This window comes from Yersinia sp. 2545 StPb PI, from assembly GCF_052217125.1.
GTDB classification, from domain to species: Bacteria; Pseudomonadota; Gammaproteobacteria; order Enterobacterales; family Enterobacteriaceae; genus Yersinia; species Yersinia enterocolitica_E.
In genome coordinates this window covers 1,614,805-1,672,475 of the sequence record NZ_JAZGPY010000001.1, presented here as the reverse complement: position 1 = coordinate 1,672,475, position 57,671 = coordinate 1,614,805, and the positions used below count along the sequence as shown (strand labels likewise).

The window sequence follows — 57,671 nt, the reverse complement described above, 5'->3', positions numbered from 1 at the left end:
TTCAACCAGTGCTTTATCCAGTTCTTGTACGGTTTTCTTCAGCGCCAAACCTGTCGTGGTACGGTACATCGGTTTGCCAGCAAACTTATCCAAATCCACTTCAATATCCGCAGCAACAATCACCAGATCAGCCGCAGCCACTTCTTCTGGTGTAATTGCATTACCGGCACCAACGGAGCCTCGGGTTTCTACCTTCACCCACCAGCCACGTTTTTTCGCTTCACTTTCAATGGCTTCAGCAGCCATAAAGGTGTGTGCTACGCCTGTCGGGCAGGCGGTAATAGCCACAATACGTTTCGGGCCAACCACCGTGGTGGTCGCGGGTGCGACAGCAACCGCAGCCTGGTAAGGTTTAGCCTGCGCAATGGCTTGCGCCAGGAAACCATCAGGATCGCGCACCGCTTTTTCCACATCACCGATATAGAGTTTTTTACCGTTCAGCGCACTGTCAGCCGGGGCTGATTGCCCGGCGACAATCACCAGCTCTGCATCAGTGGCATTCTCAACCCAGCTCAGTCCTGCTTTTGCCGCCGCAGCACCCAACATCAGTGTCGCAAGGTGGCCTCTGGCCTGCCCGAGCGAACTGTCTATTATTAGTAGCGTTTTCATTTCGCCTCCAGGGATTAATTAAAGGGTTTCAGGTCGACTCTTGCCATCATGGCTGCCAACTGCGGGCGATCCGTAATACCAACATTGCTCTGACTCACCGCCAAAGCTGCAACTGCTGTTGCCAGACGCAGCGTGTGCTCGCTGGACTCGCGCATTAACAAACCATAAATCAGGCCACCGACCATGGAGTCACCAGCACCGACGGTACTGACCACTTCACAGGCGGGTGGTTTTGCCAACCAGGCACCCGACGCATTGACCCACAATGCCCCTTCAGCCCCGAGAGAAATCACCACATGAGCAATCCCTTGATCACGCAGAGCGTGTGCGGCTTCTACCACATCACCCAATTCAGGTAATGGACGACCCGCCCAGATCTCCAGTTCACGACGATTGGGTTTCACCAACCAAGGTGAGGCTTTCAGGCCTGCGACCAATGCTTCACGACTGCTGTCGAAAATAATGCACGGGCATTGGCTACGCAGGCGTTTCATCCAATCGGTAAAGTCATCAGGGTTTACGCCCTCGGGCAAGCTACCACTGACCGCGACCATATCGAATTGCCCCAACCAGCTCAGCGAGTCAGTGACAAAACGATCCCAATCCGGTTTATTGACTTCAAAACCGGAGAAGTTGAAATCGGTCACTTCGCCATCTTTTTCTGTCAGCTTGACGTTAATGCGAGTACGGCCCGGTACCACCTGAAAGCGGTTAGCAATACCCAGCTCGCTGAATAACAGTTGAAAACCGTCTTGGTTATCTTTACCCAGGAAGCCACCGACCGTGACATCAATCCCTAGGTCTTTCAGCACCTTGGCAACATTAATCCCTTTACCAGCGGCATGCAGGCCGGCAGTTTTCACCAAATTAACTTCACCGCGTTCAATTTCAGGGCAAAAACCCACCAGATCATAAGCTGGGTTCAGCGTGATGGTTGCAACTCTTCTGCTCATGCTGCCCCCTCGCCCAAACCGGCGGCGATAGCTTCACCAATAGCATCCAATGCTGCTTGTGCATCTTCACCACTGGCGGTAAAGCGCAGGCGATTGCCTTTTTTAACCCCTAAAGCCACAACTTTCATCAGACTACGTCCATTAGCGGGTTTACCGGTGCCGTCCAGATTGGTCACGGTGATTTCACTGGTAAACTGTTTGATTGTATTGACTAAAATCGTCCCTGGGCGCGCATGTAACCCGTGTTCATTACGGATAGCAAACTCAGCGCTTAATACTTCATTCTGCTCGACATACTCACTGGTGAGCAACGCTAGCAAGGCGGCAGCATCAGCGTTCAGCAAAGCGTCAGCTTTTTTCGCCAACAGTAAATCACTTAAATAGTTCAATACCGACAGCGGTTGGTCATCGGCCACGGAGAGCGTCAGCAACAGCGCCACTTTTTCGCCATGGTGCTCAAATGCAGCTACCGGGCGGCTTACTGTGGCAGCACTGACCAAATTACCTTCAGTACTGTCGCTCAGCCAGATACCCTGTCCCAAATTGAGTGGCTCACGGGTAATGACATCGCTGACAAAATGAGCATCTACTGCGCCAATTTGTTGCAAGCGACCGGCATTCAGTGCTTGCAGCGTGATCAGATTGTCAGCCGCCACATCGATTGCGATCAGTGACGTGTCAAAATGGAATTCAGCGGTTTTTTGCTCACCCATCAGCAAACTGCGTAACTCTTCAGCCGAGGTAGTTTTCGCCAGACGTGCAGCAACGGCATCATCACTTAATACATGGGTCAGTTGGCGTAACAATGCCAGATGTTCATCTGAACGCGCGGCGATACCGATTACAATATAGGCGGTTTGATCTTCGCCCCATGCAATACCCTGCGGGAATTGGAAAACTTGCACACCGGTGTTTAGCACCAGGTCGCGAGTATCAGTGGTACCATGTGGAATGGCAATGCCATTACCCAGGTAAGTAGAGGTTTGCTGCTCGCGGGCCAGCATGCCATCGACATAAGCGGCGGCAACACAGCCAGCCTGAGTAAGTGCTGCAGCAACCTGAGTAATAGCATCGTTTTTGCTGTCTGCCTGTGCAGCCAGATGGATATCTTGCGTAGATAACTGGAACATAAATCTCCTCTCTTGCTGAAATTGAATCGTTTCAGCTTTAATGAGAAAAAGGAGCGTTACCCTTTATCATTTGGTGACGAGATAACGCTGAAACGTTTCAAGTAGTGTGTTTCCGACTGAGAATATATGCAAGTTTTCTGCTTCTATTCTTGATGGATTTTTGACAGCCCGCACATTTTCGTGGTGAATATAACTCCGTCAGCAGTAAAAAAACCATAATAGCTGATGGTTGCTGACCTTCATTTAACAGGAGTCCGTACAATGTCCGTTGCAGTCGGTGTGGGTGTCATTATCGTTAATCAACAAGGTGAGGTGTTACTGGGTAAACGTTGCGGTCAGCACGCCCCTTATTGGTCGATTCCCGGTGGTCACATGGAGGCTGGAGAGTCTTTTGAACAAGCCGCAAAACGTGAAATAGCCGAAGAAACAGGCTTAAATATCAAAGATATAAGTGTTATCGCGTTATGCAATAACATCGCCACCTGGCGCGCAGAAGGTAAACATACCGTTTCCGTTTGCTTGTTGGCGCAACACGCCGGTGGGCAGCCAGAGCTGAAAGAACCAGACAAGTGTCAGCAATGGCTATGGTGCAATCCGCGGGAATTACCCGAACCTCATTTTGAAGCCAGTCGTCATGCCATCGATTTATGGTTAAATAAGCAGTTCTATTATCCCTTCGACTAAAAAATAGCGCTATACCCGTCATACTTCAAGCTGCATGTGCGTTGGCTGCCATCACTCACCCGAGTCATTGAGTTATCTCAACTCCTTGGGTTCATTTCGTTGCCGCCTTCCTGTAACTTGAATTATTTAGGTTATATAACAAGGTATATAACCCTTTAATTCAGAGAGTTATTTGTGGTATAGCGCTAAAACTGACTGATACCTCGCATTTATATTCAGCAAATCTGAACTAATATTGCTAAATACCCCTAACGAGTTAGTCATCAGCACCAAATCCCCCTACAATAGACCTACTTATTTTATGGGGAATACTTATCGCTAGTGGATAAGGGTCTGTTGGCAGATTATCTGGCCTTTTGAGTATCGAGGCATTAGATAACTTCGTTTTACCAATAACTATTAGATATATTAAGTGGGGCAATTTATGAGCAAGAAACAAACTGGCTTCGTGAAGCGACGCCGGTGGGGATGGTTATGGCTCCTGCTGATCGGCATCATTATTGGTGCTGCACTATTAGCAGGTACCGCCACCGTCTTTCATAAAACCAGTGATACCGCGTTCTGCGTGTCCTGTCACACCATGCAACAGCCATTGGCTGAATATCAAGGCAGTGTCCACTTCCAAAACACCAAAGGCATCCGTGCTGAATGTGCTGACTGCCATGTGCCACACGAACCGCTTGATTATCTGTGGACCAAAATCCGCGCGGTCAAAGATATCTACGGTGAAATGGTTGGCACTATTAATACACCTGAGAAATATGAAGCCCATAAACTCGCCATGGCGCAGTCGGTATGGAAAACGCTAAAAGAGAATGACTCGGCCACTTGCCGCTCATGTCACAGCTTTGATGCGATGGATATCACCGGACAAAGTGCTGAAGCGCGGATTCAGCATCCGGTGGCAATTAAGCAAGGTGAAACCTGTATCGATTGCCATAAAGGTGTGGCCCATATCCTGCCGGATATGAGTGAGGTGACCCAGGCTGGCGCGGCAGAGTTGGCAACTGCGGCGGCACAAACACCCGCAACGGCGACCACTTTATATACCATCGCCACCGAGCCTTTCTTTATGAATGCTGGTGACAGCCATAACGCCGGTAACCTGATGCCCTCAACACAAGTTGAAGTGGTAAAACAGCAAGGTGATCAGGTGTTGGTTGATGTTAAAGGCTGGCAGCAAGATGGGGTGGCCGAAGTGTTCTATGCCGCACAAGGGAAACGTATTCTGAGTGTATTACTGGGCGAGGACGCACAAAAAGCGCTGAAAACATTGAATACGCAGACCGATGCAGAAACCAATCTGGTTTGGCATCAAGTTGCACTACAGGTGTGGTTACCTAAGAAACAACTCGTTGATGATCAACAGAAAATTTGGCGCTATGCCGCAGATATGATGTCGGCCAACTGTACCGGCTGCCACGGTTTAACCGCACTGGATCGCTTCAACGCTAACCAATGGATTGGGGTAATCAAAGGCATGGCACCACGCACCTCCCTGACTCAGGAACAGTTGCGTGTGATGACACAGTATGTACAAAAACATGCCAGTGATATGCCGGCCAAGCTGTAAATAAGAGGCGAAAATGACTAAATACGAACAACAACCGTTAGAAATGAGCCGCCGTCGCTTCTTACTCGGAACCAGCGCACTGGCTGTATTGCCTATCGTTGGTGGCCTGTGGCCCAAATCTGCATTAGCCCAAGCCATCAGTCAGGCATTACCACAGTTTCTGGCACTGCGTCAGGCGCAAAAAGGTATTCTGACCGGCGCTCATTGGGGCGCATTTGAAGCTATCGTTGAGAACGGCCGGATGATCGGTGTGCAACCTGTCAAAGATGATCCATGGCCGAATGACCTGATCACTATGGCACCCTATCAGGTGCATGCCGATAACCGCATCAAATACCCGATGGTGCGTAAAAGTTGGTTGGAAGGCGGCCCCGGCAGCCATACCGAACTGCGTGGCCGGGATGAGTGGGTACGCGTCAGTTGGGATAAAGCCACTGAACTGGTATGCGGCGAAATTGTGCGGGTGCAGAAAGACCACGGTCCGCAAGCGCTGTACGCCGGATCTTATGGCTGGAAAAGTGTGGGGATGCTACATAACAGCCGCACGCTACTACAACGCTTAATGAACCTGAGTGGGGGTTTTTTGGGCTATGCCGGTGACTATTCAACCGGTGCGGCACAGGTGATTATGACCCACGTCATGGGGTCAATGGAGGTCTACGAACAGCAGACGGCCTGGCCAAACGTGGTAGATAACAGTGAACTGGTGATCCTCTGGGGCTGTAACCCGATGATCACCTTGAAAAACAGTTGGAATATCCCCGATCATGTGGGTCAAACTGGTTTTGAAGCGCTGAAGAAGAAAGGTACCAAAGTTATCAGTATTGATCCGGTGCATAACGACAGTGCCAAATTCACCAATGCACAATGGATTGCGCCACGGCCATATACCGACAGCGCCATGTTGATCGGTATCGCCCATACGCTATTGACAGAAAAACTGCATAATCCTGACTTTATAAAAACCTACACCATTGGTTTTGATAAATTCCAGGCCTATCTGCTCGGTGAAACTGACGGTCAGCCGAAAAACGCAGAATGGGCGGCGGATATCAGTGGTGTGGATGCCGATGTGTTGCGCCAACTGGCGCGAGATATGGCTAAACAGCGCACCATGATTATGGGGGGTTGGGGGATTCAACGTCAGCATCACGGTGAGCAGCAACACTGGTTACTGGTCACGGTCGCGGCAATGCTGGGCCAAATTGGCCTGCCGGGTGGCGGCTTTGGCTTCAGCTATCACTACTCCTCTGGCGGTAGCCCAACGGCCAAGGGCGGCATTTTACCGGGGATTTCTGCCGGGAGTGCACCGAAGAACTCACCATCGCCGATTCCAGTGGCGCGGATTGCCGAATGTTTGGCCAATCCAGGGAAAGTCATTGATTTCAATGGCACCAAAGTCACCTATCCAGATGTCAAAATGGTCTATGTGGCCGGTGGCAATACTTTCCATCAGCATCAGGATACCAACAATCTGGTGAAAGCCTGGCAGCACCCTGAAACCATTGTGGTTAACGAACCCTATTGGACCGCCACCGCCAAGCACGCCGATATTGTATTACCGGCGACCACCAGCTATGAGCGTAATGATCTGGAAATGGGCGGCGACTACTCACAACTTTATGTCTTCCCGATGCACCAGTGCGTACCGCCACAGCATGAAGCGCGTAATGATTTTGATATCTTCGCGGCGATGGCCACCAAGCTGGGGGTGATTGATGCCTTTACCGAGGGCAAAGATGAGACTCAGTGGCTGAAAGCGATGTACGACGATATGAAGTCACAGGCCCGTACCGCACGGGTCGCCCTGCCGCCATTCGATATGTTCTGGCAATCGAACAACTACATTCGCTTCCCTATCCCCGAAGCGAACCAGCAGTGGGTGCGCTTTGCTGATTATCGTGACAATCCATTGCTCAACCCGCTGGGTACCCCGTCTGGCAAGATTGAGATCTACTCCGATACTATCGCTAAAATGGAATACGCCGATTGTCAGGGGATCCCGACCTGGATGCCACCTCATGAATGGTATCGCGGGGTGGAAGCGAAGAAATATCCACTGTCGCTAAACACCGCACACCCAATCAACCGGCTGCATTCACAGTTAGATAACACACCACTACGTGAAAAATACGCCGTGGCCGATCGGGAAGCGATACTGATAAGCCCACAGGATGCCAAGGGGCGTAACATTGTTAATGGCGATTTAGTCCGTGCGTTCAATGACCGTGGGCAGATATTGGTAGGTGCTGTGGTATCTGAAGATGTACGTCCAGGGGTGGTGCGCATCAGCGAAGGGGCATGGTTTGACCCGGCGGATCCAGCGGTACCGGGTTCCCTTTGTAAGAACGGCAATATCAACTGCCTGACTTTCGATATTGGTTCTTCCAGTCTGGCGCAGGGTAACTGTGGGCAAATGGCGCAGCTTGAGATTGAGAAGTATACCGGACCGGTGCTGAAAAACACCGCGCATGCGGTTCCTGCTGGGGCTTAGCCACCAGAAGAACCAAGGGTTAAGCGTACCAACGGGCACTCCGGCGTTTCGCGTCGTTTACGGCCCGAACAGCACGCTTCCCCTTAGATTACTGACAAAGTCCCGGCCTATTGGCGGGGACTTTACTTTAATAGGGGTAGGCTAACAGGTGGTCAAGAGACGGTTTTTATTCCCCAACAAGGAGCACTTCAATCCCACCTTTTCGTAATCCATTCAAACTTTCCTCTGGAATACCTTTATCGGTGATAACCATATGTATGCGCTGGGTATCAATTATTTTATGCAGGCTGGAGCGGTTAAATTTACTGGAATCAGTGACCACAATGATGCGTTCCACGACTTCACACATTCGGCGATTTAGGCGAGCTTCGTCTTCATTATGCGTGCTCACACCGCGCTCAAGACTGATGGCGTCTACCCCCAGAAAAAGTATATCGAAATGATAATTTTGCAAGGACTGGTCAGCCTGATCCCCATAGAAGGAAAGGGACTGGCGGCGTAAGTGCCCTCCTGTCATCAGCAATTCCACGCCCTCAGCCTCAAGCAGCGCGTTCGCCACATTCATACCGTTTGTCATAGCAATGACCTCCTTATGATTACGCATATGACGCGCTATTTCATTAGTGGTCGTGCCCGAGTCTAGAATCACGCGGTGCCCAGGTTTAATCAGATTTGCAGCAACGCGAGCAATATCGCGTTTTAAAGAAATATTAAGGGAGCTTTTATCTTCTACCGTGGGTTCAACGCCAGGTGTGCCAGCATCACACACCAGCGCACCGCCGTATGCACGTACAGCAATCCCCTGCTTTTCCAGAAAGGCCAAATCGTTGCGGATAGTCACCGTAGAAACACCAAAGAATGACGATAAATCATTAACCTGAACACTTCCTTGCTGACGAAGCCGCTGAATGATCTGCTCACGCCTTTCACTGGTACCCGTTATACGCTTGTCCATTACTGAATCGGTATTGCTCATATCAGATCCTTCCCAAAAGCCTTTCGTTTCATTTCACTTTATCTATTAACACCTTTCTTTTGCCGGAAAGCAAGTCTTTACATCAGGCCAAACCGTGCTACCACCCGATAAAAAAGCCTTTCATTATGTTTCTTTTGCGAAACAGATCCCATTTCCATTATCTTTCGTTTTGTTTTTATCAACCCATAAAGCAGTATCAATGAAACAAACCGAAAGACTAAAGTAATCAAAACCCCATACGGAGAGGAAAGTGAAACATTTAACCGAGTTTGTGGCCGACCATAAGCACGATAAGCGATGTGGCATTTTTGCCGTCTGTTCTGCTCACCCATTGGTTCTGGAAGCAGCAATGCGCCACGCCCGGGACGCGCAATCCATCTTATTAATAGAAGCCACCTCCAATCAGGTGGATCAGTATGGCGGCTATACCGGTATGACCCCAGATGACTTCCGTGGTTTTGTTGAGCAAATGGCGGATAAACACCACTTCCCTCGCAATCAGTTGGTGTTAGGGGGCGATCATCTGGGGCCAAATCGCTGGCAAAACGCCCCAGCCGCAGAAGCGATGTTTCATGCAGAAGAACTTATTCGCCATTATGTCGCGGCTGGCTTTAAGAAAATTCACCTTGATTGCAGTATGTCTTGTGCGGATGACCCAGTGCCATTAACAGATGAAATCGTCGCCGGGAGAGCAGCAAGGCTTGCCTTAATTGCAGAACAGACCCGCAAGGAAAAACAAGGTTCGTCTGATCTGGTTTATGTTATTGGAACGGAAGTCCCTGTTCCAGGAGGAGCACATGAAACGCTGTCAACGCTGATGGTTACCTCTCCCCAAGCGGCAAAAGCAACGCTTGAAGCTCATCGTCATGCTTTTGAACAACAAGGTCTGCACGACCTGTGGCCACGCATTATCGGGCTAGTCGTCCAACCCGGTGTAGAATTCGATCATACTCATGTTATTGATTATCAACCTGAGAAATCTCTTGCTCTGAGCCAGACTATCGAAGAGTTTGACACGATGGTCTTTGAAGCTCACTCCACCGATTACCAAACTCCGCTCGCCCTACAACAGCTAGTTCAGCACCACTTTGCCATTTTGAAAGTGGGTCCGGCACTCACTTTCGCGTTACGTGAAGCGCTATTTTCACTGGCCGCTATCGAGCAGGAACTCCGCCCCGCATACCAATGTTCGGGGCTACGAGATGTGCTGGAAAGCGTCATGCAGGAACACCCGGAGCACTGGAAACAGCATTATCACGGTAATAACGATGAACGTCGTCTGGCGCGCGGCTACAGCTATTCTGATCGCGTTCGTTACTACTGGCCCGATCACCACATTGACGAGGCTTATGCTCGGTTAGTAAATAATTTAACGGACAAACCGCTGCCCTTGCCGTTGATCAGCCAGTATCTGCCACTTCAATACGTTAAGGTCCGTGAAGGCCGGCTCGCGGCAACACCGCACGAACTGATTATTGACCATATTCAGGATGTATTGCGCCAGTACCATGCAGCCTGCATGGGAACATCGTCATCCCATTAACACAATGATAATAAGGAATAAAACATGCCAAACATTGTATTAAGTCGTATTGATGAGCGCCTGATTCACGGCCAGGTTGGTGTTCAATGGGTTGGTTTTGCCGGAGCAAATCTGGTGTTGGTTGCCAATGATGAAGTTGCCGAAGATCAGGTTCAACAAAACCTGATGGAAATGGTTCTGGCAGAAGGGATTGCCGTGCGCTTCTGGCCACTGCAAAAAGTGATCGACAATATTCATCGTGCAACCGATCGGCAGAAAATTTTACTGGTCTGCAAAAGTCCCGAAGACTTTCTAACGCTGGTCAACGGTGACGTACCCGTGGCCCGAATCAATGTCGGCAACATGCATTATGCCGAAGGTAAACAACAAATAGCGAAAACCGTCTCTGTCGATGATCAGGATATTGCCGCTTTCTATGGCCTGAGAAAAGCAGGGGTGGAATGTTTTATTCAGGGCGTGCCGACCGAGCCCGCTCAGGATCTCTACAAACTCCTCTGAGGTATTTTCTATGGAAATTAGCTTATTACAGGCATCCGCGTTGGGGATTCTGGCCTTTATTGCTGGCTTGGATATGTTCAACGGCCTGACACATATGCACCGCCCGGTGGTCCTTGGGCCGTTGGTTGGCCTGATCCTTGGCGACCTTCATATGGGGATACTCACTGGTGGTACTCTGGAACTGGTCTGGATGGGGCTTGCTCCACTGGCCGGTGCCCAGCCGCCGAATGTGATTATCGGTACTATTGTCGGCACGGCTTTTGCTATTACTGCCGGTGTAAAACCGGAGGTCGCGGTTGGGGTTGCCGTGCCGTTCGCCGTGGCGGTGCAAATGGGCATCACCTTCTTATTCTCTATCATGTCTGGTGTGATGGCGCGCTGCGACCGGATGGCGGCAAATGCGGATACCGACGGCATTGAACGCGTTAATTATCTGGCCCTGCTGGCTCTGGGGACGTTCTATTTTCTGTGTGCATTCTTGCCCATCTATTTTGGTGCTGAGCATGCGAAGACGGTCATTGATGTCTTGCCAGCCCGCCTGATAGATGGCCTTGGTGTCGCCGGTGGCATCATGCCTGCAATCGGCTTTGCCGTATTGCTGAAAATAATGATGAAAAACGTTTATATCCCCTACTTCATTCTTGGCTTTGTTGCTGCGGCCTGGCTGAAACTGCCGGTACTGGCGATTGCCGCCGCAGCCTTGGCAATGGCGTTAATCGATTTCATGCGTAAAGACTCAACTCCGCAGCAGACTTCCAGCACTCAGAAAGAGGAATTCGAAGATGGCATCTAATACTCAGGTTCTGCCAAGCGCTAACGTCACTGAAAAGCCGGTCATTGATAGCAACGACAATATCTATGAAGACCAAAGTATCGGTGCGGAGCTGACAAAGAAAGATATCAACCGCGTGGCATGGCGTTCCATGCTGCTGCAAGCCTCATTTAACTATGAGCGTATGCAGGCTTCCGGCTGGCTGTATGGCATATTGCCCGCGCTGAAAAAGATCCACACCAATAAAAATGATCTGGCGCGGGCGATGAAAGGCCATATGGGGTTCTTCAACACCCATCCTTTCTTGGTGACGTTTGTCATCGGCATCATACTGGCGATGGAACGTTCAAAACAGGATGTGAACAGTATTCAAAGTACGAAAATCGCCGTTGGTGCGCCACTGGGAGGGATTGGTGATGCGATGTTTTGGCTGACCTTGCTCCCCATCTGTGGCGGTATTGGAGCCAGTTTGGCTCTGCAAGGTTCGATCCTCGGCGCCATCGTATTTCTCGTGATGTTTAATGTCGTCCATCTTGGGCTTCGTTTCGGGCTTGCTCACTATGCCTATCGCATGGGTGTCGCGGCTATCCCGCTAATCAAAGCCAATACACTTAAAGTGGGGCGAGCGGCGTCTATCGTTGGGATGACGGTGATCGGTGCACTTGTCGCCACCTACGTTCGCTTGTCCACCACGCTTGAAATCACCGCAGGCGATGCTGTGGTTAAGCTGCAAACCGATGTTATCGACAAACTGATGCCAGCCTTCCTTCCACTGGTATACACCCTCACGATGTACTGGTTAGTGCGCCGTGGCTGGAGCCCTCTGCGACTCATCGGGCTGACCGTGGTATTAGGCGTTGTTGGAAAATTTGGCCACTTTTTGTAAGCAAGAGGAAACTCCATGTTAAGCATTATTCTTAGCGGTCACGGTGGGTTTGCCACCGGACTGGAAAAAGCGATGAAACAAATACTTGGCGAACAACAGCAAGTGATAGCCATCGATTTTCCTGAAAGCTCCTCCACCGCGCTGCTTACCGCTCAGTTTGAAGAGGCGTTAGCTAATCTGGATGAAAAAGAAGGGCTAATTTTTTTGACGGATTTGCTCGGAGGTACCCCCTTCCGCGTGGCCTCGACGCTGGCAATGCAGAAAGCAGAACGTGAAGTGATCACCGGAGTAAATCTACAGCTTTTGCTGGAGATGGTGCTGGAGCGCGATGGCCTCAGTAGTAAAGAGTTCCGCCTTCAAGCGCTAGAGTGTGGTCACCGAGGGTTGACCAGTCTGGTGGACGAAATGGGCCGTTATCGCGAAGCCACCCCTGTCGAGGAAGGAATATGACAGCACTGTTGCGGGCCAGACGGGTGCTAACCGAGCATGGCTGGCTCGACGATCATCAGTTACACATAGATGGCAACACCATCGTGGCCATCGAGCCAATCCCCGCAGGGGTTACGCTGCGCGACGTTGAACTACTGTGCCCAGCCTATATCGATATTCATGTCCACGGCGGTGATGGTGTCGATGTCATGGATGACTCGCCAGAGATACTGGATCAGTTGGCATTGTATAAAGCACGCGAAGGGGTGGGTGGCTGGTTGCCGACCACCGTCACCGCTCCCCTTGGGGAAATAGAGTGTGCACTGCGGCGTATTGCGCTGCGCTACCATCAAGGTGGACAAGGTGCGACGGTGTTGGGTAGCTATCTTGAAGGCCCTTACTTCACCCCGCAGAACAAAGGGGCACATCCACCGGAGCTGTTCCGTGAGCTGGACATTACCGAGCTAAATAGGTTGATTGACGTGTCACAAAACACATTACGTGTTGTGGCATTGGCACCTGAGAAATCGGGTGCGCTGGCGGCAATTAAGCATCTAAAAAGCCAGGGGATAAAGGTCATGCTCGGCCACAGCGCGGCGAACTATGAAGAAACTATTCGTGCGTTTGATGTGGGAGCCGATGGACTGGTGCATTGCTTTAACGGTATGACAGGTCTTCATCACCGTAATCCCGGCATGGTTGGCGCAGGGCTCACCGATAAGCGAGCATGGCTTGAGTTGATAGCAGATGGTCACCATGTTCACCCCGCAGTAATGAGCCTTTGCTGTAGCTGCGCCAAGCCTCGAATATTGCTGATAACCGATGCGATGAGCGCGGCTGGCATGCCTGATGGTGACTATGCGATTTGCGGTCATCCAGTAACAATGCAACAGGGTATTGTCCGTACTGCCTCTGGCGGGCTGGCCGGAAGTACACTTTCGTTGGATGCAGCGGTGCGAAATCTGGTCAATAACGTGGGTGTACCTGCTGCGGATGCAATTCATATGGCCTCGCTGCACCCTGCCAAAATGCTGGGGCTTGACCACACATACGGCTCTCTATTGGCAGGCAAACGAGCCAACATTATCGCGCTTGATTCGCGGCTCATGCTACAAACCATTTGGATTGATGGACAACGAATCGCCCTGTAGACCTTTCATTATACATCACTTTGGTTTGTGGCCAATTCCGCCACAAACCTTTCCTTTCCTTTCTTTATGCTCTAGCTCACTTATTAAATAAATATAATATATCCATATAAATCAATAAAATAAAACCAAAAAGTCCACTTTCAGATCACGTTTTTCGTTTTATTACTTTTCTTATATTGACCTTTCGTTTTCTTTTCTATAGATTTTCACTTAGACATAAAATTGATGAAATGAAATGAAACGAAAGATTGTCATGTTCTACTTTGTACTGACCCATTGAATATGTACTACTAAGGACTGAGTTATGAGCGAAACCCAATCTGCCGGTACTTGCGGCACATCAACCTGGACTGAAAAAGAGATCCGCCAGCAACCAGCAAGCTGGATCCGATCGTTAAAAAACATTGAACGTCAACGTAACGATATCGACACTTTCCTTGCGCCGCTCCTGCAAACATCTGACCTACAGATTGTCCTGACAGGTGCCGGTACCTCAGCATTTATCGGCGATATTATTGCGCCGTGGCTGTCGCGCCATAGCGAGAGAAATTTTGTCGCAGTGCCCACAACAGACCTCGTTACTAACCCTGCTGACTATTTATCTCCCCAGCGCCCGACACTGCTCATCTCCTTTGCACGCTCTGGTAACAGCCCTGAAAGCGTCGCCGCAGTGGACTTAGCCAACCAACTCGTCAGCCAGTGCCACCATCTGGTCATCACCTGCAATGAAGCCGGCAGCTTGTATCACAATGCGTTGAAAAGTGATAACGCACTGGCGCTGTTAATGCCAACCGAAACCCATGACCGTGGTTTCGCCATGACCAGTAGCATCAGCACCATGATGGCCAGTTGTTTGGCTGTCTTCGCCCCCGAGGTCATCAACAGCACCAGTTTTCAGGATGTAGCAACGCGCTGTAAGCAGATAGTTGCTTCGCAGGGCGACTTTAGCACTGCCGTATTTGGTGACCTTCCCTTTAAACGGATTGTTTACCTCGGCAGTGGCGGATTACAAGGCGTGGCGCGCGAATCAGCACTGAAAGTGCTGGAGCTAACGGCTGGTAAATTAGCGGCGTTTTATGAGTCCCCCACCGGCTTTCGCCACGGACCAAAATCACTGGTTAACGCTGAAACGCTGGTTGTGGTGTTTGTTTCAAGCCACCCTTATACCCGTCAATACGACCTCGATTTGCTGGCTGAGTTGCGCCGCGACCAACAAGCGATGCGCGTCGTAGCGATTTGTGCCGAATCCAGCCCAGAAATCGACGCAGGCCCGCATATTTTGTTACCCGCAGCCCGAGAATTTATTGATGTCGAACAGGCGTTCTGCTTCCTGATGTACACACAGATTTTCGCTCTCAGCGAATCTATCAAAGCAGGTATCACCCCCGACACGCCTTCCGCCAGCGGCACGGTAAACCGTGTAGTGAAAGGCGTCGTTATTCATCCCTGGAAAGGCTGAGAGGATCACTACATGAGCATTATTTCTACCAAATATCTTTTGCAGGATGCGCAGGCTCGGCGCTACGCCGTACCTGCTTTTAATATCCATAACGCGGAAACCATTCAGGCCATTCTAGAAGTTTGCAAAGAGATGCAATCACCGGTGATCCTTGCAGGTACGCCCGGCACCTTTAAGCACATCGCTTTTGAAGAAATCTACGCACTGTGCGAAGCCTACTCTGAAAGTTATGGCATGCCGCTCGCGCTGCATCTCGACCATCACGAGTCACTGGACGATATCAGCCGCAAGGTCAACGCCGGTGTACGCAGTGCGATGATTGACGGTAGCCACTTCCCATTTGCTGAGAATGTGTCTCTGGTGAAGAGTGTTGTCGATTTTTGTCATCGCCACGATTGTAGCGTTGAAGCTGAGTTAGGGCGTCTGGGGGGGGTGGAAGACGATATGGATGTCGATGAGGAGAGTGCTTTTCTCACTGACCCACAAGAAGCGCGTCGCTTTGTGGAACTTACCGGTGTCGATAGCCTCGCGGTTGCGATCGGAACAGCCCACGGCCTGTACGCCAAACGGCCCAAAATTGATTTCCAGCGCCTGGCAGAAATCCATGAAACCGTCGATATTCCATTGGTTCTACATGGTGCAAGCGATGTCCCTGATGACTATGTCAGACGAGCCATTGAACTGGGTGTTTGCAAAGTAAACGTAGCAACTGAGTTGAAAATCGCCTTCGCAGCGGCGGTGAAAAAATGGTTTGGCGATAACCCGGAAGGTAACGACCCGCGCTATTACATGCGCGTCGGTATGGATGCCATGAAAGACGTCGTGCGCAGTAAAATCATCGTCTGTGGATCAGCTAATAAGTTAATCCCCGAAACTGAAACCTCGCTATAAATCTTGTGTCATCAAAATGTTGCCCGGCTACCGTCGGGTAACATCATGAATTCTAATCATTATCAGACTCAAAGCACCGACTCAAAATGCAAATAACCTTTCTGGACCTCAAATAACAAGGATATCGTATGAGAACAATCATAAAGAGCTCGTTATTATTATTGCTGATGAGCAATGGCGCCTTTGCCTCCGAATACTTGCTGAATAACAATAAAATCTCCCTCTCTTTTGACGATACAAACTCAGCGGTGGTGATGAAAGATAAGCTTTCAGGCCACAAGCTTGCGCCGGTGGAGTTGTTCTTTCTAACACTGCCCAACGAAGAGGTTATTCACGCAGCCGATTTTAAAATTAAAAATGTCAGCCAAAAAGATGATGCAATTCATATCGACTATGAACATAAAGATTTTGATGTCACCGTGGTGCTCAACGTACTAAAAGGTCAATACGCCAGTATTGACTACCGTATTCAGGCCAAAGGTCAGGCACGGGATGTTGCGAAAATCACCTTCTTCCCAACCAAAGGGCAATCCCAGGCACCTTATGTGGACGGCGCAATTAATAGCTCCCCCATTATCGCTGACAGCTTCTTTATTCTGCCGGAAAAACCGATCGTCAATACCTATGCATATGAAACAACAACTAATCTGAATGTCGCGTTAAAAACACCGATTAAAATGGAGACGCCCGTCAGCTTCACCCTGTATTTCGGCACGTTTGAAGAAAACAACCAGTTGCGTCGCAGCTTTAACCAATTTATCAACAGCATGCGCGCGCGCCCATATCAACCCTACCTTCACTACAATAGCTGGATGGATATTGGTTTCTTCACCACCTACACCGAGCAAGAAGTACTCAACCGGATGGATACCTACGCCGACGAACTGATTAAAAAACGCGGGGTAAAACTTGATGGTTTTCTACTGGATGACGGCTGGGATGACCGCACCGGTAAATGGCTGTTCGGCCCAGCATTCAGTAAGGGATTCGGCGGAGTGAAACAGAAAGCTGACAGCTTACATACTTCGGTAGGTTTATGGCTGTCACCTTGGGGAGGCTATAACAAACCGCGCGATATTCGCGTCTCACATGCCAAAGAAAACGGCTTCGAAACCGTTGATGGGAAATTCGCACTCTCCGGCCCCAATTACTTCCGTAATTTTAATGAGCAAATCATTAAGCTTATCAAAAACGAACATATCACCTCCTTCAAGCTAGACGGTATGGGCAACGCCAATTCGTATATCCCAGGCAGCCAGTTCGCCTCTGACTTTGACGCCTCCATCGAGCTGATTAAAAACATGCGCGAGGCCAATAAAGATCTGTTTATCAACCTGACCACCGGCACCGATGCCAGCCCCTCATGGCTGTTCTACGCGGACGCTATCTGGCGTCAGGGCGATAATATCAACCTGTTTGGCAAAGGTTCCCCCGCTCAGCAATGGATGACCTACCGCGATGCTGAAACCTACCGTTCCATCGTGCGCAAAGGCCCGCTATTCCCGATAAACTCGCTGATGTACCACGGCATTGTTAGCGCGGAAAATGCCTATTTTGGGTTGGAAAAAGTGCAGACCGACCATGACTTTGCTGATCAGGTCTGGAGCTACTTTGCAACGGGAACCCAACTACAAGAGCTTTACATCACGCCGTCCATGTTAAATAACAACAAATGGGATACGCTGGCGACCGCCGCTAAATGGTCACGGAAAAATAGCGATGTGCTGGTTGATACCCATTGGATTGGCGGTGACCCTACGGCACTGGACGTTTATGGCTGGGCCTCGTGGAATAAAGATAAAGCGGTATTTGGATTGCGTAATCCATCCGACAAAGAACAAAGTTACTATTTAGATCTCACTAAAAACTTCGAAATTCCGAGCGGCGAAGCAACGAGCTTCACACTTAAGACGGTATATGGCACCAATGCAACTCTGCCACTCGATTACAGTAAGCCGGCGATTGTTACGCTAAAACCACTGGAAACACTCGTCATCGAAGCAACACAGATGACTAATATGAAGTAACGCGCCTATCAGACCTGTCGTAATAATGCCGCCCGTTCTATCACGAAGGGGCGGTATCCGCTTCCAGCTTAATCAAATAGACCAACGCTTGTTCTCGGGTATCAGCGCACATCTCCCGCAATGCTTGTAAGCTGGCACATACTGCCGGGCGAGAAGGGGAATGAAAAATGGCGCAACGCATAGTCTCATCCAAATGCAGACAACGGGTATTGGCAGGCTTACCGAATGGCATACCGGGGATCGGGCTGGAAATAGAAGGAGCAATACAGCAGGCACCGCAATCTGAGCGACAGTCCATCAGCAGGCTCCTGTAGGCTGGTGGAATAACAGCAGACAATAGCAATCACCCCCATTAACTACCAGCACTATCCTTGCTCGGCGGTTTAATAACCGATCCATGCCATAGGCGGTGCTTTTCACCTCCGCACCATCAGTTCACTTTTTAACCGTTACAATCCCAGTTTGTACGATATTCAATCACAAGTTAATACCATTACCAGACTAATCACTGATCATATGATCGGCATGAGTATATTCGTCTGTTTACAGAATCCTCGCCAACATGTACCATTAAGCTAGTACAAAAGAACCACTAACCTATCATTTATAGCCCGCGTCATTAACGTTACAGCAAGGCAACAAATTCTGCTGTAGCGGCAAAGATGAAGGATATTTGGAGTTACCGATGTCGATGGATGTATCCCAACCGTTATCACGCCCTTCCGTTCTTGGCGGAGCGATGATAGTCGCCGGAACCGCTGTAGGTGCGGGAATGTTCTCAATCCCAATCGTCACAGCCGGGGTATGGTTCAGCGGCTCAGTAATACTGCTGATTTATACCTGGGCTTGTATGCTGATTTCTGGCTTGATGATTTTGGAAGCTAACCTGAACTACCCCACCGGGGCCAGCTTTCACACCATGGTACAAGACCTGCTGGGTAAGATCTGGAGTTCCATCAATGGATTGTCGATAACCTTTGTGCTCTACATCCTGACCTACGCCTATATCTCCGCCGGTGGCTCAATCATTTCTCACACCCTGCAAAATGTCGTGGGGATTGGTCAGACCGGTGCTGGCTTTATCTTTGTGTTATTGGTCGCATTTATCGTTTGGTTATCGACCCGCGCAGTGGATCGCTTAAGTACGATATTAATCGGCGGAATGGTAATTACATTTGTCATGTCGGTTGGTGACATGTTTAGCCATGTACAAAGTGCCATTCTATTCAATCAAACTGATAGCAGCGCCCACTATTTACCTTATGCACTGGCCGCACTGCCCTACTTACTGACCTCATTTGGTTATCACGGTAATGTACCGGGGCTGGTGAAGTACTACCACAAAGACAGCAAAGCAGTGGTGCGCAGCCTGCTGTACGGCACCCTGATCGCGTTAATCATTTATGTCCTATGGCAGTATGCTATTCAAGGTAATATCGCCCGTGACGCCTTCAAACAGGTGATTGCTGACGGTGGCAACATCGGTAGCCTGCTAAAACAGATGGACACCATTTCGACCAGTCAGGCCACCAGCCAGTTACTCAATGCCTTCTCTTATATGGCGCTGGCTAGCTCATTCCTTGGGGTATCTCTGGGGTTGTTTGATTATATCGCCGACTTCTTTAAATTTAGTGATACCCGTAACCGGCGGACTAAATCAGCACTGATCACTTTTGTGCCACCGACCCTCGGTGCGCTGCTGTTCCCAAATGGCTTCTTATATGCCATTGGATTTGCCGGTTTAGCGGCTACCATTTGGGCGGTAATTGTGCCAGCGCTGATGGCGCGGGCCAGCCGTAAACGCTTCCCACTGGCTGTTTATCGTGCTCCCGGCGGGCGTTTGATGATTGGTTTTATCATCCTGTTTGGTTTGATCAATGCCATTACCCATATTGCCGCACTATTGGGCTGGTTACCGGTCTATCAATAGGGTCATTTTTACACCGGAATAACACTCTTTTTAGCGCTATCTCCAAAGCGTTTACTGTTGCCGCCAGGCCGCAAGCGAATACCCCCAGCGACTTCAAATATGGCGGCGATATTTGCTTGCCTGAAACTGGCGGCGCGAGTAACTTGTCGCAACTTATCTTCAATCCTGATTGGCGGTTAATAAATGGCTAGAGCTAACGAAATAAAACGTGGTATGGCGGTCAACCTCAACGGCAAGTTACTGCTGGTGAAAGATATTGATGTGCAAAGCCCAAGCGCCCGTGGCGCAAGTACCCTGTATAAAATGCGGTTTTCTGATGTGCGGACCGGTTTAAAAGTTGAAGAGCGTTTTAAAGGCGATGAGATCCTCGATACCATCACCCTGACCCGCCGATCAGTGAATTTCTCTTACATCGATGGCGACGAATACATCTTTATGGATGATGAAGATTTCACCCCTTATAACTTCAAAAAAGAACAGATCGAAGAAGAGCTGTTATTTATTCCTGAAGGGGGCATGCCAGGCATGCAGGTTCTGACGATGGATGGTCAATTATTGGCGCTGGAATTGCCGCAGACCGTTGATATGGAAATTGCTGATACCGCCCCAAGCATTAAAGGCGCATCGGCCAGTGCTCGCAACAAACCTGCTGTGATGAGCACCGGCTTATCTATTCAGGTGCCGGAATATATCAGCCCGGGTGAGAAAATCCGTATTCATATTGCAGAACGCCGTTATATGGGCCGCGCTGAATAATACCCAATATTCTTAATTTTTCAATATGTTAAGAGCCGGAAAACCGGCCCTTAACTGTTTTATACCCTATAGATTTCAAGATGCAGGAAGGCGGCAAGCAAGATAACCCCGATGAGCTTACATAAGTAAGTGATTCGGGTTATTGAGTGCAGCCAACACACCTGCAGTTTGAAAGATGGCGGGTTATTTTAGCTCAGGGAAGAACGCCCGCTTCAGCGCCAACTCCACACCACGCACCTCAGCTAACCCTTTCAAACGGCCAATCGCCGAATAGCCCGGATTGGTTTTCTTATGCAAATCATCCAGCATCTGATGACCGTGGTCTGGGCGCATCGGGATCGGACGCATATCACCGGCAGTCTGGCGGCGTTGCTCTTCGGTCAAGATGGCTTTGACGACGGAATACATGTCCACATCGCCTTGCAGATGGCCGCCTTCATGGAAGGTCTTTGGGTTCCCTTCGCGGCAGGTCGAGCGTAAATGCGTAAAATGAATACGATCACCAAAGGTTTCGATCATCTTCACCAGATCGTTGTCAGCCCGCACCCCATAAGAGCCGGTGCACATAGTAAAACCGTTATGAATACTATCAACTGTCTCTTTCAGCCACTGCATATCTTCAATGGTGGAAACAATCCGCGGTAGGCCAAGGATTGGGCGCGGTGGATCATCGGGATGTACCGCCATACGCAGACCAACCTGTTCGGCAACCGGTATAATGGCTTGCAGGAAGTGAGCCATATTTTCACGCAGTTGCGCTTTATCGATGCCGTCATACTCCGCCAAACGTGCACGGAATTGATCCAGTGTATAACCTTCTTCAGCCCCCGGCAGACCAGCAATAATATTGCCCGTCAGCTTGGCAATATCCGCTTCAGTCATCGCATCGAAGTAATCTGCTGCCTGCGCCTGTTCTTCCGCAGTGTAATCATTCACCGCACCAGGGCGTTTAAGGATATGCAGTTCGAAGGTAGCAAATGCTATCTGATCGAAACGTAATGCTTTGGAACCATCTGGCAGTTGATATTCCAGATCTGTGCGTGTCCAGTCGAGCACTGGCATAAAGTTATAGCACACGGTATCAATACCGCAGGCAGCCAGATTACGCAGCGTTTGCTGATAATTTTCAATATGTTGCTGATAGTTGCCACTGTGCGTTTTGATCTCTTCATGAATCGGGACACTTTCAACTACCGACCACACCAAACCTTTTGCGGCAAGCTCTGCCTGACGTTGCTTGATCTCACTCACCGGCCATACTTCACCATTCGGGATGTGATGTAATGCTGTCACTACTCCAGTTGCACCCGCCTGACGGATATCATCCAGCGACACCGGATCATGCGGGCCATACCAACGCCATGTTTGTTCCATTTATTTTTACCTTCTCTGCGTAAACTGTTCAGGTGCTAAAAATGTTGTTATACCGATTTCCAAGAGGTATCACTCAGCTTTATCCTTACTTTTTAACCGCCGGGTGTCAAAAAGCAAAACCTCATTGGTTGATCCACCTCACGAATATAACCAATATTGGACTTACCAATTTTATTTTCTGTCATATGGCTTTACACTGCAAGCCGATATTCATGGCAACGAGCAAAAGAAAATGGTCAGTATGGTGTGGCTTCTTTCCTACAAACAGCCGACTAAACTGGTCTAACAACTTTTTATTTGCCACCTTTTATGTCAGCCCCTTTGTAATAATCGTGGGGTGAATGATTTTGGAGCCACGTATGAACACCATTGCCAACAGCCCCCTTCCCTCAACCGTACAGCAGCCTACTTATGATAGAACAGCACTGAAAAGCCGCATTGTTCACATTGGCTTTGGTGCATTTCATCGCGCCCATCAGGCACTGCTCACTGACCGGGTGTTAAATAAACAAGGGGGCGACTGGGGCATTTGCGAAGTCAGCTTGTTTGGTGGCGACGTTTTGATTCAAAATTTACGCCAACAGAATCATCTCTTCTCAGTGCTGGAAAAAGGGGCGCAAGGTAATCAGGCCATTATTGTCGGTTCGGTATGCGAGTCAGTCCATGCCCGATTAGATGGCATCATCCAAGTATTGGAAAAATTGGCCGAACCACAAGTGGCGATTGTCTCACTGACGATTACTGAGAAAGGTTACTGCATCGAACCGGGTAGCGGCCAATTGGATCTGCAAAATGAGTTTATCCGCGCAGATCTGGCGATACCCGATGCGCCAACCTCCGCTCCCGGTATTCTGGTAGAAGCCCTGCGCTTACGTCGCTCACGCGGCCTGCCACCTTTTACTGTGCTTTCTTGCGATAATATTCCAGAAAATGGCCATGTCGTGAAAAATGCCGTCCTCGGCCTGGCTATGGCCCGAGACCCAGAACTGGCTAGTTGGATCAGTCAACATGTCACCTTCCCTAATACTATGGTCGACCGTATTGTTCCAGCCGCCACCGCTGAAACCTTGCAACAAATTGCCGATACCCTGAGCGTAGCAGACCCTTGTGGTATTGCCTGTGAGCCGTTCATTCAATGGGTAGTTGAAGACAAATTTGTCGCGGGCCGCCCGGACTGGGAAGTGGCTGGAGTACAATTGGTCGATGATGTCTTGCCATTCGAAGAAATGAAGCTGCGCATGTTAAACGGTAGCCACTCATACCTCTCCTATCTGGGTTATCTCGCCGGTTATCAACATATTAATGATTGTATGGCCGACAGTAACTATCGCCTCACCGCCCGTCGCCTGATGATGGATGAACAGGCCCCAACCTTGCGCGTTACCGGGGTGGATCTTAATGCCTATGCTGATCAATTGATTGAGCGCTACAGCAACCCGGCGTTAAAGCATCGCACCTGGCAAATTGCCATGGACGGTAGCCAAAAATTACCACAACGGATGCTCGATTCCGTGCGTTGGCATTTACAACATGGCGGCGCTTATCGCTGTCTGGCATTAGGTATCGCCGGTTGGATGCGCTATGTAGGAGGGATCGACGATAACGGCCAGGCCATAGATATCCGTGATCCGATGGCTGACAGCTTTAAAAAATGTGTCGCCAGCAGTGAAGATGGCGTGGCCCGGGTACAGAGTTTGCTCTCACTGAAGTCGCTGTTTGGTGAGTCCTTACCACAGCAGCCGGTATTTGTTGATGCAGTCACCGAGGCTTACCTCAGCTTGCAACAATTTGGCGCGAAAGAGAGTGTAAAACGTTTGGCACAGCAGGATTAATTTAGCGCGCTCACAGGGTGAGCCTCAAGAGTGAGGCTCATTAATTCCAATCGGGTAAGTGAGTGCAGCCAACACCGCTGCAACTTCAAGGCCGAAGGGTAAATTATTCTTCAAGCTGGTACGGCGCAGACTCAAACAAATAACCATCAAAATCAGGATGGTTGGCATCTGAAAGCTCGAGCAGTTTTAGTTTTACATTTTCCAAGTGCTGCCACATGGCTTGCTTAGCCGCTTTGCTGTCACGGCGTAACACCGCTTGCAAGATTTTCTGATGGTCTTCCAACCACTGCCAACGGTAGCTGAAATCCAGGGTGTGACGGTGAGCAACCTGCCACATGGCGCTGGTTTTGCGCGCTTGCCAGGCCTCTGTAACCATATTGGCTAGCACGCTATTTTGCGTCGATTGTGCCAGTAGGCAATGAAACAACTCATCAGCGCTTTCATCCACTGCCCCCGCAGCCAGTGCAGTCTTTTCCTGCTCGATGGCGTGACGCATTTTGATGATATCGGTTTTGGTCGCCTGCATGGCAGCAAAAGCGGCAACTTCGCTTTCCAGTAATTGGCGGGCTTGCAGTAATTCAAATGGGCCGTAACCACTATCAGAGGCCACTGCGGATTCACCGTTTGCTGGCATATCGGGCACGTTAACCACATAGACGCCTGAACCTTTGCGTACCTCCACCAATTTTTCCAGCTCCAGCATAATCAGTGCTTCACGAACCACACTGCGACTGACACTGAAATTTTCGGCGATGTCACGCTCAGGCGGTAAACGATCGCCTAAGTTGTATTGCCCGCTGACAATCGCCTCACGCAATTGACTGCCCACTTCCTGATATAACCGCATAACCTTATTTCCTGCATCAGGTATTGGCGTGACTAATACCAAATTGGCCTGACCAAAGGGTGTCTGAATGAGGGTTAGTATATCATGTGGTCGAACAATATCATTGTAGCGAAACAAGATGATTTTATTTGAATCGCATCATCCATCTAACACGGCTTATCACTGTGATAAGCCGTGCTTGTAGGAATGCGTCATATTGTTTGAATATATTAGAGATAAGTGACGGTGAAAATTCCCAGACTACGCTGCGGGTTCAACCATTCCAGATGGGAAGAAGCTAAATTACCAGGTAAACGGGCAGTGAGAGGCATATTAGCAGAAACAACTTGCCGTTGAGTCAATGTCTCACCATTACGATAACAGCGTGTGGTAATGATACTCTCGATGAAAGCGGTATCACATGGACTATCTACAATAGCACCAAAAAATGTAATTGTTCCTGTAGCAGACCGGGTAGATTGCGCACTACTTGCAGCAAAGGAGACTATCCATGAAAACATTATTGCTACGATAATTAGCACTCGAAAATTCATCATAACCACCTCGACTCTCATATCTGTCATTTTAAATGATAGAGGATTCCAGCCAGAGCGATGGGAATGAGCGAGCATTTTTTATTGCCCGACTCCGTTTATAACTCACTAAGATTCCTCGTAGAAGTGAATTATATTGCTTAGTCTTGCAACGCTATTAGGCGAGGTTCCTAACATACCTAGGAAATTGTCTGCCTTTTAGCCTTTTTCGTTTAATAATAAGCTTGGCTGGTGTTATATCCTCTTCTGATAACATCGACACCCATGAGCCTTTTCTTGAGAGGTTATTGAAAATAAATTTACGGTAGGAGGCCTCTGATGACAAAAACGAACTTGATTACTGGCTTTTTGGGGTGCGGTAAGACCACCACCATTCGCCATTTATTGTCACAAAAACCGCAAAATGAAAAATGGGCGGTACTGGTTAATGAATTTGGTGAGATTGGTATTGATGGTGCGCTATTAGCAGACAGCGGTGCGGTATTAAAAGAAATACCGGGCGGGTGCATGTGTTGTGTTAATGGGTTACCGATGCAAGTGGGTTTGAATATGCTGCTACAGCAGGCAAAACCGGATCGGTTATTAATCGAACCGACTGGATTGGGCCATCCAAAACAGATCTTGTCTTTATTAACCTCCGATATTTACCAACCCTGGATTGACCTGCGTGCCACCCTCTGTCTGGTCGATGCCCGCCAGTTAAGTGAACCGCGTTATACCGAAAATGAGAACTTCCGCGACCAACTGGCGGCCGCAGATATCATCGTGGCAAATAAGCAGGATACCTACACCTCACAGGACTACAGTGCATTGCAGCAATGGCATGACCGCCAATCCATGCCACGTCCACTTTATTATGCAGAACAAGGAAAGGTAGATGCGGCCCTGCTTGATATCCCACACAGTAATAATAATGAATTGCCTGACGGTACCCATCACCACGGTTCAGGGCGACAAAAAGGCTTGGCGGCACTCCGTTTAAAAGGGATCGAGCCTTGGCGGCGAGCGCTGAATCAGGGGCAAGGTTATCAGAGCTGTGGTTGGGTATTTAATGCTGAGACAGTGTTTGATACGGTTCCATTGTTGGAATGGATACGGTTAAATCCAGTGGAGCGGGTCAAAGGTGTTATGCGTATTGCCGAAGGCACTTTGGTGGTTAACCGGCAAGGTGCTGACTTGCAAATAGAAACACGTCAAATAGCACCACTGGACAGCCGAATTGAGCTGATTAGTGCCTCTGAAGCGGATTGGAACATGCTACAGCATCAATTACTGACTATCAGACTACATAAAGGGGTATGATATACCTCGATTTTTATTTGTTACACAATTCATACATTGATAATTTATAGGCCCCGCATGACTCGGCGTAATTTACCGACAATACTACTGCTCAATTTTCTTGGGATTGCTTTGTTCTTATCTTGGTATATCCCGGCGCACCATGGAATTTGGTTTAAAATAGACTCGGCAATATTCTTCTATTTTAACCAACACCTGCTGTCCAGCACGTCATTTCTGCATTGGGTGGCTATCACCAACAACCGGATTTTTGATGTTATTTCCCTAATATCTATGGGGCTGCTTTATTTGTACTTCTATATGAAGGAAACACCCGCGGGTCGCCGCCGCCTGATAGTCACCGGGTTTGTTATGCTATTAACTGCGGTGGTCCTCAATCAACTAGGTCATCTGCTGCCTGTTTCGCATCCCAGCCCGACACTGACGTTTGAAAATATAAATCGCGTCACCGGTATTCCAACCAAAGATGCCTCCAGTGATAGTTTCCCTGGCGACCATGGCATGATGCTGATGATCTTTGCCTGCTTTATGCTGCGCTATTTTTCCCGCGGTGCTTTTGCCATCGCCCTACTGATCGTCGTTATTTTTTCAATGCCACGGGTGATGATTGGCGCGCATTGGTTTACTGACATTGCGGTCGGCTCACTGTCGATAGTGCTGGTTGGGACAAGCTGGGTATTGCTGACGCCATTAAGTGACAAGATAATTGATGTGATTAACCGGAATCTACCAGGGGCAAAAAGCCAATAGCGTTATTGGCTTTATATTAAGGCAAAAAAGTTCATTTTTTGCCTTTCTCTCACCTTAACCTTTTCCTTCATTTATTGTTACCAAACGGCTACAAATCCAGCTATCCACTTTTAATCTGAAATTTTACATTATGTTACATAACCTTTAGCTATAATAATGGATGTAAAAGGTCTCGCCTTTTATTAATCATTACGGTAATCTCGAAAACGTTTGTGTTCGGATTTGGGTCATTCGCCTCTTGCATGATTAATATTGTGCGTTCTAGCACAGTTATTCAGTTAAGTGATTGTCTAATCGGATCTCAATCAATAATCTCGATTCGTTTGGTTTTTTTGGTAGCGACATCCGTCGTAAGGACAGCAAGGGAAAACAACAACAATGGTCAAGTCTCAACCTATTATGAGATATATTCTGCGGGTAATTCCTGCGGTTGCAGCAGCGGTAATGTTATCCGCGTGTAGTTCATCACAGACTTCGAACTTACATAATGCGCAAACTGAGATGCGTGCAGTTAATGACAAAGATGGGCTTTTACTGCAAGCCTCTCAGGATGAATTCGAAGCGATGGTACGCAACGTTGACGTCAAGTCGAAGATTTTAGAACAGTATGCAGGGTGGAAAGGGGTTCGTTATCGTTTAGGCGGTAGCAGCAAACGCGGTATTGATTGCTCCGCATTTGTACAAACCACTTTCCGTGAACAATTTGGTATGGATTTGCCACGCTCAACCTCTGAGCAGCAGGATCTTGGCAAAACAATCCAACGAACTAAATTGCGCCCCGGTGATTTGGTGCTGTTCCGTGCAGGTTCGACTGGCCGCCATGTAGGTATCTACTTAGGTAACGATAAATTTGTGCATGCATCGACCAGTGTCGGTGTGACGATATCGAGCCTAAATGAAGATTATTGGAATAAGCGTTATCGCGATGGCCGTCGTGTCCTAAGTAGCGGTTCGCGCAGTTAGCTGATTTTTATTCCTGTTGTCCGAGATACCAAACGAAACTGTAAAACGCTGCCATTGGCAGCGTTTTTTATTGTCTGAACATACCTCCTTATCCTTCCGCTACCAGCCCAATTTCCGGTCAATTTGTAGGAAACCTCCTTTTTTGGCTGGAGGGCGCGAAATCCAAGAATTTTCTGTGTAAGATAATTCCCGCTTAGCTGAGACTTTTCTGGCGATCAGAGATCTCTACCAACGATTTATCCTTATAAAATTATATAGGTCGTGTTAATAAGCTGGGGATTTGTTTTATCGAAGCATATTGCCAAAAATATATCGGTATAAATGAACGCTGCTTGTTTCAGTTATTTGATGCATTTAAACCGCATCTTTTATTTATATTGAATAGAGATTCAATTGGATAGGCTAATTACTGTTAACCCTGCGCATTGGCAAACTGGTAGCGTTGCGTTGCTAACTTAACTTATACTCATAACACTTTATCGATCATGCTGAGGAGCGGCGTAACATGGGTTCAAACAGTGCGTTCTCCCGCAATATTTTATCCAGACGCCATCTTGTAAAAAAAAGTGTCATCCTCGCACTCTGTTTTTTTATTTGCTTTGTCATTATTACTTTGTCATTACTTTATCGCAGTAGTGAACGTAAATTAACAACACAAAGTGATCATATTATCTCCTACGCCTCCCAGTTTCTAAATGAACTGACTACCACTATGTCTCAACTTATCCCGCTAAGTGACAAAAGTTGTGAGCAAGCCAGCCCGGCACTCCACTATCGGGCTGCATTTACTAATGGTGTCAGAGCATTTTTATTGGTTAGAGACAGTATCGCTTATTGCTCTTCAGCAACAGGTGATATGCAAGTCGCTGTCAGTGCGCTATATCCTAAAATAAACTTACATCAGCCGTTGGACTTTAAAATTCAGCAAGGCACCCCCATGATGCCCAGTAAACCTGCGGTCGGGGTGTGGTTGCGTGAAGCTGGGCGCGGCAATACCGGTGTATTGGCGACATTAGAATTAACCTTACACCCTTATTTATTGCTGAATTATTCAGATAATCAAGTCAACGGCTTAGCCATTATTATTGATGAATTAGCGGTAACGACTTTTGACTCTAAAGTCTTACCTATCAGCCAGCTACCGGCACGCGCCTCGCGTGAGATCCAGCTACCGGGCTACCCGATTAAAATATTGATTTATCATACTAGCCTGACAGCTGATGACATTCGCATGACCCTATTAGGAGGGCTATTACTTGCCGGTCTGGTTGGAATCCTTGCTTATTATATTTTAATTGCCAGCCAGAGTGCTGAAGCTGAAATTTTGCGCGGTATTCGACGCGGCGAATTCTTCGTTGAATATCAACCAGTATTTCGTTCACATGATCGTTCATTATCTGGCCTTGAAGCGCTTATTCGTTGGGAACATCCTATTGAAGGGCGCATATCCCCGGATCTTTTTATTCCGTATGCGGAAGCTCAACATCTGATTCAGCCATTAACCCAGCATCTATTTGAGTTAATCATCAAAGACAGTGAATTAATAGCAGACCACCTTCCGGCTGGGACTAAACTGGCCTTTAATATTTCCCCTGTCCATCTTGCTGATGATAACTTCCGCAAAGATGTTTCTCAGATGTTAAAGCAATTAAATACGGATATCTTGGCACCAGTATTCGAGATTACCGAGCGTGGTATGGTTGAAGAAGAGCTCGCTATTAAACAATTTGCCTGGCTGCGTTCTCAGGGGATACAAATTGCTGTCGATGATTTTGGTACCGGTCATAGCGCCCTGATCTATTTAGAACGTTTTACTTTAGATTATATTAAAATTGATCGTGGTTTTGTCAGCACCATCGGCATTAATACCGTAGCAGCACCGGTATTAGACGCAGTACTGATGCTGGCAAATAAACTCAATATTGAAACCGTCGCTGAAGGTGTTGAAACAGAGCAACAGCTCCAGTATTTGGCACATCATGGCGTAAACTACTTACAAGGTTACTTACTCAGCAAACCATTATCTGTTAAAGATCTCGTCATATTTTATAATAAAAAATAGTAACAAAAAAACATATTCAAAGTAATTGACGTTGCGGCCTGACTGCGCATACACAGCTCGAATGAGCTGATTCGAGTAAGTTATTTGGCTTAATGTTTGCTTTAATCCCCTGCAAACTGGTAATTTCGTTTAAGATTATTATTATCAGAATGAAACGCAGGAGCTTACCGCCAATATGTTGCCACGCCTATTTGCTGCCTTGGTACTTTCAGCCCTGAGTTTTGGCCTACAGGCTGAAACCATCAAAGAAGGCGTCTCTTTTGCCATACTGGGTGAACCTAAGTATTCATCCGATTTCAGCCATTTTGATTACGTCAATCCAGCCGCCCCGAAGGGTGGGGATATCACGCTATCGGCCATTGGTACCTTTGATAACTTTAACCGTTATGCATTGCGCGGTAACCCGGCGATACGCACTGAACGGCTGTATGACTCACTATTTGGTACCTCAGACGATGAGATTGGCAGCTACTATCCATTAATTGCCGAGTCCGCACGTTTTGCGCCTGACTTACACTGGATTGAAGTTGATATAAATCCACGTGCCCGTTTTCATGATAACACCCCTATTACCGCACAGGATGTCGCCTTCACCTTCAATAAATTTATGACCGAAGGTGTGCCACAATTTCGCATTATTTATAAAGGCGTACAGGTAAAAGCCATTTCCCGGCTGACAGTGCGTTTTGAATTCCCGGAACCGAATAAAGATAAAATGTTAGGTTTGTTTGGCTTACCGGTGATGCCTGCTCATTTCTGGCAAAACCATAAACTGAGTGATCCGCTGAGCAAGCCCCCCGTTGGCAGCGGCCCTTATCGCATCGGCAAATATAAGATGGGCCAGTTTATTACCTATGAACGGGTGAGAGATTACTGGGCAGCCAATCTGCCGGTTAACCGTGGCCAATATAATTTTGATACCATCCGCTACGACTACTATCTGGATGATAAAGTCGCATTGGAAGCCTTTAAAGCCGGTGCATTCGATTTCCGTGAGGAAACCTCACCGAAGAGTTGGGCGACACAATATGTCGGGGGTAATTTTGCGAAAAATTATATCGCCAAGCAGGATATTGTCGACAACTCAGCACAAAATACCCGATGGATGGCATTTAACGTTCAGCGCCCGATTTTTAGCGATCGACGAGTTCGCCAGGCACTGACGTTAGCTTTTGACTTTGACTGGATGAATAAAGCCTTCTATTTCAATAGTTATCAACGCACCAATAGTTTCTTCCAAAATACTGAATATGCGGCAAAAGGTTATCCAGATAGTGCCGAACTGGCTTGGCTGGGTCCGTTGAAGGGCAAAGTACCACCAGAGGTGTTCACACAGATTTATCAGCCGCCACAAACTGATGGCAGCGGCGACTCACGGGATAATCTGTTAAAAGCACGGGAATTGCTTAGCGAAGCAGGCTGGGAAGTGAAAAATCAGCAATTGGTTAACAGCAAAACCGGTAAGCCTTTTGTTTTTGAATTGCTGTTACTCAGTGGCAGTAACTTCCAATATGTTCAACCGTTTAAACATAATTTGCAGCGTTTGGGCATTACCATGAATATCCGCGAGGTTGACAGCTCCCAGTTTGTTAACCGCCTGCGCAGTCGGGATTACGATATGATCCCGACGGTTTACAGTGCCTTCCCCTACCCTAGCCCAAATCTGCAAATTTGGTGGAGCTCGGCTTATATCGATTCCAGTTATAACTCCTCCGGGATTAAAGATCCGGCTATTGACCAATTGATCGCAGAGATTATCAAACATCAGGATCAGCCAGAGGCATTACAGTCCCTTGGCCGGGCACTTGATAGGGTATTGACCTGGAACTATCTGATGATTCCGATGTGGTACTCCAACCATGCCCGCTTTGCCTATTGGGATAAATTCTCGATGCCGGCAGACCGCCCCACCTATTCGCTTGGGTTTGATAGCTGGTGGTTTGATGTCAACAAGGCAGCTCGTCTGCCAACAGAACGTCACTAGGGGGCTGCTGTGGGTGGATATCTATTACGGCGACTATTGCTGGTTATTCCCACGCTGTGGGCAATCATTACCATCAACTTTTTTATTGTGCAAATTGCACCGGGTGGGCCAGTTGATCAGGCGATTGCCAATATTGAATTGGGTCACTCCAGTGGGTTTACCGCCGGTGGCGGTGATGGTGGGCTGGGGGGGGCTAAAGTCGGCCTCAATGCGGCACAAGTGGGTGATAGCAACTATCGCGGTTCACGCGGGTTAGACCCAGAAGTTATTGCCGAAATCAAACAACGCTTTGGTTTTGACAAGCCGCTGCACCAGCGCTATTTCGATATGCTATGGAGCTATGTCCGCTTTGATTTTGGCGACAGCCTGTTCCGGGGTGAATCGGTAATGTCGTTAGTGAAACATAGCCTGCCGGTCTCTATTTCACTTGGGCTATGGAGCACGCTGATTATTTATCTGGTTTCTATTCCATTAGGCATTAAAAAGGCGGTGCGCAATGGATCAGCTTTTGATACCTGGAGCAGTACTCTCATTATAATCGGGTATGCCATTCCTTCGTTTCTGTTTGCGATTTTACTGGTGGTGTTGTTTTCCGGCGGCAGTTATTTCGATCTATTCCCACTACGGGGGCTGGTTTCCAGTAACTTTGATACCCTGCCGTGGTACGGCAAAATAACCGACTATTTGTGGCATATCACTTTACCGGTATTGGCTACCGTCATTGGCGGCTTCGCCACGCTGACGATGCTGACCAAGAACTCGTTCCTTGACGAAATCCGCAAGCAATATGTGGTGACTGCGCGCGCTAAAGGGTTACCCGAAGAAAAAATTCTGTATCGCCATGTCTTTCGCAACGCCATGTTGTTGGTTATCGCTGGCTTCCCTGCCACCTTTATCAGCATGTTTTTCACCGGGTCGCTGTTGATTGAAGTGATGTTTTCACTTAATGGTTTAGGGCTATTGGGTTATGACGCCACTTTGCAGCGTGATTACCCAGTGATGTTTGGCACTCTTTATATTTTCACCCTGATTGGTTTACTGCTGAATATCCTCAGTGATATCACCTACACCCTGGTTGATCCACGGATTGATTTTGAGGGCCGCCAATAATGATACGGCTAAGTGCTATTAATCAGGCCCGCTGGGCGCGTTTTCGCAATAATCGCCGTGGCTACTGGTCACTGTGGATCTTCCTGACACTGTTTATTATCAGTCTGTTTGCCGAACTGATCGCCAATGACAAACCGCTGCTGGTGAACTATCAGGGCCGAATTTATATGCCTTTTATGGTTAATTACAGCGAATCCACTTTTGGTGGGATTTTAACCACGGCGGCAGATTATCAAGACCCTAATGTGATTGGCCGGATTAATGACAATGGCTGGGCCATCTGGGCACCCATACGTTTTAGCAATAACACCATCAATTTTGCGACTGATGTCCCTTTCCCTTCGCCACCTAGCCGGACCAACTTGCTGGGCACCGACAGTACTGGCGGCGATGTCTTAGCCAAAGTCATCTATGGTTTCCGTATCTCGCTGTTATTCGGCCTGACATTAACCCTGTTCTCCAGCGTAATTGGTATCTGTGCTGGCGCGGTACAAGGTTATTACGGCGGCAAAATTGACTTGTGGGGGCAACGATTTATCGAGGTGTGGTCGGGGATGCCGACACTATTTTTAGTGATTCTACTGTCCAGCATCGTCCAACCCAACTTCTGGTGGCTGTTAGCCATCACCGTGCTGTTTGGCTGGATGGGATTAGTGGGTGTGGTGCGAGCAGAATTTCTACGTACCCGAAATTATGACTATATCCGTGCAGCACGAGCTATGGGAGTAGGTGATCGAGTCATTATGTCGCGCCATATGTTGCCCAATGCCATGGTGGCAACACTAACCTTCCTGCCCTTTATCCTGTGCGGTTCGATAACCACACTAACCTCACTGGATTTTCTCGGTTTTGGCCTGCCGATGGGGTCACCGTCATTAGGCGGTCTGTTATTAGAAGGTAAAAATAACCTTCAGGCTCCCTGGCTTGGCATCACCGCATTCCTGGTATTGGCAGTGCTGTTATCTCTGTTGATCTTTATCGGCGAAGCAGTACGTGACGCCTTTGACCCAAGTAAGGTGTACTGATATGGCGACTTCACCACTTCTGGATATTCAAAATCTCAGTGTTGCATTTCGCCAGGCGAATATTGATCGCGAGGTGGTCAGCGAGCTGTCATTGCAAATCAATGCTGGTGAGACACTGGCACTGGTCGGGGAATCGGGTTCGGGCAAGAGTGTCACCGCGTTATCAATATTGCGTTTACTGCCTTCACCACCGGTGGTCTACCCGGGCGGTGATATTCTGTTTGCCGGGCAATCTCTGCTGCATGCCGATGAACCGACGCTGCGAAAAGTGCGCGGCAATCAGATTTCAATGATTTTCCAAGAACCTATGGTGTCACTCAACCCACTGCATACCATTGAAAAACAGTTGGCAGAAGTGTTGTCACTGCACCGCGGTATGCGCCGGGAGGCGGCCAGAGTTGAGATTATTCAATGTCTCGACCGGGTGGGTATTCGTAATGCCAAAGGGCGTTTGGGCGATTTCCCTCATCAACTTTCCGGCGGAGAACGCCAGCGGGTGATGATTGCGATGGCGGTATTGACCCAACCTAAATTACTGATTGCCGATGAACCTACCACTGCGCTGGATGTTTCGGTGCAAGCCCAGATTTTGAGTTTGCTGAAAGAGTTAAAGCAAGAGATGGGCATGAGCTTGCTATTTATCACCCATAACCTGAATATCGTGCGCCGGTTGGCAGATAACGTGGCAGTGATGCGCGAAGGCCGCAAGGTGGAGCAGAATAGCCGTCAGGCGCTGTTTAGTACCCCACAGCACCCCTACACCCGCCAATTATTAGACGCCGAACCACAAGGTGACCCACTGCCCCTCACGCCGGGTCTAAAACCCCTGCTTGAAGTAAAAGGTCTACAGGTGGCGTTTCCTATTAAACGTGGTTTATTACGACGTACCGTTGATTACCATTATGCTTTGCACGATCTTAATTTCACCCTGAATCCCGGTGAGAGCCTTGGTTTGGTGGGTGAATCAGGCTCAGGGAAAAGCACCTCAGGGCTGGCATTGCTGCGCTTGTTACCCTCAAAAGGTGAGATTTGGTTTAGCGGGCAGCCATTACACAAGTTTACCCCTAAACAGATGCTGCCCTATCGCAGCCGAATTCAGGTGGTATTCCAGGATCCCTACTCAGCGCTAAACCCACGCCTGAATGTGCAGCAGATAATCGCCGAAGGGCTGGAAGTTCATCAAAGACTCAGTGCGGTACATCGTGAACAACGGGTGATTAAAGCGATGGAAGAAGTGGGATTAGATCCGGTCACCCGTTATCGTTATCCAACCGAGTTTTCTGGTGGCCAGCGCCAGCGCATTGCCATTGCCCGTGCGTTGATCTTGCAACCGCAGTTACTGATTCTTGATGAACCGACCTCTTCATTGGATAAGTCGGTACAGGCCCAAATTCTGGCTTTGCTGAAATCCCTTCAGCAGCGTTATCAGCTCAGCTATCTGTTTATCAGTCATGACTTGCAGGTAGTACGATCACTCTGCCATCAGGTGATTGTATTAAGACAAGGCGAGGTAGTAGAACAAGGTGACTGTCAGGCCATATTTGCCGCGCCCCAACAGCAATATACACAGCAGTTGCTACAATTTGCGGATACGTCAGATTGAGGTCTGGTGCGGGGCATACCCAAGCGCCATGACACCGACCAACGCGCAATAGCTAATTAGAAGGGGTACAAGGCGGTCAGGGTTTCGGCAATGGCGACACCGACATCTTTCAGGCGACACATAGTAGCACTCTCATCCTGAGTGTGAACAAATAGACAAGGCTCGCCTTCCCATTCGACTATCGCGGAATCCACTTGTATCTCTTGTAGAGAGAGGTGGAGCCGCTGCATGATAATCTGCGCATGGCTGCCATCGTGGCTGAGTAACTTCAGCCCCATAAGATCATTATTGCTATCGTCTATCGCCGTCAGTGGTATCGGTTCAACTTTGACCCCGATAAAACCTGATAACCAACGGTAACTTTGCGGCAGACGATGTACTACCGAAAGTTGGATATTATTCACGTGTTTTTCCTAGTAAAAATAAAAATTCAAAAATTACAAAAGCACCACAATGACTCACACTCACTAAAGTTATAGCCGCTAAGTTGGCATTGTGCCTGATTCCCCCCTCATCAAAACACAACATTGATAACAATTTAGAAACTTAAAACCAACAAAGCCATTTTTGTGTTGTTTTTTTAATCGTGTGTCAGCCCTGCATATCCAGACTGAAACCACCGGTTTGAGATTTAGATCCCATTTTTCGTTATATTTATACCTTTATGGCGACCATCTCAACCATTTTTCTTGCAAACCCATTACTTATTGCTCGCGAAATTTTTACATTTGATGAACAATCACATGTTATCTCTATGGCTCAAAATGAAATTAATCAATTGATAAATATATAAATTTACTAACATACGTAACTATTCGACTGACAGAAATATCTGATAAAAACGCTTCAATAACAATTTGCGATTTTTTATATGTTCGCTCAAAAAGTTAACAATATGGTGCCAATCATAACTATGCAATAAATAATGATATGCATGCTTATTATATTGATTGAACGCAAGAACCGCGCATTTTTAAGTGGCAATTCGGGCGATATTGACGGGAATAAATGAGTCGACGAGGAAAATAATTGAATAAATAAATAATGAGTACATTGAGGATAAATAATGTCAGTGAAGGGAACGCCCTAAGACGCCCCCTCACCTTCTTGCAATAACCATTAACTGATAAGCCCCAGCAACTTAGCCTTGATAAGGATTACGGCGATAGTTATTACGACGATAGTTATTTCACCGCATCCTTATGTGGGCGACTGGCATAAAGATACAACAACATGGCCACAATTATACAAAATGCCATTGAGCTTACCATTGGCCAGGCACTGCGGGATGGCGCCATCGACAACAGCGTTCCTACCACCGCACCAATACCAAAGCGTAGGGTCCCTGCCAGAGAAGACGCAGTACCGGCCATATGTGGGAAATCATCCAAAATAACCGCCATCGCATTCGAGGTGATCATGGCGATGCAACCGACATAAGCCGCTACACCCAATACCAACGCCCAGAACCCCATCCCAGTGGCGCAAACCACCAGCAACCAGATCCCCATAACAAATTGCACTAGCATGCCAAATCGGAACATTTTAAGCGCTCCGAAGCGGCGTACATTGCGGCTATTAATCAAGGTCATCAAGAACAAGAAGACAATATTCAGCGCAAAATAATAGCCAAAGTTTTGTGGAGAAACGCCGTTTAAATCGATATAAACAAAGGGACCGGCACTGAGGAATGAGAACATCCCAGCAAAAGAGAAACCGCTCGCTAACATATAGCTCAGTACCCGCTTATGGCGGAATAACGTGGCAAAATTGCCAATAGTGGTGCGCAAATGGAATCGTTGCCGTTTCTCTCGCGGCAAGCTTTCTTTAATAAACAGTGCAACCAAAATCGCGCCGACCAATGCAGCACCCGCCATGGTCCAGAAGATGGCGTGCCAGCTAAACCATACCAACAATGCACCACCGATAATCGGTGCCAGCAAGGGTGCGATGGTCATCACCAACACTACAAAAGACATCATGCGAGAGAAGTCATCTTTAGTGAACATATCGCGCATCAATGCATTAATCACCACACTCGCGGCGGCGGCAGACAAACCATGCAGGAAACGCAAGTTAATCAGTTGTTCGATTGATTGCGCCATGGCACAAGCCATACCCGCGAGCGCAAATATTAGCGTACCCCAAAAGATAACCGGCTTGCGCCCGAGGCTATCAGCCATTGGCCCATAGAACATTTGTCCGATGGCAAACCCCAGCACATAGGCGCTTAGAGTCATCTGCACCGCACCACTCTCTACGCCAAACTCCTGTGCAATAATCGGCATACTCGGCAGATACATATCAATTGCCAAAGGCATCAGCATCGATAACAAACCGAGGATAAAGATCAAGCCAACGTGGGATGTCCGGTTCTTCTCTTCATTTTGGGTACTGGCATGCACGTTCAACAACTCCTTCAATAACCTACCGCGGGTTATACCCGTCATACTTCAAGCCGCATGTGCGTTGGCTACGCTCTTTCACCCGAATCATTGACTCCCGTCAACTCATCGGGACTCTATCGTTTGCCGCCTTCCTGCAACTCGAATTATTTAGTGTAATATCAACGGCAAGACAGCCCGCGCTGTAATAGAAAATCAATTACAGATGAGGCGCGCCGACACTGGCAATCTCTTCTGCGGTTAACGGGCGGTACTCGCCTGGCGCCAAATCATCATCAAGTTTAATGTCGCCAATTCGCTCACGATGCAGCTCTATAACCCGATTTCCCACCGCCGCGAACATCCGTTTTACCTGATGATAACGCCCTTCACTGAGGGTTAAACGCACCAACTGAGGCTCTATAACCTCAAGTTGAGCCGGTTTGGTGAGAGATTTTTCATTATGCAACTGTACACCATCAGTAAATTGTTGCGCGGTATCATCAGCCAATGGGTGTTCCAGCGTCACCAGATAGGTCTTTTCACAATGATGGCGCGGTGAGGTGATCCGATGCGACCACTGACCATCGTCGGTCATCAGTACCAATCCGGTGGTATCGATGTCCAAACGCCCGGCGGCATGGAGTTTGTATGCCACTGGCTCATCAAGGAAATACAGCACGGTCGGGTGATCTGGGTCTTCTGTCGAACACACATAACCCTGCGGTTTGTTCAGCATGAAATAACGTGGGCCAACGGTTTGTTGTAATGGGTTGCCATCAAATCTCACGTCTTGTTCCGGTGTCAGCTTAATCGCACCACTTTTGACCACTTCGCCATCAATAGTGACTCGTTTTGCCCGCAGCTCGCGCGCGACTAACGCCCGGCTGACACCTAATTGCTGAGATAAAAACTTGTCCAATCGCATTGAATCTACTTTGCCTGTTGTCTTGTCGTACCGCTGACGGGCACGATACCCGCAATCACACCCGCCAACGACAGCAGGATGCTCATGATACGGTGTGAAATGAATGAAGCAGTTGGGAGAAAATCATTTGCTGCCTACCAGATTCATCAGTATAGCGGCGGTTGCCATATCATCCTAGGAACAGTTACGTAAAAAGTTGTTATTGAGAAACAACTTACCCCCAGAGTGCGCCGCGTCTATCACGCCACCCCATCAGTGCTAACTTGGGGCCTCGCGCCAACAGCCTCCGACAGGCATAATAGTCAAAAGTTTTTCATTATAAAGAGAGAGAAATGTCACGCATACGCGCGGAAAAGGGTTGCGGGGAGAATGGGTTGAAAACCATCGGGCTGGTGCACTAATGGCATTTACACTGCGCCCCTATCAGCAAGAGGCTGTCGATGCCACTCTTGCCCATTTTCGCCGCCACAGTGAGCCTGCGTTGATTGTTCTACCCACCGGGGCAGGCAAAAGTCTGGTGATCGCCGAATTGGCGAAACTGGCTCGCGGGCGCGTTCTGGTGCTGGCTCATGTCAAAGAGTTGGTAGCACAGAATCACGCCAAATATTGCGCCTACGATTTAGAGGCTGATATTTTCGCCGCTGGCTTGCAGCAACGCCAAAGCGCAGGAAAAGTGGTGTTTGGCAGTGTGCAGTCAGTGGCACGAAACCTGCCCCTGTTTGATAGTGCCTTTTCACTACTGATTATTGATGAATGCCATCGTATCAGTGATGACGATGACAGCCAGTATCAGCAAATTATTCAGCATTTACGTACCACCAACCCCCGACTGCGCTTGCTGGGATTGACCGCCACACCTTACCGATTGGGAAAAGGCTGGATTTATCAATTCCATTATCACGGTATTACCCGTGGTGATGAAAAGTCCCTTTTTCGCGATTGTATTTATGAATTACCCTTGCGCTACATGATCAAGCACGGTTTTCTGGTCCCCCCAGAGCGGTTGGATATGCCCGTGGTGCAGTATGATTTCAGTCGCCTGACCAGCAACAGTAGCGGCCTGTTCCGAGAAGCAGATTTAGACCGTGAACTTAAGCAGCAGCAACGAATTACTCCGCATATTGTTAACCAGATAATTGAATATGCCGCTCAACGTCGCGGGGTAATGATTTTTGCCGCGACAGTTGAACACGCCAAAGAGGTGTATGGCTTGCTGCCAAAAGACGAGGCTGCACTGGTGAGCGCCACTACCCCGCCTAATGAGCGCGATGCGTTAATCACTGCCTTTAAGCAGCAGCAACTGCGCTATTTGGTTAATGTGGCGGTGTTAACCACTGGCTTTGATGCCCCCCATGTTGATCTGATTGCCATTCTTCGCCCCACGGAATCGGTCAGTTTGTATCAACAGATAGTCGGCCGAGGTTTGCGGTTATCACCGGGTAAAGAAGATTGCCTGATTCTGGATTACGCTGGCAATCCCCATGACCTTTTTACCCCTGAAGTGGGTACCAGCAAGCCGCATAGTGGCAGTCAGCCGGTTCAGGTATTTTGCCCAGATTGCGGCTTTGCCAATATCTTCTGGGGAAAATGTACCGAGTCGGGTGACATTATTGAACACTATGGTCGCCGCTGTCAGGGGTGGTTTGAGGACCAACAAGGCGTGCGGGCGCAATGTGATTATCGCTTTCGCTTTAAGTGCTGCCCGCATTGTGGGGCGGAAAATGACATTGCCGCCCGCCGTTGTCACCAGTGCCAGGAGGTTCTGGTCGATCCCGATGATATGCTGAAAGCCGCGTTAAAATTAAAAGATGCCCTGGTGCTGCGTTGTGGCGGTATGAGTCTGGAGACGGGCCATGACGCAAAGGGTGAGTGGCTGAAAATCACCTACTACGACGAAGACGGCACTAATACCAGCGAACGTTTTCGCTTAACCACCGCCGCGCAACGTATGGCATTTGAACAAATTTTCCTGCGTCCACACCAACGGGCACCCGGTGTGGCGCTGAAATGGCAAACGGCGGCCGATATCATCGCGCAACAAGCCCTGTTACGTTATCCCGATTTTGTCGTGGCCCGCCGTCGTGGGCAATGGTGGCAAATTAGAGAAAAGATATTTGATTATCAGGGCCGTTTCCGGCGGGCTGACTCCCTTGCCTGAGCCGCATTTAGCCTGAGATTTTCGCAGTTTTATTTGCTGTCTGGTCGATATTTCGCTAGAATGCCGCCCGCTTTGCTCTGGGTTTACCCAATCAAAGCCGAGTATCGAACCTGTTGCTGGGTCGCCTGTAGCAGGGTAAATTTTCTTTAAGAGAAAACAAAATGACCACTATCAATGTAGAAGTACGTAACGACCAGGGTAAGGGTGCGAGCCGCCGCCTGCGTGCAGCAAATAAATTTCCGGCAATCATTTACGGTGGTTCTGAAGCAGCTATCTCTATTGCTCTTGACCATGACACCACCAAGAACCTTGAATTGAAACCGGGCTTTTATGATTCCGTACTGACTCTGGTTGTTGACGGTAAAGAAACCAAAGTTAAAGTACAGGCTGTTCAGCGTCACGCTTTCAAGCCAAAACTGACTCATATCGACTTCGTTCGCGTTTAATCGCGTCGCTTTCGATATTCGGGACGCCGAAATAAAAAACGCCGCTTATGCGGCGTTTTTTATTGGCTATCGTCACGGTGGTAACCGTTACTTTTTGCCTGAATTACGCTGTAACTGATCACGCAGATTGGGTGGAGTGCCTTTAATAGTCAACGTATCTGTCGCGGCATCCCAAAAAATACGCTCACCCAGCAACAATGCATCAAAATTGATACTCAACCCACCCCCACTGCCAGCAAATTTGGTTAACTGGCGCAAAGTACCGCGATCTGCTGGGAAACTCTCTTCTAACGCATAACCCTGTTCAGCCGAGAATTGCTGAAAATCTTTCTCACCCAGCGTTGGTAGCTCTTGAGAAAGCGCCTGCAACGCAATCTCTTCACCGGCTTGTAACTGCTCATTACAATAGCTATAAACCTGCTGACGGTATGCCTGGCGCTCATTTTTGCCAAGTTCAGCATCCGCGCAGTAATCATCAACCGCCTGTAATAAGCCCCGATTTTGTGCTTTGGTGTCCAGCCCCTCTGCTGCAGAGAGGAAATCCATAAAGAAGTCGGACACTTTGCGCCCTACCCGCCCTTTCAAGAACGTAAGGTAACGCGTGGATTCTGGATTATTTTCCCATTCGGTTAAATCGATACGGGCAACAATATCAGCACGGTTAATATCGAGATAATGAGTGGTACTGAGATCAAGTTGCTCATTCACTCGCATACTATTACAACTGCTCAGTACCGAGATAAGCAGATACTCCACCGCCAGATAACGATATTGGCAAAACAGCACCACACCGCCTTCGGCAAACGGATATTTGGCTAACTCATCACGTAAACGCCCGGTGGCAGCACGGCTAAAACTGAGGAAGTCTTCATCACCCTTACGGCTTCGTTTCAGCGCTTCAGCCAGCTCGCTCTGCTCATTAAACAGCCCGTAAGCTTTGCTTTTGGCGCTGTAAACACGATGCAGTTCGGCCATCATTTCTTCAACTACAGCATTGGCAGGTAACAGAGAATCGCGCAACACCACATCAAGCGTTTGTTCATCACGCTTGATAAGCTGATGTAAGGCTATCTGGTCAATATCCAGACTCATGATAAATACTCCTTTTGGCTAGGGGCGTATTCAATCACTGATGCCTGAGAGCTGCAACCCTAAAGCATTCGCGCCCCTCAATTAATGGCTAATGATTCTTAATGCTATAAAATAGCGGAAAAGCGTGTCTCTATACGGTAAGATGTGGGACTTTGTCAGGTATTGAGCACACTTTTTATGGCACAATCATCCCGTTATAGCGACGAACAAGTCGAAAAACTGCTGTCAGAATTGGTCAGCGTAATGGAAAAAAACCGTACTCCCACCAATCTTTCTTTGATGGTGTTGGGGAATATGGTAACAAATTTGATCAATACTAGCGTGGCCCCAGCGCAGCGCAAAGTATTGGCACGTTCTTTCGCTGAAGCTCTTCAAGCTTCGATAAGTGAAGATAAAGCTCATTAATTTATCGGCCAAGACTGCAATCTCAATATGGTGACAAATCGTCAGCGCTATCGTGAAAAAGTCTCCCAGATGATCAGCTGGGGGCACTGGTTCGCCCTGTTTAATATCCTGTTTAGCCTGGTGCTGGGTAGCCGCTATCTGTTTGTCTCCGATTGGCCCTCATCGCTGGTTGGCCGTATCTATGCCCTCGTCAGTTGGCTCGGGCACTTTAGTTTTATCGTTTTTGCTGCTTATTTGTTGGTGATCTTCCCACTCACCTTTGTGGTGATGTCGCAGCGACTACTCCGTTTCCTTTCCGCCGCCTTTGCCACTGCCGGCCTGACTCTGCTGTTGGTTGATACCGAAGTTTTCACCCGTTTCCATTTACACCTTAACTCGGTGGTATGGGAATTGGTGGTTAACCCAGACCAGACCGAGCTGGCGCGTGATTGGCAATTAATGTTTATTGCCGTGCCTGTCATTTTCCTGGTCGAGATGCTTTTCGGCACTTGGGCCTGGCAAAAACTACGCAGCCTTAACCGGCAACGCTTTGTTAAGCCGTTGGTGGCGGTGTTTATTTCTGCGTTCTTTGCCTCTCATCTGATTTATATTTGGGCCGATGCCAATTTTTATCGCCCAATCAGTATGCAACGCGCAAACCTGCCACTCTCTTACCCGATGACCGCCCGTAAGTTCCTTGAGAAACACGGCCTGCTCGATCAGCAGGAATATCAGCGTCGCTTGGTGGAACAAGGTAATCCAGATGCACTGGCGGTTGAATATCCACTCAACCCAATTACCTTCAGCGATAAAGGCAGTGGTTATAATTTGTTGCTTATTGTGGTTGATGGTATTCGTGCCAGTAGCCTGCAAAAAGACATGCCTACCCTGGCAGAATTTGGCCGTTCCAACATTCAGTTTGACAGCCACTACAGTTCAGGCAACCGTCAGGATACGGGCTTATTTGGCCTGTTTTATGGCATTTCGCCTACTTATTTAGACGGTATTCTCTCCGCGCGCGAACCCTCAGCGTTTGTTACAGCATTAAGCGCGCAGGGTTATCAGTTTGGTCTGTTCTCATCCGATGGTTTTGAGTCACCACTCTACCGCCAGGCACTGTTAGCTGATTTCACATTACCAACTCCCGCAGTGCAACCGGATAGCGAAACCACGGCACAGTGGCAGCAATGGCTGTCCACGCTCAACAATAATGCACCATGGTTCTCATACATTAACCTCAACGGGGCAGTTGAAGCACAAGACCCGGTAATCGGGCAGAAGGTTGCGTTACCGACTGACTTTATCCGTCACTACCAGGCTGGCGCAAAAGATGTAGATCAACAGATTGCGACTATTCTGGATACACTGAAACAGCGCGGTCAGCTCGATAAAACCGTAGTTATTATTACTGCAGCCCATGGTGTTGAATTTAATGACAGCGGCAATGATACCTGGGGTGCAAGCAGCAGCTTTAATCGCCAACAACTGCAAGTGCCATTAGTGGTTCATTGGCCAGGCACGCCAGCGCAGGCCGTGAATAAACTGACCAACCATGAAGATATCATGACAACGCTAATGCAACGTTTGTTACACGTCAAAACAGCGCCTGAGGATTATTCGCAAGGGGAAGATTTATTCGCCGCACAGCGCAATAATAACTGGGTGGCAACCGGTGACAATGGCATGTTAGTTATTACTACGCCAACACAAACCGTTGTATTAGATAATAACGGTGAATACCGCACCTATGATGAGCAAGGCAATGAAATCAAAAATGAAAAGCCTCAGCTTCCATTACTGCTGCAAGTGTTGACGGATATAAAACGTTTTATTGCGAACTAGCTCTAAAAACAGGCATTGGTGCGCTCAAAAAACAAGCGAACGTTTTGCCAAGTCTTGCATTAATAACGGTAAAATGTAGTATAACCGTCATAGCATCGGCATGTAGCGCAGCTTGGTAGCGCACCGTCATGGGGTGTCGGGGGTCGGAGGTTCAAATCCTCTCATGCCGACCAAAATACCTCAAGAAAACCAATCCGTTAGGGTTGGTTTTTTTGTTTGTGGGATTTGACTGATGTGGCTATGGTGTAAAATAACCAGACGGCAAAAAGCCACGCGCACTACCTGCCAGAAGACAGGATAGTGCGACTCATACGTAGTTTTAATCGATAATGACTCGGCCATTAAGTGGCTGTACAGGGCGATTATTCGTATGATGAACCACAGAGCGGAATTGATTAATTTGTTCAGCAGAAGCGCTCGCAGGCTGCTCAAGCACCATCCAACTGACACCTTCAGAGCAAGGTGGTGTGGTTAGTGAGCCACTAAAGCGATAAAAATCAAACTTTTTGGGTAGCAATGCTTTGATATCAAGAGGCTTATTTAATATCGCCATTTGGTCAATCGCCGTTGGCATTTGCTGCCAAGCCTGTGCCAGTTGTGGATTTGCATCCCCCTGCTGGAACATGAGTGCGAGCACAGCCAGTGCCCCATCTTTATCTTTATAAACAAAATGAGCTTCTAACGGAAACTGTTTGCCATCAATCTCATTTTCACTTGGGGTATGGAAATGGAATTGCTGTAATGTGAAAGTATCGCCGTCCAGTTTCAGGGTATTGCCAGTGCTGACATTCACCTGAATCGTATGGCCGTTATTCACGATTTGCTGTTTACCTGGTTGGAAAGCCAACTCGAGTTGATTGTGATGGGTTTTCAATGCTCCGTGAATATTAACCGGCGACTGATTTTTACCTGTTTCGCACAGTGAGAAATCCGGTGAGAGCTTTCCCCAATGGGCAGGATCTTCCTGACCTTCATATCCCCAATGAGCATGTTCCGCCGCACAGACTGAAAAACTGGCGGCCAACAGCGCTGCAACTAATAACTGCCCTTTCATTTCTAATCCTTTTTACACAAAAAAACTGAATTAACCCTGACGAATATCCCATGCAAAGAATGATGTTATCGCTTAGGGTAAGAGAATAACCCAGCTTTTTTTAAGGATATGTCAGCCACATCCTACAGACAGGAGGAATAAGCTCTAATTAACTGAATTTAAATATATTTTTTAATCAACCAGAAATGTAACAAACTGCGTTTGTTCACCTGAAGTGATGGGTAAAATGGGGCGAGGGGAAATTAATGGAAAGGCCAAAATTATAATCAGCCTTTCCAACATTACGGGGTTATCGCGGGTTTAGAGCACTTCACCATTGCTGGCAATCACTTGCTTATACCAGTCAAAACTTAATTTGCGTGAACGCGCCATAGTACCAGTGCCATCATCATTTTTATCCACGTAGATAAAGCCATAACGTTTGCTATATTCACCCGTAGTGAATGATACACAATCAATACAGCCCCATGGGGTATAGCCCATTAAATCAACACCATCTTCAAATACCGCTTTTTTCATTTGCTCAATGTGGGCTTTGAGGTAAGCAATGCGGTAATCATCGTGGACCATACCGTCGGCAGCCACTTTGTCGATCGCGCCAAAACCATTTTCAACAATAAACAGCGGCTTTTGATAGCGCTCGTACAATACGCTCAGTGAATAACGTAAGCCGACAGGGTCAATCTGCCATCCCCAGTCTGACGCTTTAACGTGTGGATTTGGCACGCTGCCTTCAAAGCCAGAAAGTGAATTACCGCTGCCAGGGTTAGTAGCAGAAACGGCATTACTCATGTAATAACTCAGCCCCATATAATCAGCACAGCCATCACGCAGAGTATCAAGATCACCCTCTTCCATTTTGATGGTGAATCCGCGACGTTCCCACTCATTTAGAATATAGGAAGGATAGTAACCGCGCATATGGACGTCACCAAACAGATAACGCTCACGCATAGCTTCTACTGAATACATCATGTCATCAGGATGGCAGGAGAATGGATACAACGGCACCATCGCCACCATACAACCAATTTTGAACTCAGGATTAATGGCATGACCAAGCTTGACGACCTTAGCACTGGCAACAAACTGATGATGCAGCACTTGGTACAGCGTTTCCTCTGGATTTTCTTGCTCAGTAAACACTACGCCCGAACAGCAATAACCAAATAACGGATACTTCCAGTTGCGCTGATTATTGATCTCGTTAAAGGTCATCCAGTATTTAACTTTGCTTTTATAACGCGCCATCACCACTTCACTGAACTTCACGAAGAAATCGACCACCTGACGGTTTTTCCAACCACCGTATTCTTTCACCAGATGCCAGGGCATTTCGAAATGAGATAAAGTAATGACCGGTTCGATACCGTGTTTCAGTAACTCATCAAACATATCATCGTAAAATTGTAACCCGGCCTCATTGGGTTGCTGCTCATCGCCATTCGGGAAGATACGCGTCCAGGCAATAGAAGTACGGAAACATTTGAAGCCCATCTCAGCAAACAGCGCAATGTCTTGTTTGTAATGGCCATAAAAATCAACCGCTTCATGGTTAGGATAACGGTAGCCGTCCTGTACGCCATCAGTCATCACCCGGTCAATTCCATGCGCACCACCCGACAATACATCGGCGATACTCACACCCTTGCCGTCTTTATCCCAGCCGCCTTCAACCTGGTGTGCTGCAACTGCGCCGCCCCATAAGAAATCTTTCGGTAATTGTTTGTGGCTCATTATTTTCTCCCTTAATACTGTGGGCAACTGTAGGCCCTTGAAATGAAAATCAATGGCGGGATGGCCCACCTGAATATTTAAACGGTTAACCCCGATTCATTTGCGCCTGAGTAATCGGCGCGCCAGATGCTTTAGCGCTGTTTTGCTGTTGCACACTTTCAGGCTCATCAGTAAACCCAACCAACCAAGTGAAAAGTGCGCCCAACACGAACGCTACCGTGATCGACAGCAAGAAACCAAGGAACTGCGCCATATGGCCCTCTTTGAAAAAGACCGGTAATACCGCAATACCCGGTAAGCAGTAACTCCATGACACCGCATTAGATGCCCCTGCGATAGCACCGCCAATTCCGCCAGCAGCACAACTGCATAAGAACGGTTTTTTTAGGCGTAGTGCCACACCATAAATTGCCGGTTCGGTAATACCGAACAACGCGGTGATACCGGCCGACAGTGAAATACCCTTCATCTCACTATTGCGGGTTTTTAAGTAAACGCCAAACATGGTGCCCGCCATGGCAAAGACAGCGGAAGCTTGTAAGCCAGTAAAGGTGTCATAACCCAGCGTCGCATAGTTACCAACGGTAACAGGCGTGATCCCCCAATGCACACCCAGTGTGACCAGCGGCTGCCAGAAAGCGCCGACCATAAACCCAGCCACTGCCGGGCTAAGGTTATAAAGAGAGTTATAAACACCACCAATCGCACCGCCGATCAGATTACCCACCGGGCCGAACACCAATAACGTTAGTGGCACCATGATGGCAATACAGAACATTGGGGTGAATAGATTGCGCACCACCATTGGCAGGATCCGCTCAAAGAAGCGCTGCACGTAAGACATGGCCCATACCATCAAAATAATCGGAATAACCGAGGCGGTATAACTCAGGTATTGCACGGGAATACCGAAGAAATCCAAGGTTGGCGATGATAAGGGAATACCAGCGATAGTGTTTAAAATATGGGCCACTTGCGGATTATTCAGTGCTTCTTGCATTAGCTGCTGAACGGCTGGATCGGCCGAATTCAGCGTAGTAATTTTATTGGCCGTCAGCATATTCATATAATCAGGACTGATCAGGGCACAAGCGGTAATGACTGCGGTGAAAGGATTAACATTAAATTTTTTGGCAGCGGTAAAGGCCACCAGCACGGGCAGGAAGGTAAAACCGGTCCAGGAAACAAAATTCAGAATACGGTAGGTGCCGCTCGCCGCATCCATCCAGCCAATGGCGGCAAGAAATGAAATAATCCCCTGTAAAATACCGCAGGCGGCTAACGGGTAAAGGAATGGGGCGAAGATGCTGGAGATAATATCCATCAAACGGCTAACAATACCGACCTTGGGTGCAGCAACCGGGGCACTTTCATCGACATTAATCAAGCTGATGACATGTTTATAAGCATCGCCGACATGATTACCGATCACCACTTGCATTTGCCCACCCGCTTCAATAACGGTGATGACCCCTTTAACACGATTTAAACGTTCTTTGTCGACAATTTTATTGTCTTTCAATATAAACCGTAAACGGGTCGCACAATGTGTGACATTAATCACATTATTATCACCGCCAATATATTGGATAATTTCCTGAGCGGTCAGTGCGTAATCTATTGCCATTATTAATCTCCTGTCGCGGGTACTGAGCGTAAGATAAACAGAGCGTTATTGGCTTATTATTAATATTCGTAGCCGATTGAGATTGGATTCTAGCAAAAAGAAAAGCGAAGTCACGATATAACAAAAATCGTGAATTGGAATATGTTACACTCAAAAAACACAGTGTTTTATGGTGCTTTTTTTATTAATTAATTGCGGGAGTTTTTTACCAATAGTTTCTATTATATATAATACTGGAATTTGAGTGGTAATATTATAATGCCCTTCCAATACAATAGGTGGCATATGATAGGAGATATTAAGGTCGGCCATTTTGGCCAGCGTTGAGTTATCACTGTTTGTCAGGCTGATTATTTTACAATTATGTAAACTGAACTGATTAGCAATACGGATAATCTCTTCGGTTTCACCCGAGACGGAAAATATGATAGCAATAGCATCCTGATACATATCGCTGTTGATAGGATAATAGGGATCGTCAATATAAGTACTAAACTTGCCAATATTCGAGAAGAAACGCGCGCTGTATTTCCCTAACGCCCCAGAGGTTCCTATACCCACAAAAATAATTCGGCGCGTGGCGGCTATTTGTGCCGCAGCCATATCCAATAAGTCATCAAACTCGCTATTATTAATACTTTTAAAATAGCTAATTATCTCACTGATACCAAAACTAACCGGTGGTTTTTCGTCATGCTCTACATATAATTTAAACCGCACCCGGAATTCAGAATAACCATCACAATTCATTTTTTTGCAGAATCGTAAAACCGTGGTAGTAGAAACACCCGCTGCATCAGCCAGTTCTCTGATGGTCATATACATCACTTTATCAGTGTTTTTTATGATGTAATTATAAACGATCAATTCCAGTTCGTTCAGCGCTGATATTTCTTTATATGTAAACATACTGATACCTGAAGTCCCGTTAGCTGCCTGAAACCATGACACATATGTCATGATCCGAGATAGGCGAATTTAGCACGAAATCAAGCGACGAACGAGGCAGTTGTTGTCGGTTGTTGGAGCAATGCTGCTGTTGTAATTGCAAGATAGTTTCCTTGCCCAACATCCGCCTGGCTTGCGCCATAACCTCGGCCGTCATTAGTCAATGTAAGTACAGTGTCTGATATGACCAGACCTACAGCACCTAGCAATTAAATAAACCGGGCAATTAAGCCCGGATTTGTACTTTACTCTGCAATTGTAATAGGCTCAGGTAACCCATCAAGCCACATATGTACTTTGTCATAAAAGACTGCCCACATGGGATCATCGGCTTCAATCTCCCCTTGATTTGGAAAATACTCTGGATCTTGTGGGCCACCAAAGTAAGCAATAATTTCTTCTTTTATTGAATTTTTAAATTGAACAAGCATATTCATTCCTTAAAAATCATAACCACGGCCAGCGATAATGTATGTTCCTGGGTTTGTATTGGACATTGAAAAATAGAGCCGCTGGATTTCTATTAATGACAGCGTTCCTGTGGTAATGGACGTTGCTGTTTGCCCTGTAACGGTTGAAATAGCACCGAACTGTCCGATACCTGACAGAGATGAGCCAATACTCAGCGCAACACCGTTGCCAGCGACTGTTTCATTTACTGTTATAGCAATATCTATCTGTGTGGCATTGGGTGGAGCCACAGGTGAAACACCTAACGGCGTTTGCGCTGTTGTACCACTAGAAACGGAATATATAGTAGCTGTTTGGATTGCTACATGCCTATGGGATTGAAATCCTATCTTCAACAATGATGATGCCGTCCCCCACACACTAACCAACGCTGATGCTGTATAACCTGATGGCATATTAGCCCCGCCATACACTTCAGGAGCAAGCACTGACGTGGAATTAACTGCCAGCAATGCAGATACTTGAGTTGTTGGGTTATAAATCGCATACAGCGCTACAAATCCCGCAGCTGGCGCGGTGCCAGTATCCATACCGCCAGCGCCCGTAGTCGCAAGGTTAATTGCTTTATTGAAGCTAATAAGTTTGTACTGACGTCCACCTAACGCCGTTTGTACGATCAATTCATCTGCCGTGAAAGTGGCCGTTGACGATGCGGCTGTAACACTCATTTTTGCATTGCGTGATGTGCCAACAACGCCCGTTAATTGGGGCAGATGGGCTGCATCTCCCAAACCAAGGTTTAAGAGAGTACTTGCAACGGCTGCCGCCCCCGCATTTTTAATTTCCACAAGGTTATTGGCTGTTTTTAAAAATCCACCATCAGTAATTAATTTAGAGACAGCAGTCGCCACCTGATCAAACTTCTCACTGTCAGCATCAATATTCGCGGCAGAAAGAACACTCATTAATTCCCGCTGTAAGGTGTTAAACCATTCAGCCGGTAATATCGTTGGGGGAACGCCGCCGGCGACATTGCCGTCGGTAAATTCGCCATTATTGTCGGCGCGTGAATTAGGAATATCTCCAATTTTTTGCATAGTAATACCTCACCAATTAAGGCGTTTTAAATTAATAGAAATTGATTAGTTAGCTAACGTAGCCAAACTTCAGAATGCTATGAGACGGATTTAACACCGCAAACCGGCATTCAAGTTGTTTATTGCCCCATGACCGCAGCGGATCATTGCAATAAGTGAGGCCACATTGAGCATAATGAAGCGTGGTTTCGGGTGCAGTAATCAACCACGTGAATGGCCACTCGTCACCGTTCAATGCATCACGACATACCGACATACCTGCGCATGCTTGTCGGTATTGGGTGATAGCAATGGAGTAACCCAATGCCTTGGCCACACGGATAAAATAGGCCGCAGACTGGCCGCCGATGCCAAACAATTTCGACACCACTGCCCGCTGGCGCTGGATCATGCTGTCTACTTCACCAATGGCACATAGATCCGGTAGCCCCACAGTGGCTTCCCACTCAGGTAACATAGCCGTCGCCGTTGCCGGGAATGCCGCAGACAGCAAATCTTGCGCATCTTCATCGCTACGCTGATACGCATTCGCCAGCGCCCGCAAGACATCAGTCTGCACACCATCCGGTCGCCGTGGCCAGACTAATCCCATCGGCATTAATGCTTGCAAAGCGGTGGTATATTCACTGACAGAGTAGCGACTCATAGGTAGCTCACCGTACCCCTAATGGGGAGTTTGCCAGTTTGTAACTCAATATTGGCCGCCGGAGATTGCATAATAAAGCCCCCGGTTCCCGGGATCTCACCAATTGCCAGTAATAGTGATGACCACAAGATTTTGCCACCGGGTTCACCTTCGCTGAAAAACACCTCATCGATAGCGGCATTGATGGCGGTCGTGGTAGCACTGTCGGCATGCGATATCCCACTAATAATAAAATCAATGGGTTGTGCAACTGGCGCACAAACATAGACCAGCGCGATGATCGGTTGCTGTGGATAAATATTATCTGCCACCCGCTGTTGATCACCAGTGGCTTTTACCGCACTCCATGATTCCAGAGATGAAATACCGTCGCTACCTTGCGGAAAACCGTCGTGGTCGTTGTCATCGCACATAATATAAACCCCGACAGTCCCTGCCCCCATCAGCCGCCGTTTTACCCAACAACGGGTCACTCCCGGTACCCTTAATGCCCAAGATTCATAGTCGGTATCATTACCACCTTGCGGGATATTCTGGTAAGCCAATAGCATACGGGAACGAAATGCATCCTCAGATTCAATATCCGCACCGCCGGAAATTTTACTCAGTGCCGTGGCGGTGGCCTGAACACCATCAATAGCAATATCTAGCGTCAGCAGGGTGCCAGCCGCACTGTTACCCCGGCTACCGCCGCCAGTCGCATCCTCTAATGGACGGGGTAAAATGGCAGTAATAGCTCCCAGGACGTGGCCATCTGGAGAAATCTTCACTTCATTATCAAGCCGATACTGATAGCCGTCGGCCCGATTAAGCAAGCGGCCAGCAGGAATAGTTCGTCCGGCTATCCCACTAAAGCGAACGTCAGTCGCAGTAGCCGGATTTGCTGCTTTACGAAACACGTCTTTCAGTGCCGCCCAAGCCGCAAGGTACTCGTCGGTGGCATGGTATGGCGTGGCTTGCTGGGCGATATAATCCAGATAGCCATAGTGCAGGTGTGCCATCCCCGCATCTGCGTCACTGATAACGCCAATATTGGAGAAACGCAGTAAGTTGCCGCCGGTTTTCAGTTCCGATTGAATATAAGACTGATTGCGTTGTCGCAATTCACTTAACGTGGGTCGATTAAATGGCATGAATTACTCCTCCCATACCCATGAAAATTTCACTGAAGATTGGGCTTTACCCGGTTGTTGGTAAGCAATAATCAACAGCAATGTATTGGGGTAAATTATTTGTGCCCGGGTGTTTATGGCCGCCACAACACTATCCTCGGTCAGCCACGCCAATGCTTCTGCCGCGTAGTCCTCGGCTTTGATCGCAACCTGAGTGGTAAGTTTTCCCCGCCGCAATAACCACAACCGCGAACCAATAGCTGATAGCGCCCCGCTGTCCCCCCACCAGCCGCGGCGATCATCGCCATCAATAGCATCATCAATTCGCGCCAGACGGTCAGTAAACAAACTCAGTAAAATAGCGGTATGCAAATCATCGCCATCCAGCACTCCCCCGCGACCTGTCTGCCAATCCCCCAATGAGGCATCGACATCCCAAACCGTTTTAATATCTGTTGTCATTGCACCACCTTAGCGGGCGTCTCACTGGTAAGGGTCGCGCTGCCCGACTGTACATTTTTGAGTTGATGGTTGTGGCTGTTATAGGCATCACGTAAGGTTTTCAGCGTGATGTTATTGCTGTCTGCGTTATCAACAATATCGCCGCTAACCTCGAGTAACGGCGTATTCAGCCGTACTTTTACCGATGCGTTTACCGTCACCGCGGTAGCATTATTGATTGTCACCGGCTGATTGTTAGCCTCAATGATTACCCCACTTTCCGTCAGTTTGATAAATTGCCCCCACTGGGAATAAATCACCGTTTCTCCGGCTGTTAGTCCTGAATGGCGATAAGCCGGATGGTTGGAGGCGATGATCAGGCCGTTGGATCGGTCCCCGCCCAGAAAACCGATAACCACGTCACTGCCAGCGGGCAATCCCGATGAAAAACCAAACTCAGCCAGCCTGGGGGTATCAGAGTGGACTTCCAGTTGGGTTTGATACTGCACAGTTTGTATCCCGTCACTGTCGTCAACGGCACTCACTCGCCCGAGTCCCAACAGCATTTTTATCTGCCGGTACAGGGTCGAAATTTGCCCGGTTAGGTCATTCATAGTTAGCCCCTATGTCACTTAATGTTGTAAGGCTGGAATGTGAAGGCAGCAGGTGGCATCAGGGTCATTTTGCTCGTCGTCCCTTTCTCATCTTTGGCATAAACCACTTCCGAGAGTAGCCACAGCTCATCATTAAGCCCAAATGCTGGAATAGTAATGGGAATCAATGTATTAACTTCCCATAGCCGGCCATCGCGATCGCGCCAACTGTCAACTTGCACTGTCAAGACGTTGGCGCGACCAGAGCGGCGGTTCATTTCCCATTCGATGCAATCTTTCAGCAAATGTGGCGAGTTCACGGTACTTTCGACGATAATGACCCGGTTACGATGGCGGGCCGGAAATTGTTCGGCCAATAGTGTGTCTCGCGTGGTAGCTCGCACCGAGGTGTTATCCCCACCCGAGGCAGAATGCCTGGCTGCGGCATTGGAAGAGAGCACCACGCCGGTGTAATCAACAAAGCGTTGATTGATATCGGTATGAAGGTTGGCATTGAGAATATTGATGCCCTGCGCCACACCGCTTGCCGCTTTATGCGTTCCAGCGCGGGTCAGATATAAGTTGCCATCCGGCTGGTCGTAATAGAGCAATGCAGCGGAACGCGTGACATGATCAATAACCGCTTGCGCCGTTTCCCCCCAATTCAGGGTGAATTTCGGCACAATGGTCATATCAGTAATATCAGAGGTCACTTTGATGCCGTAAGGTTCGGACAGCTTTTGCGCAATCTGCAACACCGTGGACTGGCTAATTACGCTGTTTGTCCACTCAGCGGAGCAATCCACCAGATCCTGGCACTTACCACGCCCCGAGGCACTGACTTGGTGCGTTGTGGCCGCAATGGCGCAATCCCAACTGTCAATATAGCCGTTTAACACGGCATCATTACCCAACTTAACCACGCAAGGAGCACCAGGGTTAATCCACTGCTGCCCTCCACTGGCGGGATAACGATCCATCAGCGATAACTCAAAGCTACTGGGTAATTTTTCAATGCTCCGCGTGACCTGAACTTTGCTCCAACCGGTGATCGCTCTGCCACCTACCTCCAGTGTTAAGTCATCACTTGGCATTTTATTATTCATAGATTCAATGCCCTAAATCGAATTGGCATAAATGCCGGATGAATCGGATTCGCCATTTTCACTAGTGCATCACCACGTAGCGCATCCTGATATAACCGATTCGCCAGCATCAGCGCGGGTAGTGAGCGGTTAAAACTAACCTCGTTGATGCGAGATAAATTCGCCCCGGACTGTTGCAATAGCGCCACGATAGATTCGCGCATTTGCATCAGCGCACGGTAGGTTTCATCATTGCCGCGATCGGCGGCGGCCAGTGCTGAGCTATCAATCACCTTACTGACCCTGCCAAGTACAGCGACAGCATCGTCATAACTTTCCGGTTGATACTGCGCCGCCGCGATGGCCATCCCTCCGGCGCATAAAGTCATCATTAAATGATGGCTGGCGTCAGCAATTGCGATATCACTGCTATTGGCTCGGAAGGCGTCGTAGTGAGCCGCTGTCAGGCTTTCCATCATGCGGATAACATCCAGTGTGCTAAAACCACCATTTAGCAGCGTGTTAACCAGAGTGAGTAACTTGTCGGCATGCCCCTCAACACTGTTAGTCGCAAGTAACTCATTCACGGCAGCACTGATTGCCGCTCGCCCTTCGACGATAAACGCCAGCCGTTGCGCCACTAACATGGGTAAGTTGGTGGTATCACTTTGCTGGTTCACAGCTTCCGTCACGCCCGAACTGCTGCCACCGACAGTACCGTGGTTAAAGCGGCCATAACGGTTTCGGCCAAAGGTTGAGCGCAGTGCGTTACCCAGATTACTGGCCTCATTGGCAGTATTCGTTACCATTCGGCTCCAAAATTCCGCCGTACTTTTCAAGGTTTTTATTACCTGAGTGGCGGAGCGCATCTCTCCTTTTACCGTTGAGATAAAACCAGCGACTGCTTTGGCGCTCAATCCCAGCCAAGAGGAGTGCGCAGACGCGCTCATTTCAGCCATACCGGTGATGGCAAAGGCACGTAAGCCGGATTCGATAACGGTTAAGCTGAACGCGAATACCCGCTCGCTGCCAACACCTTCATCAATTTTCAGCCCCGTGTCAGCGATGCTGACAGTCATCTCACCCAAGGTTGGGTGGACCAATGTCCCTGGCCCGGCCATTTCACAAGCTGCGATCAATGAATCGCGCTGAGTCATTACATCAGGTGCGGCGTAGATCTGGCTGTTTTGTACCAAAAATCCAGTTAAAACAATGTTCCGCGTACTGCGCCCCAAATCCTCGATATAGCTGGTATCGCGATAAGGGTAAGTGTGCACTGCCTGACGACGACCAAAACTGCCCTTGCTATTCAGGACCACGAAGGGCACTCCCCGAAAGGAGGCTTGATGGAGGTGTTCCGACCATTGCCAACTGTCGTCGCTTCCTCCCAAGAGCGCTGATAGTGCGTTATTGATAAGTGACATTTCGTTCTCCTGTCCAGTAGTAGACGTTAGGAAATAAAAAACCCGCCGGAGCGGGTTATATCGATATGCTGATTGGTTAATTTTTACGGATATTAATAGGGAATTACATCTGCATG

54 protein-coding genes and 1 tRNA gene (2 of these 55 only partly in view) are annotated in these 57,671 nt (G+C 48.2%); 29 read left to right on the top strand and 26 right to left on the bottom strand.

The annotated features are described in order from the left end of the window. The 3 genes in view from fruA to fruB are tightly spaced (at most 14 nt apart) and all read right to left on the bottom strand, a layout consistent with a single transcriptional unit that may run on beyond the window. Positions 1 to 609: the beginning of a PTS fructose transporter subunit IIBC gene (fruA, locus tag V1955_RS07655; RefSeq protein ID WP_083158378.1), read on the bottom strand. It extends 1,077 nt beyond the left edge of the window; 609 of the gene's 1,686 nt are visible here — the first part of the coding sequence; its start codon is at positions 607 to 609; its stop codon lies beyond the left edge, outside the window. A 14-nt stretch (positions 610 to 623) separates the two neighbouring features. Further along, positions 624 to 1,562 carry a 1-phosphofructokinase gene (gene fruK / locus V1955_RS07650; protein ID WP_083158377.1) on the bottom strand — a complete coding sequence of 313 codons (939 nt, stop codon included), beginning with the start codon at positions 1,560 to 1,562 and terminating at the stop codon, positions 624 to 626. Continuing rightward, complete coding sequence (gene fruB / locus V1955_RS07645) at positions 1,559 to 2,692, bottom strand: fused PTS fructose transporter subunit IIA/HPr protein (protein WP_083158376.1); 1,134 nt, start codon at positions 2,690 to 2,692, stop codon at positions 1,559 to 1,561. The genes fruK and fruB overlap by 4 nt, the downstream gene beginning before the upstream one ends. Positions 2,693 to 2,953: 261 nt before the next feature. Between fruB and V1955_RS07640 the strand changes: the two genes are divergently transcribed. From V1955_RS07640 to torA, 3 genes are all read left to right on the top strand, one after another. Beyond that, positions 2,954 to 3,376 carry a nucleotide triphosphate diphosphatase NUDT15 gene (locus V1955_RS07640; protein WP_083158375.1) on the top strand — a complete coding sequence of 141 codons (423 nt, stop codon included), beginning with the start codon at positions 2,954 to 2,956 and terminating at the stop codon, positions 3,374 to 3,376. A gap of 424 nt (positions 3,377 to 3,800) precedes the next feature. After that, positions 3,801 to 4,949 (top strand): NapC/NirT family cytochrome c, encoded by a 1,149-nt coding sequence (locus V1955_RS07635; protein WP_083158374.1) that lies wholly within the window; start codon positions 3,801 to 3,803, stop codon positions 4,947 to 4,949. A gap of 13 nt (positions 4,950 to 4,962) precedes the next feature. Further along, positions 4,963 to 7,443, top strand: a complete 2,481-nt coding sequence (gene torA, locus V1955_RS07630) for a trimethylamine-N-oxide reductase TorA (protein ID WP_083158373.1) — start codon at positions 4,963 to 4,965, stop codon at positions 7,441 to 7,443. Between the two features lie 166 nt (positions 7,444 to 7,609). Here torA and V1955_RS07625 read toward each other — a convergent pair whose 3' ends face one another. Then, entirely contained in the window at positions 7,610 to 8,419 is an 810-nt protein-coding gene (locus V1955_RS07625) for a DeoR family transcriptional regulator (RefSeq protein ID WP_442820737.1), read from the bottom strand. A gap of 250 nt (positions 8,420 to 8,669) precedes the next feature. Here V1955_RS07625 and kbaZ point away from each other — a divergent pair, with 250 nt between their 5' ends. From kbaZ to V1955_RS07580, 9 genes are all read left to right on the top strand, one after another. After that, positions 8,670 to 9,962 carry a tagatose-bisphosphate aldolase subunit KbaZ gene (gene kbaZ, locus V1955_RS07620; RefSeq protein WP_442820736.1) on the top strand — a complete coding sequence of 431 codons (1,293 nt, stop codon included), beginning with the start codon at positions 8,670 to 8,672 and terminating at the stop codon, positions 9,960 to 9,962. 24 nt (positions 9,963 to 9,986) lie between these two features. Beyond that, positions 9,987 to 10,460, top strand: a complete 474-nt coding sequence (gene agaV, locus V1955_RS07615) for a PTS N-acetylgalactosamine transporter subunit IIB (protein ID WP_083158371.1) — start codon at positions 9,987 to 9,989, stop codon at positions 10,458 to 10,460. A gap of 10 nt (positions 10,461 to 10,470) precedes the next feature. After that, positions 10,471 to 11,253 carry a PTS N-acetylgalactosamine transporter subunit IIC gene (gene agaW, locus V1955_RS07610; RefSeq protein WP_005193049.1) on the top strand — a complete coding sequence of 261 codons (783 nt, stop codon included), beginning with the start codon at positions 10,471 to 10,473 and terminating at the stop codon, positions 11,251 to 11,253. Further along, positions 11,243 to 12,118, top strand: a complete 876-nt coding sequence (gene agaE, locus V1955_RS07605) for a PTS N-acetylgalactosamine transporter subunit IID (RefSeq protein ID WP_083158369.1) — start codon at positions 11,243 to 11,245, stop codon at positions 12,116 to 12,118. The genes agaW and agaE overlap by 11 nt, the downstream gene beginning before the upstream one ends. A gap of 15 nt (positions 12,119 to 12,133) precedes the next feature. Continuing rightward, positions 12,134 to 12,568, top strand: a complete 435-nt coding sequence (gene agaF / locus V1955_RS07600) for a PTS galactosamine/N-acetylgalactosamine transporter subunit IIA (RefSeq protein WP_442820735.1) — start codon at positions 12,134 to 12,136, stop codon at positions 12,566 to 12,568. Beyond that, positions 12,565 to 13,698, top strand: coding sequence for an N-acetylglucosamine-6-phosphate deacetylase (gene nagA, locus V1955_RS07595; RefSeq protein WP_442820734.1), 1,134 nt, complete (start codon positions 12,565 to 12,567; stop codon positions 13,696 to 13,698). The genes agaF and nagA overlap by 4 nt, the downstream gene beginning before the upstream one ends. A 304-nt stretch (positions 13,699 to 14,002) precedes the next feature. Further along, the gene (locus tag V1955_RS07590) at positions 14,003 to 15,157 is read left to right on the top strand and encodes an SIS domain-containing protein (protein WP_083158367.1); all 1,155 of its coding nucleotides are present in this window, start codon (positions 14,003 to 14,005) and stop codon (positions 15,155 to 15,157) included. A gap of 12 nt (positions 15,158 to 15,169) precedes the next feature. Further along, entirely contained in the window at positions 15,170 to 16,048 is an 879-nt protein-coding gene (gene kbaY / locus V1955_RS07585; protein ID WP_042568261.1) for a tagatose-bisphosphate aldolase subunit KbaY, read from the top strand. A gap of 128 nt (positions 16,049 to 16,176) precedes the next feature. Next, on the top strand, positions 16,177 to 18,075 hold the full coding sequence (locus V1955_RS07580) for an enterotoxin (protein WP_442820733.1): 1,899 nt from the start codon (positions 16,177 to 16,179) through the stop codon (positions 18,073 to 18,075). 40 nt (positions 18,076 to 18,115) lie between these two features. Here V1955_RS07580 and V1955_RS07575 read toward each other — a convergent pair whose 3' ends face one another. Next, positions 18,116 to 18,373, bottom strand: coding sequence for a YkgJ family cysteine cluster protein (locus tag V1955_RS07575; RefSeq protein WP_083158365.1), 258 nt, complete (start codon positions 18,371 to 18,373; stop codon positions 18,116 to 18,118). Between the two features lie 387 nt (positions 18,374 to 18,760). Here V1955_RS07575 and mtr point away from each other — a divergent pair, with 387 nt between their 5' ends. Beyond that, positions 18,761 to 20,005 (top strand): tryptophan permease, encoded by a 1,245-nt coding sequence (mtr, locus tag V1955_RS07570; RefSeq protein WP_442820732.1) that lies wholly within the window; start codon positions 18,761 to 18,763, stop codon positions 20,003 to 20,005. Between the two features lie 8 nt (positions 20,006 to 20,013). Here the strand turns inward: mtr and V1955_RS07565 are convergent, their stop codons facing one another. Continuing rightward, the gene (locus V1955_RS07565) at positions 20,014 to 20,157 is read right to left on the bottom strand and encodes a hypothetical protein (RefSeq protein ID WP_193784630.1); all 144 of its coding nucleotides are present in this window, start codon (positions 20,155 to 20,157) and stop codon (positions 20,014 to 20,016) included. Between the two features lie 31 nt (positions 20,158 to 20,188). Here V1955_RS07565 and yeiP point away from each other — a divergent pair, with 31 nt between their 5' ends. Further along, positions 20,189 to 20,761 carry an elongation factor P-like protein YeiP gene (gene yeiP, locus V1955_RS07560; RefSeq protein WP_442820731.1) on the top strand — a complete coding sequence of 191 codons (573 nt, stop codon included), beginning with the start codon at positions 20,189 to 20,191 and terminating at the stop codon, positions 20,759 to 20,761. Between the two features lie 183 nt (positions 20,762 to 20,944). Here yeiP and uxuA read toward each other — a convergent pair whose 3' ends face one another. Further along, positions 20,945 to 22,135, bottom strand: coding sequence for a mannonate dehydratase (gene uxuA / locus V1955_RS07555; RefSeq protein WP_083158362.1), 1,191 nt, complete (start codon positions 22,133 to 22,135; stop codon positions 20,945 to 20,947). 103 nt (positions 22,136 to 22,238) lie between these two features. Here uxuA and V1955_RS07550 point away from each other — a divergent pair, with 103 nt between their 5' ends. Both V1955_RS07550 and V1955_RS07545 read left to right on the top strand, forming a co-directional pair. Further along, positions 22,239 to 22,421 (top strand): hypothetical protein, encoded by a 183-nt coding sequence (locus tag V1955_RS07550; protein ID WP_372569347.1) that lies wholly within the window; start codon positions 22,239 to 22,241, stop codon positions 22,419 to 22,421. A gap of 73 nt (positions 22,422 to 22,494) precedes the next feature. After that, positions 22,495 to 23,967: a mannitol dehydrogenase family protein gene (locus tag V1955_RS07545; protein WP_372559390.1), complete on the top strand. Its 1,473-nt coding sequence runs from the start codon at positions 22,495 to 22,497 to the stop codon at positions 23,965 to 23,967. 103 nt (positions 23,968 to 24,070) lie between these two features. Here the strand turns inward: V1955_RS07545 and V1955_RS07540 are convergent, their stop codons facing one another. After that, positions 24,071 to 24,814 (bottom strand): GntR family transcriptional regulator, encoded by a 744-nt coding sequence (locus V1955_RS07540; protein ID WP_083158360.1) that lies wholly within the window; start codon positions 24,812 to 24,814, stop codon positions 24,071 to 24,073. A gap of 209 nt (positions 24,815 to 25,023) precedes the next feature. Next, complete coding sequence (locus tag V1955_RS07535) at positions 25,024 to 25,350, bottom strand: hypothetical protein (RefSeq protein WP_083163547.1); 327 nt, start codon at positions 25,348 to 25,350, stop codon at positions 25,024 to 25,026. 315 nt (positions 25,351 to 25,665) lie between these two features. Here V1955_RS07535 and V1955_RS07530 point away from each other — a divergent pair, with 315 nt between their 5' ends. The 8 genes from V1955_RS07530 to yejF all read left to right on the top strand — a co-directional run bounded on the left by V1955_RS07530 (position 25,666) and on the right by yejF (position 36,146). Continuing rightward, positions 25,666 to 26,649: a CobW family GTP-binding protein gene (locus tag V1955_RS07530; protein WP_083158359.1), complete on the top strand. Its 984-nt coding sequence runs from the start codon at positions 25,666 to 25,668 to the stop codon at positions 26,647 to 26,649. A gap of 57 nt (positions 26,650 to 26,706) precedes the next feature. Next, positions 26,707 to 27,399 carry a phosphatase PAP2 family protein gene (locus V1955_RS07525; RefSeq protein ID WP_442820730.1) on the top strand — a complete coding sequence of 231 codons (693 nt, stop codon included), beginning with the start codon at positions 26,707 to 26,709 and terminating at the stop codon, positions 27,397 to 27,399. A gap of 378 nt (positions 27,400 to 27,777) precedes the next feature. Next, complete coding sequence (mepS, locus tag V1955_RS07520; RefSeq protein WP_083158357.1) at positions 27,778 to 28,362, top strand: bifunctional murein DD-endopeptidase/murein LD-carboxypeptidase; 585 nt, start codon at positions 27,778 to 27,780, stop codon at positions 28,360 to 28,362. Between the two features lie 505 nt (positions 28,363 to 28,867). Beyond that, the gene (locus V1955_RS07515) at positions 28,868 to 30,424 is read left to right on the top strand and encodes a cyclic di-GMP phosphodiesterase (RefSeq protein ID WP_442820729.1); all 1,557 of its coding nucleotides are present in this window, start codon (positions 28,868 to 28,870) and stop codon (positions 30,422 to 30,424) included. 175 nt (positions 30,425 to 30,599) lie between these two features. Next, positions 30,600 to 32,408 (top strand): extracellular solute-binding protein, encoded by a 1,809-nt coding sequence (locus V1955_RS07510; protein ID WP_442820728.1) that lies wholly within the window; start codon positions 30,600 to 30,602, stop codon positions 32,406 to 32,408. Between the two features lie 9 nt (positions 32,409 to 32,417). After that, positions 32,418 to 33,518: a microcin C ABC transporter permease YejB gene (locus V1955_RS07505; RefSeq protein ID WP_083158354.1), complete on the top strand. Its 1,101-nt coding sequence runs from the start codon at positions 32,418 to 32,420 to the stop codon at positions 33,516 to 33,518. Next, positions 33,518 to 34,543, top strand: coding sequence for an ABC transporter permease (locus V1955_RS07500; RefSeq protein ID WP_442820727.1), 1,026 nt, complete (start codon positions 33,518 to 33,520; stop codon positions 34,541 to 34,543). The genes V1955_RS07505 and V1955_RS07500 overlap by 1 nt, the downstream gene beginning before the upstream one ends. Before the next feature lies 1 nt (position 34,544). Beyond that, on the top strand, positions 34,545 to 36,146 hold the full coding sequence (yejF, locus tag V1955_RS07495; protein WP_372559398.1) for a microcin C ABC transporter ATP-binding protein YejF: 1,602 nt from the start codon (positions 34,545 to 34,547) through the stop codon (positions 36,144 to 36,146). A 56-nt stretch (positions 36,147 to 36,202) separates the two neighbouring features. On the opposite strand, the gene V1955_RS07490 is transcribed toward yejF, so the two are convergent. From V1955_RS07490 to rsuA, 3 genes are all read right to left on the bottom strand, one after another. After that, complete coding sequence (locus V1955_RS07490) at positions 36,203 to 36,550, bottom strand: YejG family protein (RefSeq protein WP_083158351.1); 348 nt, start codon at positions 36,548 to 36,550, stop codon at positions 36,203 to 36,205. 780 nt (positions 36,551 to 37,330) lie between these two features. Continuing rightward, complete coding sequence (locus tag V1955_RS07485) at positions 37,331 to 38,551, bottom strand: Bcr/CflA family multidrug efflux MFS transporter (protein ID WP_083158350.1); 1,221 nt, start codon at positions 38,549 to 38,551, stop codon at positions 37,331 to 37,333. Positions 38,552 to 38,750: 199 nt separating this feature from the next. Further along, the gene (gene rsuA, locus V1955_RS07480) at positions 38,751 to 39,458 is read right to left on the bottom strand and encodes a 16S rRNA pseudouridine(516) synthase RsuA (protein WP_372559399.1); all 708 of its coding nucleotides are present in this window, start codon (positions 39,456 to 39,458) and stop codon (positions 38,751 to 38,753) included. 400 nt (positions 39,459 to 39,858) lie between these two features. Here rsuA and V1955_RS07475 point away from each other — a divergent pair, with 400 nt between their 5' ends. Together V1955_RS07475 and rplY are read left to right on the top strand one after the other, a co-directional pair. Further along, positions 39,859 to 41,616, top strand: a complete 1,758-nt coding sequence (locus V1955_RS07475) for a DEAD/DEAH box helicase (RefSeq protein ID WP_083158347.1) — start codon at positions 39,859 to 39,861, stop codon at positions 41,614 to 41,616. 161 nt (positions 41,617 to 41,777) lie between these two features. Further along, positions 41,778 to 42,062 (top strand): 50S ribosomal protein L25, encoded by a 285-nt coding sequence (rplY, locus tag V1955_RS07470; RefSeq protein WP_004700538.1) that lies wholly within the window; start codon positions 41,778 to 41,780, stop codon positions 42,060 to 42,062. Positions 42,063 to 42,149: 87 nt separating this feature from the next. Here the strand turns inward: rplY and yejK are convergent, their stop codons facing one another. Further along, on the bottom strand, positions 42,150 to 43,154 hold the full coding sequence (gene yejK / locus V1955_RS07465; RefSeq protein ID WP_083158346.1) for a nucleoid-associated protein YejK: 1,005 nt from the start codon (positions 43,152 to 43,154) through the stop codon (positions 42,150 to 42,152). 177 nt (positions 43,155 to 43,331) lie between these two features. Here yejK and V1955_RS07460 point away from each other — a divergent pair, with 177 nt between their 5' ends. From V1955_RS07460 to V1955_RS07450, 3 genes are all read left to right on the top strand, one after another. Next, positions 43,332 to 43,559, top strand: a complete 228-nt coding sequence (locus tag V1955_RS07460; protein ID WP_372559402.1) for a YejL family protein — start codon at positions 43,332 to 43,334, stop codon at positions 43,557 to 43,559. Between the two features lie 27 nt (positions 43,560 to 43,586). Then, positions 43,587 to 45,380 (top strand): LPS biosynthesis-modulating metalloenzyme YejM, encoded by a 1,794-nt coding sequence (yejM, locus tag V1955_RS07455; RefSeq protein WP_083158344.1) that lies wholly within the window; start codon positions 43,587 to 43,589, stop codon positions 45,378 to 45,380. A 96-nt stretch (positions 45,381 to 45,476) separates the two neighbouring features. Continuing rightward, a tRNA-Pro gene (locus V1955_RS07450) sits at positions 45,477 to 45,553 on the top strand. Between the two features lie 146 nt (positions 45,554 to 45,699). Here V1955_RS07450 and V1955_RS07445 read toward each other — a convergent pair. The 13 genes from V1955_RS07445 to V1955_RS07385 all read right to left on the bottom strand — a co-directional run. Further along, complete coding sequence (locus tag V1955_RS07445; protein ID WP_372569349.1) at positions 45,700 to 46,434, bottom strand: carbonic anhydrase; 735 nt, start codon at positions 46,432 to 46,434, stop codon at positions 45,700 to 45,702. A 300-nt stretch (positions 46,435 to 46,734) separates the two neighbouring features. Continuing rightward, positions 46,735 to 48,171 (bottom strand): 6-phospho-beta-glucosidase, encoded by a 1,437-nt coding sequence (locus V1955_RS07440; RefSeq protein WP_083158342.1) that lies wholly within the window; start codon positions 48,169 to 48,171, stop codon positions 46,735 to 46,737. 85 nt (positions 48,172 to 48,256) lie between these two features. Next, positions 48,257 to 49,798 (bottom strand): PTS transporter subunit EIIC, encoded by a 1,542-nt coding sequence (locus tag V1955_RS07435; protein ID WP_083158341.1) that lies wholly within the window; start codon positions 49,796 to 49,798, stop codon positions 48,257 to 48,259. Between the two features lie 150 nt (positions 49,799 to 49,948). Then, entirely contained in the window at positions 49,949 to 50,707 is a 759-nt protein-coding gene (locus V1955_RS07430; protein WP_442820726.1) for a MurR/RpiR family transcriptional regulator, read from the bottom strand. A 284-nt stretch (positions 50,708 to 50,991) separates the two neighbouring features. Then, complete coding sequence (locus V1955_RS07425; RefSeq protein WP_442820725.1) at positions 50,992 to 51,177, bottom strand: hypothetical protein; 186 nt, start codon at positions 51,175 to 51,177, stop codon at positions 50,992 to 50,994. Between the two features lie 9 nt (positions 51,178 to 51,186). Continuing rightward, positions 51,187 to 52,254 (bottom strand): hypothetical protein, encoded by a 1,068-nt coding sequence (locus V1955_RS07420; RefSeq protein WP_372569351.1) that lies wholly within the window; start codon positions 52,252 to 52,254, stop codon positions 51,187 to 51,189. 49 nt (positions 52,255 to 52,303) lie between these two features. After that, on the bottom strand, positions 52,304 to 52,900 hold the full coding sequence (locus V1955_RS07415; protein WP_083158339.1) for a YmfQ family protein: 597 nt from the start codon (positions 52,898 to 52,900) through the stop codon (positions 52,304 to 52,306). Then, on the bottom strand, positions 52,897 to 54,033 hold the full coding sequence (locus V1955_RS07410) for a baseplate J/gp47 family protein (protein WP_442820724.1): 1,137 nt from the start codon (positions 54,031 to 54,033) through the stop codon (positions 52,897 to 52,899). The genes V1955_RS07415 and V1955_RS07410 overlap by 4 nt, the downstream gene beginning before the upstream one ends. A 3-nt stretch (positions 54,034 to 54,036) precedes the next feature. Beyond that, the gene (locus tag V1955_RS07405) at positions 54,037 to 54,474 is read right to left on the bottom strand and encodes a phage GP46 family protein (RefSeq protein WP_442820723.1); all 438 of its coding nucleotides are present in this window, start codon (positions 54,472 to 54,474) and stop codon (positions 54,037 to 54,039) included. Next, on the bottom strand, positions 54,471 to 55,067 hold the full coding sequence (locus tag V1955_RS07400) for a phage baseplate assembly protein domain-containing protein (RefSeq protein ID WP_083158336.1): 597 nt from the start codon (positions 55,065 to 55,067) through the stop codon (positions 54,471 to 54,473). Before V1955_RS07400 ends, V1955_RS07405 begins: the two co-directional genes overlap by 4 nt. A gap of 14 nt (positions 55,068 to 55,081) precedes the next feature. Further along, the gene (locus V1955_RS07395; RefSeq protein WP_442820722.1) at positions 55,082 to 56,152 is read right to left on the bottom strand and encodes a phage baseplate assembly protein; all 1,071 of its coding nucleotides are present in this window, start codon (positions 56,150 to 56,152) and stop codon (positions 55,082 to 55,084) included. Continuing rightward, complete coding sequence (locus V1955_RS07390) at positions 56,149 to 57,555, bottom strand: DNA circularization protein (RefSeq protein ID WP_442820721.1); 1,407 nt, start codon at positions 57,553 to 57,555, stop codon at positions 56,149 to 56,151. The genes V1955_RS07395 and V1955_RS07390 overlap by 4 nt, the downstream gene beginning before the upstream one ends. Positions 57,556 to 57,658: 103 nt before the next feature. Next, on the bottom strand, positions 57,659 to 57,671 hold the final stretch of the coding sequence (locus V1955_RS07385; RefSeq protein ID WP_442820720.1) for a chemotaxis protein. The gene runs 1,334 nt beyond the window's last position; the window shows 13 of its 1,347 coding nt (coding positions 1,335-1,347); its start codon lies off the right edge, out of view; the stop codon is at positions 57,659 to 57,661.

Bases quoted from the DNA above. Each gene is read 5' to 3' on its own strand.
- fruK (WP_083158377.1), bottom strand. From the start codon at position 1,562: ATGAGCAGAAGAGTTGCAACCATCACGCTGAACCCAGCTTATGATCTG.
- fruB (WP_083158376.1), bottom strand. From the start codon at position 2,692: ATGTTCCAGTTATCTACGCAAGATATCCATCTGGCTGCACAGGCAGAC.
- V1955_RS07640 (WP_083158375.1), top strand. From the start codon at position 2,954: ATGTCCGTTGCAGTCGGTGTGGGTGTCATTATCGTTAATCAACAAGGT.
- V1955_RS07635 (WP_083158374.1), top strand. From the start codon at position 3,801: ATGAGCAAGAAACAAACTGGCTTCGTGAAGCGACGCCGGTGGGGATGG.
- torA (WP_083158373.1), top strand. From the start codon at position 4,963: ATGACTAAATACGAACAACAACCGTTAGAAATGAGCCGCCGTCGCTTC.
- V1955_RS07625 (WP_442820737.1), bottom strand. From the start codon at position 8,419: ATGAGCAATACCGATTCAGTAATGGACAAGCGTATAACGGGTACCAGT.
- agaV (WP_083158371.1), top strand. From the start codon at position 9,987: ATGCCAAACATTGTATTAAGTCGTATTGATGAGCGCCTGATTCACGGC.
- agaW (WP_005193049.1), top strand. From the start codon at position 10,471: ATGGAAATTAGCTTATTACAGGCATCCGCGTTGGGGATTCTGGCCTTT.
- agaE (WP_083158369.1), top strand. From the start codon at position 11,243: ATGGCATCTAATACTCAGGTTCTGCCAAGCGCTAACGTCACTGAAAAG.
- agaF (WP_442820735.1), top strand. From the start codon at position 12,134: ATGTTAAGCATTATTCTTAGCGGTCACGGTGGGTTTGCCACCGGACTG.
- nagA (WP_442820734.1), top strand. From the start codon at position 12,565: ATGACAGCACTGTTGCGGGCCAGACGGGTGCTAACCGAGCATGGCTGG.
- V1955_RS07590 (WP_083158367.1), top strand. From the start codon at position 14,003: ATGAGCGAAACCCAATCTGCCGGTACTTGCGGCACATCAACCTGGACT.
- kbaY (WP_042568261.1), top strand. From the start codon at position 15,170: ATGAGCATTATTTCTACCAAATATCTTTTGCAGGATGCGCAGGCTCGG.
- V1955_RS07580 (WP_442820733.1), top strand. From the start codon at position 16,177: ATGAGAACAATCATAAAGAGCTCGTTATTATTATTGCTGATGAGCAAT.
- V1955_RS07575 (WP_083158365.1), bottom strand. From the start codon at position 18,373: ATGGACTGTCGCTCAGATTGCGGTGCCTGCTGTATTGCTCCTTCTATT.
- mtr (WP_442820732.1), top strand. From the start codon at position 18,761: ATGTCGATGGATGTATCCCAACCGTTATCACGCCCTTCCGTTCTTGGC.
- yeiP (WP_442820731.1), top strand. From the start codon at position 20,189: ATGGCTAGAGCTAACGAAATAAAACGTGGTATGGCGGTCAACCTCAAC.
- uxuA (WP_083158362.1), bottom strand. From the start codon at position 22,135: ATGGAACAAACATGGCGTTGGTATGGCCCGCATGATCCGGTGTCGCTG.
- V1955_RS07545 (WP_372559390.1), top strand. From the start codon at position 22,495: ATGAACACCATTGCCAACAGCCCCCTTCCCTCAACCGTACAGCAGCCT.
- V1955_RS07540 (WP_083158360.1), bottom strand. From the start codon at position 24,814: ATGCGGTTATATCAGGAAGTGGGCAGTCAATTGCGTGAGGCGATTGTC.
- V1955_RS07535 (WP_083163547.1), bottom strand. From the start codon at position 25,350: ATGATGAATTTTCGAGTGCTAATTATCGTAGCAATAATGTTTTCATGG.
- V1955_RS07530 (WP_083158359.1), top strand. From the start codon at position 25,666: ATGACAAAAACGAACTTGATTACTGGCTTTTTGGGGTGCGGTAAGACC.
- V1955_RS07525 (WP_442820730.1), top strand. From the start codon at position 26,707: ATGACTCGGCGTAATTTACCGACAATACTACTGCTCAATTTTCTTGGG.
- mepS (WP_083158357.1), top strand. From the start codon at position 27,778: ATGGTCAAGTCTCAACCTATTATGAGATATATTCTGCGGGTAATTCCT.
- V1955_RS07515 (WP_442820729.1), top strand. From the start codon at position 28,868: ATGGGTTCAAACAGTGCGTTCTCCCGCAATATTTTATCCAGACGCCAT.
- V1955_RS07510 (WP_442820728.1), top strand. From the start codon at position 30,600: ATGTTGCCACGCCTATTTGCTGCCTTGGTACTTTCAGCCCTGAGTTTT.
- V1955_RS07500 (WP_442820727.1), top strand. From the start codon at position 33,518: ATGATACGGCTAAGTGCTATTAATCAGGCCCGCTGGGCGCGTTTTCGC.
- yejF (WP_372559398.1), top strand. From the start codon at position 34,545: ATGGCGACTTCACCACTTCTGGATATTCAAAATCTCAGTGTTGCATTT.
- rsuA (WP_372559399.1), bottom strand. From the start codon at position 39,458: ATGCGATTGGACAAGTTTTTATCTCAGCAATTAGGTGTCAGCCGGGCG.
- V1955_RS07475 (WP_083158347.1), top strand. From the start codon at position 39,859: ATGGCATTTACACTGCGCCCCTATCAGCAAGAGGCTGTCGATGCCACT.
- rplY (WP_004700538.1), top strand. From the start codon at position 41,778: ATGACCACTATCAATGTAGAAGTACGTAACGACCAGGGTAAGGGTGCG.
- yejK (WP_083158346.1), bottom strand. From the start codon at position 43,154: ATGAGTCTGGATATTGACCAGATAGCCTTACATCAGCTTATCAAGCGT.
- V1955_RS07460 (WP_372559402.1), top strand. From the start codon at position 43,332: ATGGCACAATCATCCCGTTATAGCGACGAACAAGTCGAAAAACTGCTG.
- yejM (WP_083158344.1), top strand. From the start codon at position 43,587: ATGGTGACAAATCGTCAGCGCTATCGTGAAAAAGTCTCCCAGATGATC.
- V1955_RS07445 (WP_372569349.1), bottom strand. From the start codon at position 46,434: ATGAAAGGGCAGTTATTAGTTGCAGCGCTGTTGGCCGCCAGTTTTTCA.
- V1955_RS07440 (WP_083158342.1), bottom strand. From the start codon at position 48,171: ATGAGCCACAAACAATTACCGAAAGATTTCTTATGGGGCGGCGCAGTT.
- V1955_RS07435 (WP_083158341.1), bottom strand. From the start codon at position 49,798: ATGGCAATAGATTACGCACTGACCGCTCAGGAAATTATCCAATATATT.
- V1955_RS07430 (WP_442820726.1), bottom strand. From the start codon at position 50,707: ATGTTTACATATAAAGAAATATCAGCGCTGAACGAACTGGAATTGATC.
- V1955_RS07425 (WP_442820725.1), bottom strand. From the start codon at position 51,177: ATGCTTGTTCAATTTAAAAATTCAATAAAAGAAGAAATTATTGCTTAC.
- V1955_RS07420 (WP_372569351.1), bottom strand. From the start codon at position 52,254: ATGCAAAAAATTGGAGATATTCCTAATTCACGCGCCGACAATAATGGC.
- V1955_RS07415 (WP_083158339.1), bottom strand. From the start codon at position 52,900: ATGAGTCGCTACTCTGTCAGTGAATATACCACCGCTTTGCAAGCATTA.
- V1955_RS07410 (WP_442820724.1), bottom strand. From the start codon at position 54,033: ATGCCATTTAATCGACCCACGTTAAGTGAATTGCGACAACGCAATCAG.
- V1955_RS07405 (WP_442820723.1), bottom strand. From the start codon at position 54,474: ATGACAACAGATATTAAAACGGTTTGGGATGTCGATGCCTCATTGGGG.
- V1955_RS07400 (WP_083158336.1), bottom strand. From the start codon at position 55,067: ATGAATGACCTAACCGGGCAAATTTCGACCCTGTACCGGCAGATAAAA.
- V1955_RS07395 (WP_442820722.1), bottom strand. From the start codon at position 56,152: ATGAATAATAAAATGCCAAGTGATGACTTAACACTGGAGGTAGGTGGC.
- V1955_RS07390 (WP_442820721.1), bottom strand. From the start codon at position 57,555: ATGTCACTTATCAATAACGCACTATCAGCGCTCTTGGGAGGAAGCGAC.